This is a genomic window from Caballeronia sp. J97 (assembly GCF_905220305.1).
Classification (GTDB): Bacteria; Pseudomonadota; Gammaproteobacteria; order Burkholderiales; family Burkholderiaceae; genus Caballeronia.
Genome location: NZ_CAJMZL010000022.1, coordinates 1 through 57,671 on the forward strand (window position 1 = coordinate 1; position 57,671 = coordinate 57,671).

General features: G+C 63.9%; 48 protein-coding genes, 1 pseudogene and 1 riboswitch (1 of these 50 running past the window's edge). Of the genes and pseudogenes, 20 read left to right on the plus strand and 29 right to left on the minus strand.

The window, feature by feature from the left end; genetic code table 11:
- The first annotated feature begins 114 nt into the window (after positions 1-114).
- Both U4Y90_RS24295 and U4Y90_RS24300 read left to right on the plus strand, forming a co-directional pair.
- Entirely contained in the window at positions 115-675 is a 561-nt protein-coding gene (locus tag U4Y90_RS24295; RefSeq protein WP_321798499.1) for a cob(I)yrinic acid a,c-diamide adenosyltransferase, read from the plus strand.
- A gap of 92 nt (positions 676-767) precedes the next feature.
- Positions 768-1,316, plus strand: coding sequence for a hypothetical protein (locus U4Y90_RS24300; protein WP_321798362.1), 549 nt, complete (start codon positions 768-770; stop codon positions 1,314-1,316).
- Between the two features lie 189 nt (positions 1,317-1,505).
- Here U4Y90_RS24300 and aroG read toward each other — a convergent pair whose 3' ends face one another.
- The 4 genes from aroG to U4Y90_RS24320 form a co-directional block, all read right to left on the minus strand.
- Complete coding sequence (aroG, locus tag U4Y90_RS24305; protein WP_321798363.1) at positions 1,506-2,579, minus strand: 3-deoxy-7-phosphoheptulonate synthase AroG; 1,074 nt, start codon at positions 2,577-2,579, stop codon at positions 1,506-1,508.
- 343 nt (positions 2,580-2,922) lie between these two features.
- Entirely contained in the window at positions 2,923-4,389 is a 1,467-nt protein-coding gene (gene tldD, locus U4Y90_RS24310; RefSeq protein WP_321798364.1) for a metalloprotease TldD, read from the minus strand.
- Positions 4,390-4,516: 127 nt separating this feature from the next.
- Positions 4,517-5,347: a carbon-nitrogen hydrolase family protein gene (locus U4Y90_RS24315; protein WP_321798365.1), complete on the minus strand. Its 831-nt coding sequence runs from the start codon at positions 5,345-5,347 to the stop codon at positions 4,517-4,519.
- Positions 5,348-5,402: 55 nt separating this feature from the next.
- On the minus strand, positions 5,403-9,713 hold the full coding sequence (locus U4Y90_RS24320) for a YhdP family protein (protein ID WP_321798366.1): 4,311 nt from the start codon (positions 9,711-9,713) through the stop codon (positions 5,403-5,405).
- Positions 9,714-9,896: 183 nt separating this feature from the next.
- On the opposite strand from U4Y90_RS24320, the gene glnE reads away from it, so the two are divergent.
- Positions 9,897-12,695, plus strand: a complete 2,799-nt coding sequence (glnE, locus tag U4Y90_RS24325; protein ID WP_321798368.1) for a bifunctional [glutamate--ammonia ligase]-adenylyl-L-tyrosine phosphorylase/[glutamate--ammonia-ligase] adenylyltransferase — start codon at positions 9,897-9,899, stop codon at positions 12,693-12,695.
- Positions 12,696-12,698: 3 nt separating this feature from the next.
- Here glnE and recN read toward each other — a convergent pair whose 3' ends face one another.
- Positions 12,699-14,351 carry a DNA repair protein RecN gene (gene recN / locus U4Y90_RS24330; RefSeq protein WP_321798369.1) on the minus strand — a complete coding sequence of 551 codons (1,653 nt, stop codon included), beginning with the start codon at positions 14,349-14,351 and terminating at the stop codon, positions 12,699-12,701.
- A 43-nt stretch (positions 14,352-14,394) separates the two neighbouring features.
- The gene (locus U4Y90_RS24335) at positions 14,395-15,291 is read right to left on the minus strand and encodes an NAD kinase (RefSeq protein ID WP_321798371.1); all 897 of its coding nucleotides are present in this window, start codon (positions 15,289-15,291) and stop codon (positions 14,395-14,397) included.
- A 186-nt stretch (positions 15,292-15,477) separates the two neighbouring features.
- On the opposite strand from U4Y90_RS24335, the gene hrcA reads away from it, so the two are divergent.
- From hrcA to U4Y90_RS24350, 3 genes are all read left to right on the plus strand, one after another.
- Positions 15,478-16,494 carry a heat-inducible transcriptional repressor HrcA gene (gene hrcA, locus U4Y90_RS24340; RefSeq protein WP_321798373.1) on the plus strand — a complete coding sequence of 339 codons (1,017 nt, stop codon included), beginning with the start codon at positions 15,478-15,480 and terminating at the stop codon, positions 16,492-16,494.
- A 132-nt stretch (positions 16,495-16,626) separates the two neighbouring features.
- Positions 16,627-17,694 (plus strand): ferrochelatase, encoded by a 1,068-nt coding sequence (hemH, locus tag U4Y90_RS24345; protein ID WP_321798374.1) that lies wholly within the window; start codon positions 16,627-16,629, stop codon positions 17,692-17,694.
- 25 nt (positions 17,695-17,719) lie between these two features.
- Positions 17,720-18,127 (plus strand): RNA-binding S4 domain-containing protein, encoded by a 408-nt coding sequence (locus U4Y90_RS24350; protein WP_321798375.1) that lies wholly within the window; start codon positions 17,720-17,722, stop codon positions 18,125-18,127.
- Here the strand turns inward: U4Y90_RS24350 and U4Y90_RS24355 are convergent.
- Entirely contained in the window at positions 18,099-18,260 is a 162-nt protein-coding gene (locus U4Y90_RS24355; RefSeq protein WP_181291003.1) for a hypothetical protein, read from the minus strand. The two genes, U4Y90_RS24350 and U4Y90_RS24355, sit on opposite strands and share 29 nt — an antisense overlap.
- Before the next feature lie 362 nt (positions 18,261-18,622).
- Between U4Y90_RS24355 and grpE the strand changes: the two genes are divergently transcribed.
- The 4 genes from grpE (at position 18,623) to pabB (ending at position 24,630) form a co-directional block, all read left to right on the plus strand.
- Positions 18,623-19,225, plus strand: a complete 603-nt coding sequence (grpE, locus tag U4Y90_RS24360) for a nucleotide exchange factor GrpE (protein ID WP_321798500.1) — start codon at positions 18,623-18,625, stop codon at positions 19,223-19,225.
- Positions 19,226-19,477: 252 nt separating this feature from the next.
- The gene (dnaK, locus tag U4Y90_RS24365) at positions 19,478-21,433 is read left to right on the plus strand and encodes a molecular chaperone DnaK (RefSeq protein ID WP_321798378.1); all 1,956 of its coding nucleotides are present in this window, start codon (positions 19,478-19,480) and stop codon (positions 21,431-21,433) included.
- 238 nt (positions 21,434-21,671) lie between these two features.
- Complete coding sequence (gene dnaJ, locus U4Y90_RS24370; RefSeq protein ID WP_321798379.1) at positions 21,672-22,805, plus strand: molecular chaperone DnaJ; 1,134 nt, start codon at positions 21,672-21,674, stop codon at positions 22,803-22,805.
- 31 nt (positions 22,806-22,836) lie between these two features.
- Entirely contained in the window at positions 22,837-24,630 is a 1,794-nt protein-coding gene (gene pabB / locus U4Y90_RS24375; RefSeq protein WP_321798380.1) for an aminodeoxychorismate synthase component I, read from the plus strand.
- Between the two features lie 37 nt (positions 24,631-24,667).
- Here pabB and dgoD read toward each other — a convergent pair whose 3' ends face one another.
- On the minus strand, positions 24,668-25,816 hold the full coding sequence (gene dgoD / locus U4Y90_RS24380) for a galactonate dehydratase (protein WP_321798382.1): 1,149 nt from the start codon (positions 25,814-25,816) through the stop codon (positions 24,668-24,670).
- Between the two features lie 140 nt (positions 25,817-25,956).
- Here dgoD and U4Y90_RS24385 point away from each other — a divergent pair, with 140 nt between their 5' ends.
- Complete coding sequence (locus U4Y90_RS24385) at positions 25,957-26,634, plus strand: FadR/GntR family transcriptional regulator (protein WP_321798501.1); 678 nt, start codon at positions 25,957-25,959, stop codon at positions 26,632-26,634.
- Here U4Y90_RS24385 and U4Y90_RS24390 read toward each other — a convergent pair.
- Positions 26,631-27,491 carry an MBL fold metallo-hydrolase gene (locus U4Y90_RS24390; protein WP_321798383.1) on the minus strand — a complete coding sequence of 287 codons (861 nt, stop codon included), beginning with the start codon at positions 27,489-27,491 and terminating at the stop codon, positions 26,631-26,633. The two genes, U4Y90_RS24385 and U4Y90_RS24390, sit on opposite strands and share 4 nt — an antisense overlap.
- Positions 27,492-27,657: 166 nt before the next feature.
- On the opposite strand from U4Y90_RS24390, the gene U4Y90_RS24395 reads away from it, so the two are divergent.
- On the plus strand, positions 27,658-28,671 hold the full coding sequence (locus U4Y90_RS24395) for a DedA family protein/thiosulfate sulfurtransferase GlpE (RefSeq protein WP_321798385.1): 1,014 nt from the start codon (positions 27,658-27,660) through the stop codon (positions 28,669-28,671).
- Here U4Y90_RS24395 and U4Y90_RS24400 read toward each other — a convergent pair.
- From U4Y90_RS24400 to U4Y90_RS24465, 14 genes and pseudogenes are all read right to left on the minus strand, one after another.
- Positions 28,643-29,059 (minus strand): annotated as a pseudogene (locus U4Y90_RS24400) (EamA family transporter); the annotation flags it as partial. The gene U4Y90_RS24395 and the pseudogene U4Y90_RS24400 sit on opposite strands and share 29 nt — an antisense overlap.
- 268 nt (positions 29,060-29,327) lie before the next feature.
- On the minus strand, positions 29,328-29,714 hold the full coding sequence (gloA, locus tag U4Y90_RS24405; protein WP_321798387.1) for a lactoylglutathione lyase: 387 nt from the start codon (positions 29,712-29,714) through the stop codon (positions 29,328-29,330).
- Between the two features lie 79 nt (positions 29,715-29,793).
- On the minus strand, positions 29,794-30,714 hold the full coding sequence (locus U4Y90_RS24410; RefSeq protein ID WP_321798502.1) for a SprT family zinc-dependent metalloprotease: 921 nt from the start codon (positions 30,712-30,714) through the stop codon (positions 29,794-29,796).
- Positions 30,715-30,796: 82 nt separating this feature from the next.
- The gene (locus U4Y90_RS24415; protein WP_321798388.1) at positions 30,797-31,570 is read right to left on the minus strand and encodes a lysophospholipid acyltransferase family protein; all 774 of its coding nucleotides are present in this window, start codon (positions 31,568-31,570) and stop codon (positions 30,797-30,799) included.
- Between the two features lie 12 nt (positions 31,571-31,582).
- Positions 31,583-32,155, minus strand: a complete 573-nt coding sequence (gene gmhB / locus U4Y90_RS24420) for a D-glycero-beta-D-manno-heptose 1,7-bisphosphate 7-phosphatase (RefSeq protein WP_321798389.1) — start codon at positions 32,153-32,155, stop codon at positions 31,583-31,585.
- A 9-nt stretch (positions 32,156-32,164) separates the two neighbouring features.
- Entirely contained in the window at positions 32,165-34,264 is a 2,100-nt protein-coding gene (gene glyS, locus U4Y90_RS24425; protein ID WP_321798391.1) for a glycine--tRNA ligase subunit beta, read from the minus strand.
- A 17-nt stretch (positions 34,265-34,281) separates the two neighbouring features.
- Positions 34,282-35,301: a glycine--tRNA ligase subunit alpha gene (glyQ, locus tag U4Y90_RS24430; protein ID WP_321798393.1), complete on the minus strand. Its 1,020-nt coding sequence runs from the start codon at positions 35,299-35,301 to the stop codon at positions 34,282-34,284.
- 182 nt (positions 35,302-35,483) lie between these two features.
- On the minus strand, positions 35,484-37,175 hold the full coding sequence (gene lnt, locus U4Y90_RS24435; protein WP_321798395.1) for an apolipoprotein N-acyltransferase: 1,692 nt from the start codon (positions 37,173-37,175) through the stop codon (positions 35,484-35,486).
- Positions 37,176-37,255: 80 nt separating this feature from the next.
- The gene (locus U4Y90_RS24440) at positions 37,256-38,161 is read right to left on the minus strand and encodes an HlyC/CorC family transporter (protein WP_321798397.1); all 906 of its coding nucleotides are present in this window, start codon (positions 38,159-38,161) and stop codon (positions 37,256-37,258) included.
- A gap of 199 nt (positions 38,162-38,360) precedes the next feature.
- Positions 38,361-39,053 (minus strand): gamma-glutamylcyclotransferase, encoded by a 693-nt coding sequence (locus tag U4Y90_RS24445; RefSeq protein WP_321798398.1) that lies wholly within the window; start codon positions 39,051-39,053, stop codon positions 38,361-38,363.
- A gap of 35 nt (positions 39,054-39,088) precedes the next feature.
- Complete coding sequence (gene ybeY, locus U4Y90_RS24450) at positions 39,089-39,553, minus strand: rRNA maturation RNase YbeY (RefSeq protein ID WP_321798400.1); 465 nt, start codon at positions 39,551-39,553, stop codon at positions 39,089-39,091.
- The gene (locus tag U4Y90_RS24455) at positions 39,550-40,668 is read right to left on the minus strand and encodes a PhoH family protein (protein ID WP_321798402.1); all 1,119 of its coding nucleotides are present in this window, start codon (positions 40,666-40,668) and stop codon (positions 39,550-39,552) included. Before U4Y90_RS24455 ends, ybeY begins: the two co-directional genes overlap by 4 nt.
- 21 nt (positions 40,669-40,689) lie before the next feature.
- On the minus strand, positions 40,690-42,051 hold the full coding sequence (miaB, locus tag U4Y90_RS24460; RefSeq protein WP_321798404.1) for a tRNA (N6-isopentenyl adenosine(37)-C2)-methylthiotransferase MiaB: 1,362 nt from the start codon (positions 42,049-42,051) through the stop codon (positions 40,690-40,692).
- Between the two features lie 100 nt (positions 42,052-42,151).
- Positions 42,152-43,135, minus strand: a complete 984-nt coding sequence (locus tag U4Y90_RS24465; RefSeq protein ID WP_321798504.1) for a LysR family transcriptional regulator — start codon at positions 43,133-43,135, stop codon at positions 42,152-42,154.
- Between the two features lie 112 nt (positions 43,136-43,247).
- On the opposite strand from U4Y90_RS24465, the gene U4Y90_RS24470 reads away from it, so the two are divergent.
- Genes U4Y90_RS24470 through U4Y90_RS24480 form a run of 3 tightly spaced genes read left to right on the plus strand, consistent with a single transcriptional unit; the run spans position 43,248 to position 45,546 of the window.
- On the plus strand, positions 43,248-43,631 hold the full coding sequence (locus U4Y90_RS24470) for a VOC family protein (RefSeq protein WP_321798406.1): 384 nt from the start codon (positions 43,248-43,250) through the stop codon (positions 43,629-43,631).
- A 12-nt stretch (positions 43,632-43,643) separates the two neighbouring features.
- On the plus strand, positions 43,644-44,822 hold the full coding sequence (locus U4Y90_RS24475; RefSeq protein WP_321798407.1) for an MFS transporter: 1,179 nt from the start codon (positions 43,644-43,646) through the stop codon (positions 44,820-44,822).
- 37 nt (positions 44,823-44,859) lie between these two features.
- Positions 44,860-45,546, plus strand: coding sequence for an HAD family hydrolase (locus U4Y90_RS24480; RefSeq protein WP_321798408.1), 687 nt, complete (start codon positions 44,860-44,862; stop codon positions 45,544-45,546).
- 12 nt (positions 45,547-45,558) lie between these two features.
- On the opposite strand, the gene ribB is transcribed toward U4Y90_RS24480, so the two are convergent.
- Both ribB and glpK read right to left on the minus strand, forming a co-directional pair.
- On the minus strand, positions 45,559-46,293 hold the full coding sequence (ribB, locus tag U4Y90_RS24485) for a 3,4-dihydroxy-2-butanone-4-phosphate synthase (protein WP_321798409.1): 735 nt from the start codon (positions 46,291-46,293) through the stop codon (positions 45,559-45,561).
- A 151-nt stretch (positions 46,294-46,444) separates the two neighbouring features.
- Positions 46,445-46,608: riboswitch (FMN riboswitch) on the minus strand.
- 115 nt (positions 46,609-46,723) lie between these two features.
- Entirely contained in the window at positions 46,724-48,220 is a 1,497-nt protein-coding gene (gene glpK / locus U4Y90_RS24490; protein ID WP_321798410.1) for a glycerol kinase GlpK, read from the minus strand.
- Between the two features lie 226 nt (positions 48,221-48,446).
- Between glpK and U4Y90_RS24495 the strand changes: the two genes are divergently transcribed.
- Positions 48,447-48,827, plus strand: coding sequence for a hypothetical protein (locus U4Y90_RS24495; RefSeq protein ID WP_321798412.1), 381 nt, complete (start codon positions 48,447-48,449; stop codon positions 48,825-48,827).
- Between the two features lie 75 nt (positions 48,828-48,902).
- On the opposite strand, the gene U4Y90_RS24500 is transcribed toward U4Y90_RS24495, so the two are convergent.
- A complete protein-coding gene (locus U4Y90_RS24500; protein WP_250513033.1) occupies positions 48,903-49,100 on the minus strand; it encodes a hypothetical protein in 198 nt (65 codons plus the stop codon).
- 462 nt (positions 49,101-49,562) lie between these two features.
- On the opposite strand from U4Y90_RS24500, the gene U4Y90_RS24505 reads away from it, so the two are divergent.
- The 4 genes from U4Y90_RS24505 (at position 49,563) to U4Y90_RS24520 (ending at position 54,425) form a co-directional block, all read left to right on the plus strand.
- Positions 49,563-51,200: a gamma-glutamyltransferase family protein gene (locus tag U4Y90_RS24505; RefSeq protein ID WP_321798414.1), complete on the plus strand. Its 1,638-nt coding sequence runs from the start codon at positions 49,563-49,565 to the stop codon at positions 51,198-51,200.
- Between the two features lie 153 nt (positions 51,201-51,353).
- The gene (locus U4Y90_RS24510; RefSeq protein ID WP_415749408.1) at positions 51,354-52,703 is read left to right on the plus strand and encodes an MFS transporter; all 1,350 of its coding nucleotides are present in this window, start codon (positions 51,354-51,356) and stop codon (positions 52,701-52,703) included.
- Positions 52,704-53,051: 348 nt separating this feature from the next.
- A complete protein-coding gene (locus U4Y90_RS24515; protein ID WP_321798416.1) occupies positions 53,052-53,876 on the plus strand; it encodes a ferritin-like domain-containing protein in 825 nt (274 codons plus the stop codon).
- Between the two features lie 36 nt (positions 53,877-53,912).
- On the plus strand, positions 53,913-54,425 hold the full coding sequence (locus tag U4Y90_RS24520) for a hypothetical protein (RefSeq protein WP_321798417.1): 513 nt from the start codon (positions 53,913-53,915) through the stop codon (positions 54,423-54,425).
- A gap of 15 nt (positions 54,426-54,440) precedes the next feature.
- Here U4Y90_RS24520 and U4Y90_RS24525 read toward each other — a convergent pair whose 3' ends face one another.
- From U4Y90_RS24525 to U4Y90_RS24535, 3 genes are all read right to left on the minus strand, one after another.
- On the minus strand, positions 54,441-55,979 hold the full coding sequence (locus tag U4Y90_RS24525; protein WP_321798418.1) for a DEAD/DEAH box helicase: 1,539 nt from the start codon (positions 55,977-55,979) through the stop codon (positions 54,441-54,443).
- Between the two features lie 239 nt (positions 55,980-56,218).
- Positions 56,219-56,839, minus strand: coding sequence for a PAQR family membrane homeostasis protein TrhA (gene trhA, locus U4Y90_RS24530; RefSeq protein ID WP_321798420.1), 621 nt, complete (start codon positions 56,837-56,839; stop codon positions 56,219-56,221).
- A gap of 100 nt (positions 56,840-56,939) precedes the next feature.
- Positions 56,940-57,671 carry the 3' portion of a cytochrome c gene (locus U4Y90_RS24535; protein WP_321798421.1) on the minus strand. The gene runs 567 nt beyond the window's last position, so only the last 732 of its 1,299 coding nucleotides appear in the window; the start codon falls outside the window, past its right edge; the stop codon is at positions 56,940-56,942.

The following is a 57,671-nucleotide window of genomic DNA, read 5'->3' on the forward strand; positions in this document are numbered from 1 at the left end:
TGTCTGCTTTGTCTGCTTTGTCTGCTTTGTCTGCTTTGTCTGCTTTGTCTGCTTTGTCTGCTTTGTCTGCTTTGTTTGCTTTGTTTGCTTTGTCTGCTTATCAGGGAGTCGATGATGGGTCACCGCTTGAGCAAGATCGCCACGCGTACCGGCGATGACGGCACGACCGGATTGGGCGATGGAAGCCGCGTATCGAAGGACGATGCACGGATCGTCGCGATCGGGGATATCGATGAGTTGAATTCGTGTATCGGCGTGCTTTTGTGTGAGGCGATGCCGAGCGATGTGCGGGACGCGTTGACGCAGATTCAGAACGATTTGTTCGATCTGGGCGGGGAGTTATCGATTCCGGGGCATTCGATGATTGCCGAATCGCATTTAGCGCAACTCGACGCGTGGCTTGCGGAGTACAACGCGACGTTGCCGCCGTTGAAGGAGTTTATTTTGCCGGGGGGGTCTAGGGCTGCGGCTCTCGCTCACGTAGCAAGGACGGTTTGTCGGAGGGCGGAAAGGGCGATTGTGGCGTTGGGGCGGGTTGAAAGCGCCGGAGTTAATGAGGCGCCGCGGAGGTATGTGAATCGATTGTCGGATTTGATGTTTGTGTTGGCGCGAATAATGAACCGAATGGACGGTGGAGTAGATTTGTTGTGGAGTCGTACCGGGCGTTCTGATTAGTGTTGCAGGCAGGGTCTTTATATATGATTCACGAATCGTATTATTGGAAGCAGTCGTTGCTTCGGTCGGCAAACAAACTTCAGCGCATGCGCGTGAATAAATCCAACGAAGAATATGCCCTGGTTAAAGCAGAACGAGAGATTTTTTTAGGTTTTTATTCGATTAGAAAGCTTCTGGACACGTTCAAGCTTTCCCCGCAAACGCGAAAGATAAAATTCAGGTTGTCGTGGTCTCCTTGCGTGGGCTTCGTTGATTATTTCAATTGGCATCGAATCGAAGAGTTGTTCGACTTAGAGGTCGTTCACGAGGAAGAGCGAGATATCATATTTGTTTGCAATCAATTTATACATAGTTTTATATTCATTCATGTTTTCTCGGAAGATCGTGCACTAGCCGGTGTTTACGTGAGCTCCGACAGAGATCGAACGAAGAGAGTGTATTTCATTAGTATCGAACAGATTCTTGAGGCGTTCAGATTAGTAGGTAAAGATTATCCGAAACAGCGATTCATGCGGCGCAAAAAAGACGGGCAGTGGGAGGAGTACACCCCGTCAACAGCAGAGTTGGCTGCGTCAAAAAGAGCATTGGACGAACTCGATGAATTGTCATCGTCTACCGCGAAATCGAAGCCGTGTTTTTAACAATGGCATTATAGAAATTTACCCTTTCATGAGGCTGTCATCCTTTTTTACGACTAAGCCATCATTCGGGAAATCCAGCAGAATAATCTCTCGATGATTTATCCTTGCGAAGTGTGTCAAACGTCGTGGCAATATTGCTTCGATTTTGCCGGGCGCATGAGCGGGTTCGCTTGAACGCCCGGCGATTGTTCAGTTTCCCCCACCCCGCACAACTCTGCGCTGCTTAACCGCCTCCGCCAGCCCTTCCAGCACCTTCACACTCTCATCCCACCCAATACAAGCATCGGTAACACTCTGCCCGTAAGTGAGTTCGCATCCCTCGCGCAAATCCTGCCTCCCCGCAACAAGATGCGATTCCACCATCACCCCAACGATCCGTTCATCGCCGGAAGCGAGTTGACGTCCGATGTCTTCACAAACAGGAATCTGATTCTCATGCTTCTTCGAGCTATTAGCATGGCTCGCATCGATCATCAACCGCGCAGCTAACCCAGCCTTCCCGATATCAGAACAAGCCGCATCGACACTCGCGGCATCGTAATTCGGCGCTTTCCCGCCGCGCAGAATGATGTGGCAATCCTCATTACCAGCGGTCGAAACAATTGCCGAGTGCCCGCCCTTCGTAACCGACAGGAAATGATGCGGCTGCGACGCAGCCTTGATCGCATCGACGGCAATTTTCACATTGCCATCGGTGCCATTCTTGAATCCGACAGGGCAAGACAACCCCGAAGCCAACTCTCGATGCACCTGCGATTCGGTCGTTCTAGCCCCGATGGCCCCCCACGAAATGAGATCGGCGATGTACTGCGGGCTGATCATATCGAGGTATTCCGTACCAGCAGGCAGCCCCATTTCATTGATGTTCATGAGCAGTTCACGAGCCGCGCGCAACCCATCGTTGATCTTGAAGCTGTTGTCCATATACGGATCGTTGATGAGCCCCTTCCAGCCGACCGTGGTACGCGGCTTCTCGAAGTAAACCCGCATTACGATCTCGAGCTCGCCAGCAAACCGCTTGCGCTGCTCGATCAATCTCCCTGCGTACTCCATAGCGGCCTTCGGATCATGAATCGAACACGGCCCGATGATCACGATCAACCGGTCATCCATTCCATGAAGAATGCGATGCATCGACTGCCGCGCGTTGTAGATCAGCTCCGAAACCGGCTCGGCGCAAGGGAATTCGCGGATCAGGTGCGCGGGCGGGGTGAGTTCTTTCAATTCACGGATACGAACGTCATCGGTATTGTGCGGGGGCATGTCGGTTCTCCAACGGCTGCGTTCCAATCAAACTAAGAGACGAAAAAAAACCGCCAGACTCGCTGGCGGTTTTCTCGGGAATTCGGTTTGTTCAACCTGTGTACGACTTACCCCTCTCGATCCGCCAGCGGCCTGAGATGCCAAAAGAAATAAAAATAAAACTTGGCGGACATGATGGATCGGAAAGGAATCGAACGTCGGTCGAAAAAAGTTGTGACTGCTTTTATAACCTCAAACGTGCAGCGCTGACAAGCCTGCACCGGCAAAAACGCGGACAATCCGCATCGCAAGGGACAAAGACGCTAGATCCGAGCCCAAGCGATGCGGAAAATCCGCATGACAATCAAACCGTTCCGCCGACCGTCATCTTCTCGATGCGCAACGTCGGCTGACCGACGCCCACCGGCACGCTCTGGCCTTCCTTGCCGCACACGCCGACGCCGCTATCGAGCGACATATCGTTGCCGATCATCGTCACGTACTTGAGCGATTCCGGCCCGCTGCCGATCAGCGTCGCGCCCTTCACCGGATACGTGATCTTGCCGTTCTCGATCATGTACGCCTCGGACGCCGAGAACACGAACTTGCCGTTGGTGATATCGACCTGACCGCCGCCAAAGTTCACCGCATACAAGCCGTTCTTCACGGACGCGAGAATTTCCCGCGGATCCTTGTCGCCGTTGAGCATGTACGTGTTGGTCATGCGCGGCATCGGCAGCGCGGCGTACGATTCGCGGCGCGCGTTGCCCGTCACCGGCATCTTCATCAGCCGTGCGTTCAGCGAATCCTGGATGTAGCCCTTCAGGATGCCGTCTTCGATGAGCGTCGTGCACTGCGTCGGATTGCCTTCGTCGTCGATGTTGAGCGAGCCGCGCCGGTTCGGCAGCGTGCCGTCATCGACCACCGTGACGCCCTTCGCCGCGACCTGCTCGCCGATAAGTCCCGCGAACGCCGACGATCCCTTGCGGTTGAAATCGCCCTCGAGCCCGTGTCCGACCGCTTCGTGCAGCAGCACGCCCGGCCAGCCCGGCCCGAGCACGACGGTCATCGCGCCCGCCGGGGCAGGGCGCGCTTCGAGATTCACGAGCGCGGCGTGCACCGCATCGTCGACATACTTCTGCAGGATCGCGTCGGTGAAATAGCCGTAATCGAAACGGCCGCCGCCGCCGCCCGTGCCGATCTCGCGCCGGCCGTTCTGCTCGGCGATCACCGTCACCGATACGCGCACGAGCGGGCGCACATCCGCCGCGAGCGCGCCATCGCTGCGCGCGACGAGCACGACATCGTATTCGCCGGCCATGCCTGCCATCACTTGCGTGATGCGCGGATCTTTGGCCCGCGCCATCTGCTCGACGCGTTCCAGCAATTTGACCTTGGCCGTGGCATCGAGCGAATGCAGCGGGTCGGCGGCCAGATACAGATCGCGGCCCGATACGCCCGTGAGCGTGCTCGCCGGCTTGACCTTGTGCTTGCCGCCGCCTGCCTTGGCGATCGCGCGCGTCGCGATCGCGGCCTGGCGGATGGATTCGGGCGACAGGTCGTCCGAATACGCGAACGCCGTGCGCTCGCCGGACACGGCGCGCACGCCGACGCCCTGATCGATGCTGAAGCTGCCCGATTTGACGATGCCTTCCTCGAGGCTCCACGCTTCGCTGCGCGTGGACTGAAAATAGAGATCCGCGTAATCGACGCGATGCGTGAAGATTTCCGCGAGCGTGCGGGTGATCAGCCCTTCGTCGAGGCCGTAGGGCGTGAGCAAAACGTCCTTCGCCGTGACCAGGTTACGAATGCCGGGTTCGATGATGTTCATGCGGTGCCTATTGCGTGTTCTGTGACGAGTTCAGTGATATTCGCAGACGAATTGCAGTCTATTCTACGGTCTGATTCAGTCGGGTCATGTGCGGGGAAAAACCTGCGTCTTCAAGTTCGCGCGCGCTTCATCCGATTACGCGATGCCGGTAAGCCGGCAAGCTCTGTCGCACGGCGGCGATCCGCTGCAGATCGATGCCGCCGAGCACGACGCCCGGCCCTTCATCCTTCACGTCGACGATTTCGCCCCAAGGGTCGATCAGCATGCTGTGACCCCATGTGCGTCGTCCGTTCTCGTGATTGCCGCCTTGCGCCGCGGCCAGCACATAACACTGGTTCTCGACGGCGCGCGCCTTGAGCAGCGTCTCCCAGTGCGCACGGCCGGTGGTATGGGTGAACGCGGACGGCACGACCATCAGCGCGCAATCGCCAAGCTGCCGGTACAACTCCGGAAAGCGCAGGTCATAACACACCGATAGCCCGACACGTCCGAACGGCGCCTCGAATGTCCGCACTTCGCTTCCCGGGCAGATGGTGCGCGCTTCGTCGAACGATTCTTCGCCCTTCTCGAAATTGAACAGATGAATCTTGTCGTAGCGCGCGACCTGCTTGCCGGAGGGATCGAAGACGAGCGTCGTGTTCAGCACGCGGTTCGGTTCCGGCGACTGCAACGGCAGCGTCCCGCCGATGATCCAGACGCGATGCTCGCGCGCCGCATCGGCCAGAAACTGCTGGATGGGACCATCGCCGGGCGTTTCGCGGATCGCGAGCTTGTCGGTGTCCTTGAAGCCCATGTAGCAAAAATATTCGGGCAGCAGCACCAGTTGCGCGCCGCGCCGCGCCGCCTCGGCGATGAGGCGGCCGGCGTCGGCCAGATTGCGGTCGCGGTCCGGCGTGCTGACCATCTGCAGCGCGGCGACCTGAAACGGCGCCGCGCCTTCGCTCGATCTTTCGCTCATGTCTCTGTGCGCTGGTTAAAAAAGGGACAAAAACGGCGTCGCCGGACGCCCGATTTCAGCGGGCGGCGGCCGGAGCCACGGCGGCGGCGGGTGTTTCGATCTTACCCTGATCGCCATTGAGCCGCTGGATGACGGGTTTGCTCCACGAGCCGGTGATCGAATAGTCGAGCGCGAAGGCTTTCTGAATCGATGCCGACAGCGCGAGGTCCGCGGCGAGCGCGCCCAGGCCGAGCAGCGGATTGATCACCGCCGCGCCGAGCGCGACCGCGCCCGCGCCGACCGTCGGGATCACCTTCACGTGCAGGTCCTGCGTCTCTTTCGGCATGTCGACGATGCCGCGCATCTGCACGCGCGCGGGCGACGTGACCATCAGGAAATCGTCCGTGCGGCTGATGCCGTCGTTGATCTTCGCATTGCCCGTGATCTTCTCGAACGGCAGCCCCTTGCCGACGACATCGTCGAAATGCAGCGTCAGCAGGTTCGCGAGACTGCGCAGGCTGAAGATGCCGAGCCACTTCGCCGCGCCCGGCGCACGCAGGATCTGCCCGTGACGCAGATCGACGGCGACGTTGCCGTCGAGCGTGTTCACGTCGAAGGTCGCCGGATCGCCGTTCCAGGCCGCGTGACCCGACACCGTGCCGCTGCCCGACTGCACGACGTGCGGCGCGCCGAAGCGATCGATCAACTGGCCGCCGTTCTTCACATCGAGCTTGAAATCGAGCGACGTGCGGCGCGAGATGCGATCGTCGGTGTCGGCCGGCATCGTGTCCGGCTGCGCGGCCTTCATGACGCCGCCCGGCAGCGTGCGCCACATCGCGTTCGCGGTGAAGGTGGCGTCCGGGTTCGCGAGCTCGAGCTTGTCGAGCGTCCAGATCGGCTCGTCGGCGACTACTTCGTTGTGCGCGTCGACTTCGAGCCGGCCGAGGCTGTGACCGCGGAACACGAGCTCGTTCACGATGAGATCGATCGTCGGCATGTTGCGCGGCGGCTTGCGGATCATCTTGCCGGCGAGATCGCCCTGCATTTTCTCCGGGATCACGACCTTGTCGAAGCGCGCCTGCAACGCGCCGGGGCTTTCCTTCGTCGCACCGCGCGTCCACGCGACATTGCCCGTCACCTGATCCGACGCGATGTTCGCCTGCCACTTGCGGTCGGTTTCGCTTCCGCTCGCGTCGATCACGACGTTCTCCCAGCGCCGGTCGAGCAGTTTGAGCGTCGTGAAGTGGATGGCGGCGCGCGTCGGAATGAATTGCCTGACGTTCTCGCTCATCGGCGCGGGCGGCGCGGTCGCCACAGCCGGCGACTCGGGCGCCGAGGCGCTGATGTCGGCGAAGGTCTTGCGCCATGCATCGGCATCGAGTTCGTTCAGATCGGCGGCCACGCTCACGCCGTCGGCCGGCAGATCCGCCGGCTTGTTCACGCCGATCGCGCCGCGCACGACGTTCAGGCGTGCGCGCATGTTCATCGGCTCGGCGGGGTTCTGCGGATCGATCTTGACCTGCGCCCGGCCGATCTGCTGAAACACGTAATGCGCGGCCAGCGGCCCGACGCTCAGCCGCGCGTCATGCAAATCCGACGCGCCGCCCGTCGCGGGCTGGAACGTGAAGGAGAGGGGCATCGGCGTGCCGCGCGGCTTGCCTAGCGGCGCGGGCAGATCGATGCCGAGTCCGGTCAGATCCGAGCTCGCCTGCACGTTCGGCAGCGCGTTCCTCACGCCGCGCACGTGCAGCTCGTAAGGCGCGGCGCCGTCGATGCGCTTCATGAACGCGGCGACCTGCGGCGTGAGCCGCTTGTTCAGCCGCGTGGCGGCGTCCGCGCCGATGCGTCCGTTCACGTCGATCGCATAGCTGCCGTCCGGTTGCACGCCGCCCTTGGCGCGCACGTCGCCGCCGAGCAGTTGCGCGGTCAGGCCGTCGAGCGTGACCGTCTTGGCGGCGAAGCCGGCGCGGCCGCGAAGATGCGTGAGCGGCGGCAGATTGCCGTACGTGACTTCGTTATCGACGAACGTGACCGAGCCTTTGTACTCGGGCTTGATCGGCGGCTGCGGCGCGGGCGGCCGATAGCGCGGAATGCCGAGCGTCAGCGCGAGTTCGGCGTCGCCCTTCGCGTCGATCTTGCGCGTCGCGTGCTTCGCCATCAGGCCGAGCGAGCTGTCGTCGACATATTGCAGCATGTCGGCGAGCGGCCCGCGCGCGCGGCCGTCGATCCACAGCTTCGTCTCGCGATTGCCCGTATCGTCGATGCGCCCGACGACCTTCGAGACCTTCACGCCGCGGTAATGCCCCCGATCGATATCGAAGCCGAGCTTGTTTTGCGCGAGCGTGAATGTGCCGTCGATGCCCTCGAACGCCGGCCAGAAATTCGGCATGCCGTTGGCCATCTTGCGCGGCGGAAACGGCGTCGGATCGAACTTGCCGCCGCTGAACGGCGCGTTGATGCGGAAGACGCCCGCGTCGGGAAACTTCGCGTACGGGAAGCGCGTGAGATCGCCGTGCACTTCGATCGTCCCGTTCTTCGCGACGCCCGCCTGCAGCGCATGGCCGAGATAGACGCGCACGCGCTCGTTCAGGCTCGTCGGCAGGTAGCGCACGAGGCTCGTCACTTTCAGATGCGCGACCTTCGCCTTCAGATCGAGATTGCCGCGCCCGTGGCCCTGGTTCCAGTAGTCGGCGGTGACTTCGCCTTCGGCATCCGCGTTCTTCACGCGCAAGGTTTCGAGATGGATCGTGAACGCGCGCCGCAACTCGCCCGGCGCGATGGCATCGGCGACATTCCAGCGCGCGTTGCCCTTCAGCGAATCGAAGGTGAGACGCGGATCGTCGAACGCGCCGGGAATGGTGACGGCCACATTCTTCGTGTCGATCGTGATCCTGCCTTCCTTCTCGTTCGCGTCGACGTTGCCCCACAGATTCTCGACGCCCGGAATGCCCGCGCGCGGATGATTGTTGATCGTGAGCCCGGGCGGCGGCTCCTGCGCCTGAATGCTCAGGCCTTCGAGATTGCCCTTCAACGTGTAGTGCACGAGCGGCGCGTCGCCTTTCTTGCGCTGTTCGAGCGCTTCTTCCTCGGTCTTCGGCGCGGCGCGTTCGGAGTAGAGCGTGTAGTTCGAAACCTGGCCGCGCGGATTGAAGCGCACGAGTTCGTTGAGCACTTTTGCCGGCACCGGCAGCGCGCGCGCGAATTCCGCGAGGATGCCGATATCGGCCGAATCGCCCGTGAGCCGCATGATTTGCCCCTTGCCGACGCTCGGCTGGCGATACATGACGTTCAGCGAGCGCGACACGAGCAGGCGCGCGACCGGCGTGCCGTCGTCGAGCGGCGGCTGCCCGAGCTCCGCGTGCAGGTCGCGCAGATCGAGCGTGTATTCCGTGTCGTTCTTTTCGACGCTCCAGCCGAAGCGCGCGATCGGCAGATCGAGACGCGGCTGCGTCGCACGCACGCGCAACGCGACGTTCGCGCCGATCACCTCGCCGGTCGCGTTCTGCAACTGGCCGCGCGCGAAGTTCAGCCAGATCTGGTTGTTGATGCGCCCGTCGTACATCTGGAACGGCAGCTTCACGTAGCGCGCGAGGGTTGGCAGATCGACCGGGCCGGTCGACAGATAGAGGCGTCCGGTCCAGTTCGCGGGCGCGCCCATCGCGGTGAAAGGCTGATGGCGGAAGTCCGCGCGGAAATCGAGCGGGCCGTGCAGCACGTCGCCGTCGGCGGGCGCCTTGAGCGCGAGCCGATGGCGCGTACCGTCGTTGACGATCGCGAGATGCAGCCGCTTGAACGCGATCTCGGGGGCGGCGCGTTGCGCATCGCGCCAGCGCAGCGTGCCGTCGCGCAGAAGGATGTGATCCTGGCCGAGCAGCCAGGTCGTGAAGGCGTTCGAGCCGGTGCGATGCGTGGGAATCGGCACGCCCGCGACGGAAACCGCGCCGTCGGCATTGCGCGCGATGATGACGTCGGGTCCGTCGACGGTCAGATCCGCGAGCTTGGGCCGCAGATGCAGCAGCGACGCCCACGCGATGCTCGCGCTCGCGTGCGGCACCGCGAGACCCGGCGCGCCATCGGCGGCGTCGATGCTCAGGTTGTCGATATCGAATGTCGGCGAGAGCCCGGACCATCGCGCGGAAATCCTGCCGATGCGCAACTGCGCGTGAATCTGCGATGAGACGAGTTGCTCGATGCGCGGCCGGAACGAATCGACCTGCGGCATGACGATGTAGCGCAGACCGACATACACGCCCGCCACGACGAAGTACGTGATCGCCGCGATGACGAGCGCGATTTTGCAGACGCGCGAAAGCACGCGCTCGGCGTTGCCGCTGGGCTTGGCTTGTCCAACTTCGGTCGGGTCGACGGATCGTCTGCTGTCGGACATGCTGCTGCTGATCGGCGATATGGTAGTTTTGCGTGTTTGACGCTGAAATGTAACACGGGCACCGCGTGGACGGCCGCTGCCTGCGCACTCGTGGATGCTCGCGAAGCCGCGCCCGGCAAGACTTGTGGCGCGATGCTCGCACCGCGATGCCTGTCCGGAAGCAATGAGCGAACCCAACCATTCATGACCGACGCCACTCTTCTCAGTTCCGAATATTCCAACTATGCGGCGCGCGCGTACTCCGCGCGTCCCGAACTGGTGTCCAGCGTCGCGCAGTGGGCGCGCTCACGCATCACGCGCGCATGGATCGAAGCGCGGCTCGACGCGCACTGCGCGCCATGCAGCGAAAACGGCATGCTCGACGAAGCCGCGCTCAAGACCGCGCTGCGGCGTTTGCGCGCCGAGGTCTTCTGCACGGTGATGGAGCGCGATCTCGCGGGCGCCGCGGATGTCGCCGAAGTCACCGGCGCGATGACCGACCTCGCCGAAGTCACCGTGCAGCGCGCGCTCGCGGTGCTGTCGGCGGATCTCGAGACGCTCTTCGGCGAGCCGCGCGGTTCGGACGGCGAGCGGCTCACGCTCGGCGTCGTCGGCATGGGCAAGCTGGGCGGGCGCGAGCTGAATGCATCGTCGGACATCGATCTGATCTTCGTCTACGAGGAAGACGGCGAAACGTCGGGCGGCACGCGCGCGCCGCTTCCGACGCAGGAATTCTTCACACGGCTCGGCAAGCGGCTGATCGGCGCGCTCGCGGAAATCACGCAGGACGGCTACGTGTTTCGCGTCGACATGCGGCTGCGTCCCAATGGCGATTCCGGCCCGCTCGTGTGCAGTCTCGGCATGCTCGAAGAGTATTTCTACGTGCAGGGCCGCGAATGGGAACGCTATGCGTGGATCAAGGGGCGGCTCGTCTCGGAGACGCACAGCGACTCCGCGAAGCGTCTCGCGAAGCAGCTCGAAGCCATCGCGACGCCGTTCATTTACCGGCGCTATCTCGACTACGGCGTGATCGCCGCGATTCGCTCGCTGCATCAGCAGATTCGGCAAGAAGCGCGGCGGCGCGCGTCGATGCGCCCCGACAAGGCCGACGACATCAAGCTCGGGCGCGGGGGCATCCGCGAGATCGAGTTCAGCGCGCAGGTATTTCAGTTGATTCGCGGCGGTCAGGCAGCGGATTTCCGCATTCGTCCGACGCTCGCGGTTCTCGAACGCGCCGCGTCGCACGGCCTGCTCGCGCCGAACATCTGCGAGGCGCTTTCCGACGCGTATCTCTTTTTGCGCACGGTCGAGCATCGCCTGCAATACCGCAACGATGCGCAGACGCATGCGATGCCCGTCGCCGACGACGAGCGCGCGTTGCTCGCGACCTCGCTCGGCTTCGCGAACTATGCCGCGCTGATGGAAAAGCTCGACGCGCATCGCGAGCTCGTCGAGCAGCAGTTCGACGCGATCTTCGCCGACAAGGTGAGCGGGCAGGGCGGCTGCGGCGTCGCGGAGGATTCGGCGGCGTCGTGGATCTGGAGCGACGCGCTCGCCGACGATTCCGCCCAGGAAGAACTCGCCGCGCGCCTCACGGAACTCGGCTTCGCGGACCCCGCGCCGGTGCTGTCGCGTCTGACGGGCGTGTGGAATTCGGCGCGCTATGCCGGCTTGCCGTCGCAGAGCCGCGAGCGCTTCGATATCGTCGCGCAGCGGGCGCTCGAAGCGGTTCAGTCCATCGATGCGTCGCGCCGCGTCGACACCATCACGCGCGTGTTCGATCTGCTCGAAGCCACGGCCAAGCGCGGCGCGTATCTCGCGCTCCTGACCGAATATCCGGCGGCGCTCGCGCGCGTGTTGTCGGTGCTGTCCGGATCGCGCTGGGCGGCGGGGTATCTGATCCGCCATCCTCAATTGCTCGATGAACTGCTCGACGACGAGGCCATCGCCAGCCCGTTCGACTGGACCGCGTTCAAGCGCTCGCTGAGCGCCCGGCTCGACGCCGCCGAGGACGCCGAACATCAGATGGATCTGCTGCGCCACGCGCATCAGGCCGAAGTGTTTCGCATTTTGCTGATCGATCTCGCCGGCCATCTGAGCGTCGAGCACGTGAGCGACCGTCTGTCCGAACTCGCCGACGCCGTGCTCGACGTCACGGTGCAGACCGTGTGGAAGCAGTTCCCGAAGCGGCATCGCGAGACGCCGCGCTTCTCGGTCATCGCGTACGGGAAGCTCGGCGGCAAGGAGCTCGGCTACGCGTCCGACCTCGATCTCATCTTTCTCTACGACGATCCCGACGACGCGGCCTCCGACATCTACGCGATGTTCACGCGCCGCCTCATCACCTGGCTCACGTCGGCGACGGGCGCGGGCACGCTGTTCGACGTCGACTTGCGCCTGCGGCCCAACGGCGAATCCGGCCTGCTCGTGACCGACCTCGCGTCGTTTCGCCGCTATCAGATCCGCGAGGGCGACGCCGCGAACACCGCGTGGGTCTGGGAGCACCAGGCGCTATCGCGCGCACGCTACAGCGCGGGCGATGCCGAAATCGGCGCCGAGTTCGAGCAGATTCGCGCCGACGTGCTGGTCATGGAACGCGATGCCGCCGCGCTCGCGCGCGAGATCGTCTCGATGCGCCAGCGTGTCGCCGACGGGCATCCGAATCGCAGCGAACTGTTCGACCTGAAGCACGATCGCGGCGGCATGGTCGATATCGAGTTCATCGTGCAGTACTGGGTGTTGCTGCACGCGCGCGAGCATCGCGCGTTTTTGCGCAACGCGGGGAATATCACGCTCCTGAAGATCGCCGCGACGAGCGGATTGATCGCCGAAGCAGAAGCCGATGTGATCGGCGCGGCGTATCGGCATTACCGGAAGCTCCAGCACACGCTGCGGCTCGACGGCATGGAAAAGGCGCGCGTCGATCCGGCCGCGGTTCAGGACGAACGCGACGCGGTGACGGCGTTGTGGGAGCGCGTGTTCGCGGTGGCGTCGGCGCACTGACGTTCAGGCGGCGAGCATTTCCTTCGCGTGCTTGCGGGTGGTCGCGGTGATTTCGAGGCCGCCGAGCATGCGCGCGACTTCCTCGACGCGCCTGCTCTTGTCGAGCGGCGTCACGGTGCTCACGGTGCCGCCGGCATCGTCGGACGATTTCGCGACCTGGAAGTGCTGATCGCCGCGCGCGGCCACTTGCGGCAAGTGCGTGACGCACAGCACCTGCCGGTCGCGCCCGAGTTGATGCAACAGCCGCCCGACCACTTCCGCGACGCCGCCGCCGATGCCCGTGTCCACTTCGTCGAAGATGAGCGTGGGCGTCGGACTCGCGGTGCTCGCGATCACGGCGAGCGCGAGGCTGATCCGCGCCAGTTCGCCGCCCGACGCGACTTTCGCGAGCGGCCGCAGCGCGACGCCCGCATGGCCCGCGACGCGGAATTCGATCTGCTCCAGCCCGTTCGCGCCGCCTTCCGCGAGCGGCACGAGCGCGACATCGAAGCTGCCGCCCGCCATCGACAGTTCCTGCATGCCTTCGGTGACGGCCTTCGACAGATTCTTCGCGGCCTTCGCGCGCGCCTTCGACAGCACTTTGGCCTGCGCGAGATATTCGCTCTTCGCTTTCTCGGCGGCGGCGTTGAGCGCGTCGAGATCGGCGGCGGCGTCGAGTTCGGCAAGCTGGCGGCGGCGCGCGTCGTGTTCGTCGGGCAGCGTTTCGGGCTGAAGGCGGAACTTGCGCGCGGTCGAATGCAGTTGATCCATGCGCCGTTCGACCTGCGCGAGCCGCTCAGGATCGAGTTCCAGCCGCTGCGCATAATGCGACAGCGAGTATGACGCTTCCTGCAACTGGATCTCGGCCGGTTCGAGCGACGCGAGCACGTCGTTCAAGGCGGGATCGATATCGGCGAGGCCGCGCACCTTCGAGATGATCGCGCCGAGCTGCGAGATCATCGCTTCGTCGGATTCGGACAGCGCGCCGAGCGCGCCCTGCACGCCATCGATGAGACTCGCCGAATGCGACAGCCGATGATGCTCCGCGCTCACTTCTTCCCATTCGCCCGGCTGCGGCGCGAGCTTGTCGAATTCGCTCAGTTGCCACGCGAGACGCTCGCGCTCCAGTTGCAGCTCGCGGTCGCGGCTCTGCGCGGTCTCGACCGCCTGCTGGGCTTCGCGCATCACGCGCCACGCGCGATTCACCGCGCCGGCTGTGTCGAGCAACTGGGCGTGCGTGTCGAAGAGCTCGCGTTGCGCGTCCGGGCGCATCAGCAACTGATGCGCGTGCTGGCCGTGAATGTCGACGAGCATTTCGCCCACCTCGCGAAGCTGCGCGAGCGTCGCCGGCGTGCCGTTGATGAAAGCGCGCGAACGGCCGCCCGAATCGATCACCCGGCGCAGCATGACCGAGTCGGCGTCCTGCGTGAGCGCGTGTTCCTCGAGCCACTGCACGACGAGCGGATGCGTCGAAAACTCGGCGGTGATGTCCGCGCGCGCCTGGCCGGTGCGCACGACGCTCGCGTCGCCGCGGGCGCCGAGCGTGAGCGCGAGGGCGTCGATCAGGATCGACTTGCCCGCGCCGGTTTCACCCGAAAAGACCGTGAAGCCTGGATCGAAATCGATATCCAGCGTGGCGACGATGACGAAATCTCGAATGGAAAGATGACGGAGCATGGACGCTTCGGGAAGGGGATTCGGGATTCTGGATGCGGGTGGATCAGAGCGCCGACGAGTCCTGCGACGGATGCTCGTTCCAGTGCAGCTTCTTGCGCAGCGTCGCGTAGCTGCTGTAGCCGACCGGATGCAGCACCGGCACCGTGTGCTTCGAGCGCCGCACTTCGATCGCGTCGTTCAGTTCGACGGCGGTGAACGACTGCATGTCGAAGTTCACGTTGACGTCCCGCCCGCCGATGATCTGGATGGTCACTTTCGAATCGTCCGGCAGCACGATCGGTCGGTTCGACAGCGAGTGCGGCGCGATCGGCACGAGCACGAAACCCTGCAACTGCGGATGAAGGATCGGCCCCGCCGAGGACAGCGCGTAGGCGGTCGAGCCGGTAGGTGTCGCGACGATCAGCCCGTCGGAGCGCTGGTTGTACATGAAGTGGCCGTCCACCGACACGCGCAACTCCGCCATGCCGGAAAAGCCGCTGCGATTCACCACGACGTCGTTGAACGCGAGCGCGTGGTAGATCGGCTTGTCGTTGCGGACGATGCGCGCTTCGAGCAGGCTGCGCTCCTCGCGCTCGAACTGGCCGGCGAGCATCTGCGGGACGATTTCCTGCATCGCCTTGAGCGGAATGTCCGTGATGAAGCCGAGCCGTCCGTGATTCACGCCGATGAGCGGCGTCTTGTACGGCGCGAGCTGCCGGCCGATGCCGAGCATCGTGCCATCGCCGCCGAGCACGATCGCGACGTCCGCGCGCGCGCCCATCTCCGCGATGGAGAGCGCGGGAAACTCCGTCACGCCGACGTCTTTCGCGGTGACCGCCTCGAACACGACCTCGAAGCCTTGCTGCGCAAGCAGACCGGCGAGCGATCTCAGCGGCGCCTCGATGCCCGGCGTGTTGGTGCGCCCCACGAGGGCGACGGTCTTGAATTGGCCAATTTCCATGCCGGCATTACACCATAGTCAGAGAGCGAAAAGAACCGTGGAAGATGGCCGCCGGGCACGCGGTTACGGGACCGTGCGGTATTGCGCGGGCATGCCCCTGATTTCTCGCTAGAATGGAGCGGACATTGAATGCCGTACAGTCGGCGCGGCTCGCCGCTACTCGACACGTTGAGCTAAAATTTCCCCATGCTAGACCCACGTGCACAAACCCTCCTCAAAACGTTGATCGAGCGCTACATCGCCGAAGGTCAGCCGGTCGGTTCGCGCACGTTATCACGTCATTCCGGTCTCGAACTGAGCCCCGCGACGATCCGCAACGTGATGTCGGATCTCGAGGAGCTCGGGCTTGTCGTGAGCCCGCATACGTCGGCCGGGCGCATTCCCACGCCGCGCGGCTACCGGCTCTTCGTCGACACGATGCTGACTGTAGAAGCGCCGCAAGACGAAGCCATGACCACCGCGGTCAAGACTCGCCTGCAGGGCGAGGAACCGCAGAAGATCGTTGCCGCGGCGGCGAGCGTGCTGTCCAATCTGTCGTCGTTCGCGGGTGTCGTGCTCACGCCGCGCCGCAGCCACATGTTCAGGCAGATCGAGTTCATGCGGCTGTCGGACAAGCGCATTCTGCTGATCATCGTGACACCCGAAGGCGACGTGCAGAACCGCATGATGGCGACGCAGCGCGACTACTCGCCCTCGCAGCTCACCGAAGCCTCCAACTACATCAACGCGCATTTCGCGGGCCTGTCCTTCGACGAAGTGCGCCGGCGCCTGCGCGAGGAAATCGACCAGTTGCGCGGCGACATGACCGCGCTCATGCAGGCTGCCGTGGTCGCGAGCACCGCCGAGACGGATCCCACGGACACCGTGCTGATTTCCGGCGAGCGCAACCTGCTCGAAGTGGCGGACCTTTCGTCCGACATGGCGCGGCTGCGCAAGCTGTTCGACTTGTTCGACCAAAAGACGAGCCTCCTGCAATTGCTGGATGTATCGAGTCACGCGCAAGGCGTGCAGATTTTCATCGGCGGCGAGTCGAATCTCGTGCCGATCGAGGAAATGAGCGTCGTGACGGCGCCGTACGAGGTCAACGGGAAGATCGTCGGCACGCTCGGCGTGATCGGCCCGACGCGCATGGCCTACAACCGCGTGATTCCGATCGTGGATATCACCGCGCGCCTGCTCTCGATGTCGCTCAGCCATCAGTAACGCTTCATTCCTGCATATGGTGGCGCGCCGCGCGGGACCGCGCCACTCGGCCATTCGGCCAATGATGCGTGCTCGGGCGCGCCGCTATAATGGTCCTCACCTTTCCGACGACCTTTCCGGCCCGCCTGCCTTATGCGTTTCGACCTCGAGTTGCCCTCGCAGCCCAGCGCTTCGCATCGCGTCGCGGTGCTGCTGATCAATCTCGGCACGCCGGACGCGCCCACGCCGCGGGCGGTGCGCAAGTATCTGGCGCAATTCCTGTCCGATCCGCGCGTCGTCGAAATTCCCTCGTTCGTGTGGCAACTGATTCTGCGCGGGCTGATCCTGCCGTTTCGCGGGCGCGCGTCGGCGAAGAAGTACGCGCAGGTGTGGATGCCGGAAGGTTCGCCACTTCGCGTGCATACGGAGAAGCAGGTCGACGGCTTGCGGCGGCTCTTCGCGGCGAACGACTATCACGTGATCGTCGACTATGCGATGCGTTACGGCACGCCCGGCATCGGCGCCATGCTCAACCAGCTCAAGCTCGAAGGCGCCGACCGCATTCTGCTCCTGCCGATGTATCCGCAGTACTCTTCGTCCACGACAGCGACCGCGTTCGACGAAGCATTCGCCGCGCTGAAGCGCGTGCGCAACCAGCCGGAAATCCGCACGATCCGCCAATACGCGGATCATCCGGCGTATATCGCGGCGCTCGCGGAGCAGGTGCGTGACTATTGGCGGCATCATGGCCAGCCGGATTTCGCCGCGGGCGACAAGCTCGTGTTGAGTTTTCACGGTGTCCCGAAGCGCACGATGGATCTCGGCGACCCGTATCACGATCAGTGCCAGTTGACCGGTTCGCTGCTCACGGCCGCGCTCGGGCTCACGCCGGTCGAGTGCCGTGTGACGTTCCAGTCGCGCTTCGGTCGCGCGGAGTGGCTTCAGCCGTACACCGCGCCGACGGTCGCCGAACTGGGCGCGGGCGGCGTCGCGCGCGTGGACGTGTTCTGTCCCGGCTTCACGGCGGATTGCCTGGAGACGATCGAGGAAATCGGCATCGAGGTGCGGGACGAATTCCTGAAGGCGGGTGGCAGGCATTTTCACCGGATCCCGTGTCTGAACTCGGCGCCCGCGTGGATCAAGGGGCTGGGCGAAATCGCCGCGCAGCATCTGCAGGGCTGGCCCGTGCAGACCGTGCAGCCGCTCACCGCAGTGGCCTGAGCACGGCTTTTTCGAGCATTCACCGATGAACTACACGATTTCGACGGAACCTGACGCGCGTTTGCGCATCGATAAATGGCTCTGGGCCGCCCGTTTCTTCAAGACGCGGTCGCTCGCGAGCGATGCGGTGGAGAAGGGCCGCGTCAAGATCGGCGGAGCGAACGTGAAGCCGTCGAAGGACGTGCGCGTCGGCGATATCGTCGAGATCGATATCGAGCGGCTCGTCTGGCAGGTCGAAGTGCTCGGGCTGTGCGATGTGCGCGGCCCCGCGACGGTCGCGCAAACCCTATACACGGAAACGGAGGAGGGCCGCGCCAAACGCTTGGCCGAGGCCGAGCGCCGCAAGACCTTCCGCGAGCCCGCTGCCGGCATGCAGGGCAGGCCGACGAAGCGCGACCGGCGGACTATCGACAAATTTTCTCGTTCGGATTGAAGTAGCTTTCGATGGTTGCGTGAACGCCGCCGTACTCCGTGTTACGGTCGGTCACGACGCCGGACATGCAGATGGTGGTCGTTCCCGCGACGAGTACCAGGGCGACCACCGCGATAGCAAAGGTCAGTTTCATGGTATCCCCGGAGAGCGGGTTGTCCGGTCAGAAGACGGCCGGTTCAGGAAACGGGCAAGGGCTGAAAGCGGATTGAAGCATTTCGTAGGATTAGGGTAAACGTGCGTCCTGCGGTGCTTGTTTGCAGTGTAGGCGACACAGGGCTTCCCCTCAATCTTAAAATTGCGCGGTGCGGCGATGTGTGTATTACCGGCCATTGCCGCGTCACCCGCGCGCTGAAATTAGTCCGAAAAATTCGACGTGAAGGCTTGAAATGGCCTTCGATGCCCCAATTTCCGCCGCTAGTGCGAAAAAGCCGACTGAACCGAACGTCCGGTCGTTTTCGCAACCGATTCAACTCACAGCAATACATATTCAGCGACATGGAAAACACGCAAGAGAATTCAGCGAGCCAGAACCCGACGCCCGCCGACGATAACGCGCGCCAGGCCGCAGACACGACCAACGCTGCTGCTCAGGCGCCGCAAGGCGCGCCCGCCGACGCGGCCGCCGCGCCGCAAACCGCGCCGAACGAGGCCGAGACTGCGCTTGCAGACGCGCAGGCCACGATCGCCGCGCTCAAGGAAGACTTCCTGCGCGCCAAGGCCGAGACGGAAAACGTGCGCCGCCGCAGCCAGGAGGATGTCGCGAAGGCGCATAAATTCGCCATCGAGAATTTCGCGGAAAACCTGCTGCCGGTGCTCGACAGCCTCGAAGCCGCGCTCGCCGACCAGTCGACAGATCTCACCAAGGTTCGCGAGGGTGTCGAACTCACGCTGCGTCAGTTGACCGGTGCGCTGGAAAAGGGCCGCGTGATCGCGGTGAATCCGGTCGGCGAGAAATTCGATCCGCATCGCCATCAGGCCATCTCGATGGTCCCGGCCGAGCAGGATCCGAACACCGTCGTATCGGTGCTGCAGAAGGGATATGTGATCGCCGACCGCGTGCTGCGTCCGGCGCTCGTGACCGTCGCGGCGCCGAAGTAACGCGTTTCGCGGTCAGCGTGCCAGTTCGCGCGCTCGTCGGCGGCCTTATGCGTCGCGGCGCGCCGGCCGGCGAACAAAAAAAGTTATAGACCGCATCGATTGAAGGGTCTTGAAATCGAAACTGGCGCTCTTATCTTGCGTACAGGTATGAATTTTGGGCGTTCGGCCCGGTAAATCGGCAAAAGCCGGCGTCAGGCACGACACACCGCCCGCCGCAACGCCACTGCGATCAAAGCTAGGAGAGTATAAAAAATGGGCAAAATCATCGGTATCGACCTGGGCACCACGAACTCGTGCGTGGCGCTGATGGAAGGCAATCAGGTCAAGGTCATCGAGAACTCGGAAGGCGCGCGCACCACGCCGTCGATCATCGCTTACATGGATGACAACGAGATCCTCGTCGGCGCGCCTGCCAAGCGCCAGTCGGTCACCAATCCGAAGAACACGCTGTACGCGGTCAAGCGCCTGATCGGCCGCCGCTTCGACGAAAAGGAAGTGCAGAAGGACATCAACCTGATGCCCTACAAGATCGTCAAGCACGACAACGGCGACGCATGGGTCGAAGCGCACGGCAAGAACCTCGCGCCGTCGCAGGTTTCGGCCGAAGTGCTGCGCAAGATGAAGAAGACCGCCGAAGATTACCTCGGCGAGCCGGTGACGGAGGCCGTCATCACGGTTCCGGCGTACTTCAACGACAGCCAGCGTCAGGCAACCAAGGACGCGGGCCGCATCGCCGGTCTGGAAGTGAAGCGCATCATCAATGAGCCGACCGCGGCCGCGCTCGCGTTCGGTCTGGACAAAGCCGAGAAGGGTGACCGCAAGATCGCGGTGTTCGACCTGGGCGGCGGCACGTTCGATATCTCGATCATCGAAATCGCGGATGTGGACGGCGAAATGCAGTTCGAAGTGCTCTCGACGAACGGCGACACGTTCCTCGGCGGCGAAGACTTCGACCAGCGCATCATCGATTACATCATCGGCGAGTTCAAGAAGGAGCAGGGCGTCGATCTGTCGAAAGACGTGCTCGCGCTGCAACGCCTGAAGGAAGCTGCTGAGAAGGCGAAGATCGAACTGTCGTCGACGGCTCAGACCGACATCAACCTGCCGTACATCACGGCCGACGCGTCGGGCCCGAAGCACTTGAACCTCAAGTTCACCCGCGCGAAGCTCGAAGCGCTCGTCGAAGAGCTGATCGAGCGCACGATCGAACCGTGCCGCATCGCCATCAAGGATGCGGGCGTGAAGGTCGGCGATATCGACGACGTGATTCTCGTCGGCGGCATGACGCGTATGCCGAAGGTGCAGGAAAAGGTGAAGGAGTTCTTCGGCAAGGACCCGCGCCGTGACGTGAACCCGGACGAAGCCGTCGCCGTGGGCGCCGCCATTCAGGGTCAGGTTCTGTCGGGCGACCGCAAGGACGTTCTGCTGCTCGACGTGACGCCTCTGTCGCTCGGCATCGAGACGCTCGGCGGCGTGATGACGAAGATGATCAACAAGAACACGACGATCCCGACGAAGCACGCGCAAGTGTATTCGACGGCGGACGACAACCAGGGCGCCGTCACGATCAAGGTGTTCCAGGGCGAGCGCGAAATGGCCGTCGGCAACAAGCTGCTCGGCGAGTTCAACCTCGAAGGCATTCCGCCTGCACCGCGCGGCACGCCGCAGATCGAAGTGACGTTCGACATCGACGCGAACGGCATTCTGCACGTCGGCGCGAAGGACAAGGCGACGGGCAAGGAAAACAAGATCACCATCAAGGCGAACTCGGGTCTGACGGACGCGGAAATCGACAAGATGGTGAAGGACGCCGAAGCCAACGCCGAGGAAGATCACAAGCTGCGTGAACTGGCCGATGCCCGCAACCAGGGCGACGCGCTGGTCCACAGCACGAAGAAGGCGCTCGCCGAGTACGGCGACAAGGTCGACGCTTCGGAAAAGGAAAAGATCGAAGCGGCGCTGAAGGATCTCGAAGACACGCTGAAGAGCAGCTCGAGCGACAAGGCCACGATCGAAGCGAAGGTCGAGGCGCTGGCTCAGGCTTCGCAGAAGCTCGGCGAAAAGATGTACGCCGACATGCAGGCTCAACAGGGTGCGGCGAGCGCGGCCGCCGGTGCGGCAGGCGCGGGCGCTTCGGCGGATGCGGGCGCGAGCCAGCACCACGACGATGTCGTCGACGCAGACTTCAAGGAAGTGAAGAAGGACTAACGCCGAAGCCGGGCGCGTGAGTGGCGACATTCACGCGCCTTTTCGGCTGCATCACCGGGACGCGTTGGCGTCTTATGTGGAACGCGCCTGGCGAGCCTTTCTGGCTCTCCGGGCACGTTGTTTTTAGAGGCGCGTTGCTCAAAGGCGAGGCGCAAAAGGTTTTACGCGCGGGTTGCAACCTATACCCGCGGCATCTGACAGGAACCGTCGCGCTCAAGCGCGGCGGCATCGAACCGACATGGCGAAACGGGATTACTACGACGTTCTGGGCGTCGCGAAGAACGCGAGCGACGACGAGATCAAGAAGGCGTATCGCAAGCTCGCGATGAAGTATCACCCTGACCGCAATCCGGACAACAAGAAGGCGGAAGAGAATTTCAAGGAGGCGAAGGAAGCCTATGAAATGCTCTCCGACCAGCAGAAGCGGGCCGCGTACGATCAGTACGGCCACGCGGGCGTGGATCCGAACATGGCGGGCGCGGGCGCGCAAGGCTTCGGCGGTTTCGCCGATGCCTTCGGCGATATCTTCGGCGACATCTTCGGACAGGCGGGCGGCGGCGGTGCGCGCGGGCGTGGCGGTCCGCAGGTGTATCGCGGCGCGGACCTGCGCTACAGCATGGAGATCACGCTCGAGCAGGCGGCGCACGGCTACGACACGCAGATCCGCGTACCGAGCTGGGTGAACTGCAACGTCTGTCACGGTTCGGGCGCGAAGCCGGGCACGAAGCCCGAAACCTGCCCGACCTGTCACGGTCAGGGCCAGGTGCGCATGTCGCAGGGCTTTTTCAGCATCCAGCAGACGTGTCCGAAGTGTCACGGCAGCGGCAGCTATATCCCCGATCCGTGCGCGAACTGCCACGGCGCGGGCAAGGTGAAGGAAACGAAGACGCTGGAAGTGAAGATTCCGGCTGGCATCGACGACGGCATGCGCATCCGCTCGGCGGGCAACGGCGAGCCGGGCATCAACGGCGGCCCGAGCGGCGACTTGTACGTGGAAATCCACATCAAGCAGCATTCGGTGTTCGAGCGCGACGGCGACGATCTGCATTGCCAGATGCCGATCCCGTTCACGACGGCGGCATTGGGCGGCGAGATCGAAGTGCCGACACTGGCAGGGCGCGCGAGCTTCACGGTGCCCGAAGGCACGCAGTCGGGCAAGACGTTCCGTCTGCGCGGCAAGGGCATCAAGGGCTTGCGTTCGAGCATCGCCGGCGATCTGTACGTGCACGTGCAGGTGGAAACGCCGGTCAAGCTCACGGAACAGCAGCGCGATCTGCTGAAGCAGTTCGAGAAGTCGCTGGAGCAGGGCGGTGCGCGGCATAGTCCGCAAAGCAAGAGCTGGTTCGACCGCGTGAAGAGTTTCTTCGACTGATGCGGTTGGGTGCGTTGTACGTCGTGCGAGCATGACGATGAAAACCGAAGAGTGCAGCGCGGTGTACGCGCTGCTCGACGATTGCGATGCGACCGCCGAAAGGCGGTCGAGTCGTTTGTACACGGACTTCGTGCACGAACGCGTGTGCGAGGATGCACGTGAGCTCGATGCGGTCTGCGCCGCGATCGAGCGCGATCTGCAAGGCGGTTTGCACGCGCTCGTCGTCGCCGATTACGAGTTCGGGCGCAATCTCCAGTTCGGCAAGGTCGGACGCGGTGACGATCACGCGCTGCGCGTGCTCATGTTCCGCGATTGCGCACGCCTGTCGCGCGATGAAGTCGACGCGTGGCTCGCGTCCAAGGGCGATGACCCCACGGCAGGCGTCGCGGGCATCGAACCGAGCGTCACGCGCAATGAATTCGATGCGGCCATCTCCGCCGTGCACGACGCATTGCGCGAAGGCGAGTCGTATCAGATCAACTACACGTATCGGCTGAACTTCGATGTGTTCGGCGCGCCGAGCGCGCTGTATCGGCGTTTGCGTGAACGGCAGGCCGTGCATTACGGCGCGTTCATCGCGTTGCCGGACGGCAGGTCGGTTGTGTCGTGCTCGCCGGAATTGTTCGTCGAGAAGCATGGCGACATGCTGCGCGCGCGGCCGATGAAAGGCACCGCGCCGCGCGACGCCGATCCCGATTCACTGCGGCTCGATCCGAAGAATCGCGCCGAAAACGTAATGATCGTCGACCTGCTGCGCAACGACATGTCGCGCGTGGCGGTCACGGGTTCGGTGAACGTGCCCGCGCTGTTTTCGGTCGAGCCTTATGCATCGGTGTGGCAGATGACTTCGACGATCGAAGCGCGCGTGATTCCCGGCACGCCGTTCGCGGGCATCGTGCGCGCGCTCTTTCCGTGCGGCTCGATTACCGGCGCGCCGAAGTATCGGACGATGCAGCTCATCGACGAGATCGAGAGCACGCCGCGCGGCCTCTACACCGGCGCGATCGGCTGGCTCGATGCGAGCGGCGACTTCTGCATGTCGGTGGCGATTCGCACGCTCGTCATCGATGCCCCCGCGCGGCGGGGCGTGCTCGGCATTGGCGCAGGCATCGTGCTCGATAGCGTCGCCGCCGACGAATACGAGGAGTGTCTGTTGAAAGCGCGCTTCCTGACCAGCATGGATCCGGGCTTCGAGCTGTTCGAAACCTGCTACGCGACGCGCGACGACGGCATTCGCCATTACGCGCGGCACGTCGCGCGAATCAAAGGCAGCGCGGCGTACCTCGGCTTCATGTTCGACGAAGCCTCGTTGAACCAACAAGTCGCCGAACATGTCGCGGGCTTCGAGGTCGGGAAGCCGTATCGGCTGCGCATCGCGCTGGACAAGAGCGGACGCATCACGATGACGAGCGCGCAGCTTGCGCCGTTGCCGTCGGACACGGTGAACGTGCTGCTCGCGTCGGATCGCGGTTTCGCGCCACAAAGCTCCGCCGATCCATTGCTCAGCCACAAGACGACGCGCCGCGCCGACTACGATCGCGCGTGGAAAGCCGCCGAAGCAGAAGGCGCTTTCGACATGCTCTTCGTCAACGAGCGCGGCGAACTCACCGAAGGTGGCCGGTCGAGCGTGTTCGTGAAGCTCGACGGCAAGTGGTTCACGCCGCCCGTCGACGCCGGCGTGCTGCCGGGCGTGATGCGCGCGGTATTGATCGAAGATCTCGGCGCCGCCGAGCGTACGCTCATGCGCGAAGACTTGCTCGAAGCCGAAGACCTGCTCATCAGCAACGCGTTACGCGGCGCGGTCAAGGCCAATCTGAAACGCTGACCGCGCGTCACGACGGCGCGCGGTCAGCGCAACACGATCACCATTCGGCGACGCTGCCGTCCGCGTGCCGCCACACCGGATTGCGCCAGCGATGGCCGACCTTCGCCATTTCGCGCACCTTCTCTTCGTTCACTTCGATACCGAGGCCGGGCCCTTGCGGGATCGACACCATGCCGTCTTCGTACTTGAAGACTTCCGGGTTCCTGATGTAATCGAGCAGGTCGTTGCCCTTGTTGTAGTGAATGCCGAGGCTCTGTTCCTGGATGAACGCGTTGTAGCTGACCGCATCGATCTGCAGGCAGGTTGCGAGCGCAATCGGCCCGAGCGGACAATGCAGCGCGAGCGCGACATCGTAGGCTTCGGCCATCGTCGCGATCTTGCGGCATTCGGTGAGACCGCCCGCGTGCGAGGCGTCCGGCTGAATGATGTCGACGTAGCCGCTCGCGAGAATGTGCTTGAAATCCCAGCGCGAGTAGAGCCGCTCGCCGAGCGCGATCGGCGTGCTCGTCTGGTTGACGATATCGCGCAGCGCTTCGACGTTCTCCGACAGCACCGGTTCTTCGATGAACATCAGCTTGAACGGATCGAGTTCCTTTGCGAGCACCTTGGCCATCGGCTTGTGAACGCGCCCGTGAAAGTCGACGCCGATGCCCACGTTCGGCCCGACCGCCTCGCGCACCGCGCGCACGTTGTCGATCACGCCTTGGACCTTGTCGAACGTATCGATGATCTGCAGCTCTTCCGAGCCGTTCATCTTCACGGCCTTGAAGCCGCGCTCGACCACGGCGCGGGCGTTGTTCGCGACATCGCTCGGACGGTCGCCGCCGATCCACGAATACACCTTGATCCTGTCGCGCACCTGGCCGCCGAGCAGCGCGTGCACCGGCACGCCGTGGTGCTTACCGAGAATGTCCCACAGCGCCTGATCGACGCCCGCGATCGCGCTCATGCCGATGGGCCCGCCGCGATAGAAACCCGAGCGGTACATCACCTGCCACAGGTCTTCGATATGACGCGGGTCGCGGCCGACGAGATAATCGGCGAGCTCATCGACGGCGGCGGCCACCGTATGCGCGCGGCCTTCGACGACCGGCTCGCCCCAGCCGGTGATGCCCTCGTCGGTTTCGATCTTGAGGAAGCACCAGCGCGGCGGAACGATGAAGGTCTCGAGTTTCGTGATTTTCATTGTGCGTCTCCTGAAGGGTTTTACATGGTAGCAAAAAGCCGTCGAGTAGGCATATTAATAGTATTATTTGAATGAAATCGGGATTTACGAAAAATCTGACAAATATCCGATAATCCTGTCCGAACCAACGGGAGAACATCATTCACCGCGATCTGCATGGCCGTGTGACGCACGAACTGGGCATGGCGATTCTGCGAGGCGACTATTCGCCCGGCTCGCCTTTGCCGCGCGAAGCCGAACTGATGGAGCGCTTCGGCGTGAGCCGCACGGTGCTGCGCGAGGCGTTGCGCACGCTCACGTCGAAAGGGCTGATCGAGTCGCGTCCGAAGGTCGGCACGCGGGTGCGCGCACGGGACGCGTGGAATCTGCTGGACGTCGACATGCTCGACTGGTACTCGCGCGTCGCGCCGCCGCTGCAGTTCGCGCTCAAGCTCCAGGAAATGCGCGAGATGATCGAGCCGTACGCCGCCGCGCTCGCCGCCGACAATCATGAGGAACGCTCGCGCGAGCGTCTCACGCGCGCGCATCGGGCGATGGCGGATGCGCAGAACGTCGATGAATGGGTGCGCGCCGATCTCGACTTCCATCTGGGGGTGCTCGCCGCGTGCAGCAACGAATTGCTGATTCCGCTGGGCGCGCTGATCGAGCGCACGCTCGAAGGTCAGTTACGGCTGAACGCGAAGCGCGCCGAGGTGTACAACGCGTCGCTCGCGGAACACACGGCGGTTTTCGATGCGATCGTCGCGCGCGACTCGAACGGCGCGCGCCGCGCGATGGCCGGTCTGCTCGGCGTGACGCGCGGCAGAATCGAAGGCTAAAGCGCGTTCAGCGGAATCTTCAGATAGGTCGTGCCGTTGCCGGCCGCTTCAGGAAACCTGCCCGCGCGGATATTCACCTGGATCGCGGGCAGGATGAGCGTCGGCATGCCGAGGGTCGCATCGCGCGCTTCGCGCATCGCGACGAACTCGTCCTCGGTCTTGCCGCCGCCGACGTGAATGTTGTTCTCACGCTGCTCGCGCACCGTGCTTTGCCACTGCGGACCGCGCGTCTCCGGCGGATAGTCATGACACACGAAAAGCCGCGTATCGGGATCGAGCGCGAGCAGGCGCTGAATCGACCGATACAGCCGGCGCGCGCTGCCGCCCGGAAAATCGCAGCGCGCGGTGCCGACGTCAGGCATGAAGAGCGTGTCGCCGACGAACACGGCATCGCCGATCCGGTACGCCATGTCGGCGGGCGTGTGGCCCGGCACGAACAGCGCGGTCGCTTCGATATCGCCGATCATGAAGCGCTCGCCGTCGGCGAAGAGATGATCGAATTGCGAGCCGTCGAGTTGAAACTCCGGTTCGAGATCGAAGATTTTCTTGAAGACGCCCTGCACCGCGCGGATCGACTCGCCGATGCCTATCTTTCCGCCGAGCATGCGCTTGAGATACGGCGCCGCCGAAAGATGGTCGGCATGCGCGTGCGTCTCCAGAATCCATTCGACGGAAAGGCGCTGCTCGCGCACGAACGCGATGACCGCGTCGGCGGATTTCGTCGACGTGCGCGCGGCTTTCGGATCGTAGTCGAGCACCGGATCGACGATAGCCGCCGCTGAGCCGGCCGCTTCGTGGACGACATACGTCATCGTGCCGGTGTTGATATCGAAGAAGGGCTGAATGATCGCTTGCACGTTGGTTCCCCCGGCTGCCTTGCGGCGCGTTGCCTCGCGTCGGCCTGTGCTTTTGTCGCCCGGATCGATTGGGCGTGTTTGTCAGGATCGCGATACAGTGTAACCCTTTGTGCCGGACCCAATGCGCGGGCCGTCACTTCCCCGAAAGCTCGATCAAGAGGTTCGAATGCCGCACGTCCCGACTTCGCTTGCGTCGTCGTGGGGCGCGTGGGCCGTCTTCGTCAGCGTCCTCGCGACGCAACTCGGCGTGCCGGTCCCCGCCGCGCCGATGCTGATTCTCGCCGGCACGCTCGTCGCCGCCGGCAACGTGCCGTTCTGGCAGATGCTCGCGGCCGCGGTGCTCGCGGTGCTCATCGCCGATTCCTTGTGGTTCACCGCGGGCCGTCTCTACGGCCGGAGCTTCCTCAATTCGCTCGTGCGTTTCTCCCTGTCGATCGATTCCACGCTGCGCACCGCGCGCCGCTGGTTCGAGCGCTTCGGCGTGCCGCTGCTCGCGCTGTCGAAGTTCGTGCCGGGGCTCGGGCTCGTGTCGGCGCCGCTGCTCGGCACCACGCAGATCGAAGTGCGCGTCTTCGTGTTGTGGGATCTGATCGGCGCGACAGCGTGGGCGAGCTTCTGGATGCTCGGCGGCGCGGCGTTGCAGGAACAGATCGCACGGCTCATCGTGCTGGTGCGCGCCAATGGCACGACGCTGATCGATGTGCTCGTGATGGTCGCGCTCGGCTTCCTGCTGTATCGATGGATCCGGCGCGAACAATTTCGTCAGTGGCTCGCGAAGTATCACATCACGCCTGACCAGCTCGACTCGATGATGCGCTCCGGCACGCCGCCCGTGATCTACGACGCGCGGCCGCCGGATATTCGCCGCCGCGAGCCGTATCGCATCGCGGGCGCGATCGCGCTGGATCTCGACTCGCCGAATCGCGTCGATCAGTTGTATGCGGAGCACGAGGTGGTCGTGTATTGCGTGTGCCCGAACGAGGCGACGGCGAAGACCATCGCGCGGCAGTTGCGGGCGAAGGGCTTCAGGCACGTGCGGCCGTTGAAGGGCGGGCTGGATGCGTGGGAGAAGCACGGCTATCCGGTCGAACCGATTCCGGCGGAGCATCTGCACGCCGCGGCCGATCACGATGACATCGATCACGACATGATCACGATCCGGGCGACCGCGCCGGAATGATCTGGCGCCGACGCGGCGGCCGGCTCACGAGCGCGATGCCCGCGAGCATCATCGCCGCGGCGACCATGAAGCGCGCGGTGAAATGCTCGCCGAGCAGGAGCGCGCCGAAGATCGGCGTGAGAAACGAGAACACCGAAAGCCGCGACGCCATATAGCGCGCGAGCAGCCAGAACCACGTCAGATAGCTGATGAGCGCGACGACGATTGCCTGATACGCGAGGCTCGCGATCGCGAGCGGCGACACGGCTTCGACGTGCGTCTGTCCGATGCCGGCCGCGAGCACCAGCGGCAACACCGCCGACGCCGCCAGTTGATGGAACGGCGTCTTGCTCGCGCTCGCATGCGCCGGCGACGACACACGCACGACGACCGTCGTCGTGGCCCAGGCTTGCTCGAATCCCCACGCACGCACAGCGCGATCATCACGATGAAGGTGGTGGCGTCGGGGCGCGGCGCAAGTCGAGGGATGGCCTGTTCATTGGCCGTCGTTCGGGCGTGGCTGGAGCACGCCGATGTGAGGCGCATCGGCATGCATTTGATTTGGAGCGTCGATCGTGCCAGCGAACGGGCCGCGAGAGGGAAAGGTCGGGCGGGGCCGGTGGAAATGCGCAGGTTCACGCGCCGCGACGAATGCGCGGCGCGAAGTCATGCATGAATCAGGAATGCTTTTCGATCAGTTCGACCTTGTAGCCGTCCGGATCTTCGACGAACGCGATCACCGTCGTGCCGCCCTTCACGGGACCGGCCTCGCGCGTGACCTTGCCGCCTGCCTGACGGATGCGCTCGCATGCGTCGGCGGCGTCGTCGACTTCGAGCGCGATGTGGCCGTATGCGGTGCCGAGGTCGTACTTCTCGGTGCCCCAGTTATAGGTCAGCTCGAGCACGCTGTTCTCGCTTTCCGGGCCGTAGCCGACGAACGCGAGCGTGTACTTGTACTCGGTGTTTTCGCTTTGACGCAGCACTTTCATGCCGAGAATGCGCGTGTAGAAATCGATTGAACGCGGCAGGTCGCCGACGCGCAGCATCGTGTGGAGGAGTCGCATGGTGGGGTTCCTGTTTGTGTGTTTGCGAGGGGACAGGAAGGAAATTGTACCGTCGGCGCCTTCCATGCGCTGACGACGCTCAGAGCGCCGGCAGCAAGTCCGGCGGGTGATGTTTGAGCGTATGCCGCGCCTCGCGGAACTCGGGGAAGATCGATTCGACCGTCTGCCAGAAGCGCGGGCTGTGGTTCATCTCGCGCAGATGCGCGAGCTCGTGCGCGACGACGTAATCGATGATCGACATCGGGAAGTGGATCAGCCGCCAGTTCAGGCGGATCTTGCCGTCGCTGGAGCAACTGCCCCAGCGCGTCGCCGCCGACGACAGCGCATATGCGCGATACTCGACCCCGAGCTTCGCCGCATACACCCCGAGCCGCTCGCCGAAGATGCGCTTCGCTTCGCTTTGCAGCCAGCCTTGCACGCGATCCTTGATCTGCTGCGTGTCGGCGAGCGCGGGCATCGCGAGCGAGAGCACGCTGGTTTCGTCGTCGAAAGAAAGCGTGCTCGCAGTCGAACCGAGCGACACGCTGATCGTCTTGCCGAGATACGGAAACTGCGCGCCGTCCTTCCATTCGATGCGCGGCAGCGCGCGCTGCTCGACGCGTGTCTGCCATTCGGTGAGCTTCTTGACGATCCAGTTCTGCTTGTCGAGGATCGCGCTCTCGATGTCCGCGATCGTCACCCAGCGCGGCGCGGTGATCGCGAGCCCGGTGCCGTCGATGCAAAAGCCGATCGTGCGCCGCGACGAACGCCTCAAGCGATACTCGAGCGCGCCCGCCTTGAGCAGGATGCGGCGCAGGCGCACGCCATCGGGCAAGGGCGTCGCGGGAGCAGCGGGCGTGAGGACGGGAACGGGATCGGCGCTCGGGACGTCGCCGCGCAGCGGAGCCGGTCCGTTCGCGGGCGGCGCGCCGGAGTATGCCGGCGCATGCTCGAACGGCAGATCGAGTTGCAGGGTATCGAGCGCGACGGCGGGGCGCTGTCGCGAAGGGGCTTTCTGCATCGGCTCGGCTTTGCGCTCACGGCGCAGGAATGACGAGAAGAACGAGTAGGGCACGCCGCGGCTCGATTCGAACGCCGCCGCGTCAGCGGCCCGCGCCCGCGGCGCCGGCTTCACCCGGCTGTGCGTTCGGCGCAGCGTAAGCGTGCGGATCGATGCGGCGCATTTCCGTCTCGATCCAGCTTTCGACGCGCGCGTTCACTTCCTCGGGCGTAAGGCCGGCCGTATCGATCGGCTTGCCGACCGACACCGTGACTATACCCGGATATTTGATGAAGGAATTGCGTGGCCAGACATGACCGGCGTTATGCGCGATCGGCACGACCGGCGCGCCGGTTGCGACTGCGAAGCGCGCGCCGCCCGTCTTATACTTGCCCTGGCTGCCAACGCGCGTGCGCGTGCCTTCGGGAAACATGATGACCCACGCGCCTTCGTCCATGCGCGCGCGGCCCTGGCGCGTGACCGAGACGAACGCGTCGCGGCCCTGCTTGCGATCGATATGCACCATTTTCAGGAGTCCGAGCGCCCAGCCGAAGAACGGCACGTAGAGCAGCTCGCGCTTGAACACGTAGCACAGCGGCCGCGGCATCAGCGCCGGAAACGCGAGCGTCTCCCAGGCGGACTGATGTTTCGACAGCAGCACGGCGGGACCATTCGGCAGGTTCTCCATGCCTTCGATCGCGTAGCGGATGCCGATCAGATGCCGCAGCACGACGATCGTCGACTTGCACCAGCCGGCCGCCATCCAGTAACGCCTGTCGGCGCGCATGAACGGAAATGCAATGAAGCAGGCGATCGCGTACGGCACCGTGTACACGATGAAGTAAAGCATCAGCAGCAACGAACGGATGAAGCGCATGGAGTCTCGGTGTTACTGGGCCGCCGGGCGGTCCTGATGCCGCGCGAGAAAGTCGAGCGCGAATGCGCGCAAGTCTTTGTGAACGACGGTGCCTTCGGGCAACTGCCCTTCCTGGAGCGTCTTTTCGCCCTTGCCGGTGAGCACGAGATGCACCGGAAAGCCGAGCGCCGCGCCCGCCTGAAGATCGCGCAGCGAATCGCCGACGACCGGCGTGTCCTCGGGATCGATCTCGAAGCGGTCGATGATCTGCTGCAACATGCCGGGCCTCGGCTTTCTGCAGTCGCACTGATCTTCCGCCGTGTGCGGGCAGAAGAACACCGCGTCGATACGTCCGCCGACGGCCGCGACCGCGCGATTCATCTTCTGATGCATCGCGTTCAGCGCGGCCATGTCGAAGAGGCCGCGCCCGATGCCCGACTGATTCGACGCGATCGCCACGCGATAGCCCGACTGATTCAGTCGCGCGATGGCTTCGAGGCTGCCGGGAATGGCGACCCATTCGTCCGGCGACTTGATGAACGCATCGGAATCGACGTTGATCACGCCGTCGCGATCGAGGATAACCAGTTTGCGGTTCATGACCATGGCGGCGCTTTAAGCGGCGAGCTTCGAGATGTCGGCGACGCAGTTCATCTGCTGATGCAATGCGTTGAGCAGCGCGAGACGATTGTTGCGCAGCGCGGCATCTTCCGCATTCACCATTACGTCGTTGAAGAACGTGTCGACGGAGTCGCGCAGCGCGGCGAGCGCGCTCAACGCTTCCGTGTAGTTGCGCGCGGCGAGCTGGCTTTGCACGCGCGGCGTTACTTGCTCGATCTGCGCGTACAGGTTCTGCTCCGCCGTTTCGACGAGCAGTTCCTTGTTCACCGTCGACGGCGCGCCCTGTTCCGACTTCTTCAGAATATTCGAGATGCGCTTGTTGGCCGCCGCGAGCGCTGCGGCTTCCGGCAGCGCCGCGAATTCGCGCACCGCATCGAGGCGCGCGACGATGTCGTCGAGACGCGTCGGGTTCAGGCTCAGCACCGCTTCGATATCGTTCGCTTCGAAGCCGCGCTCGCGCAACAGACCCCGCAGGCGATCGAGGAAGAACGCGTAGATGGCTTCGGTCGAATCGGCGACTTGCGGCATGCCGGCGAACTGGCGTTGCGCCGCGCCGACGAGATCGCGCAGATCGACCGGCAGCTTCTTTTCGAGCAGGATGCGCAAGACGCCCAGCGCATGACGGCGCAGCGCGAACGGGTCCTTTTCGCCGGTCGGCGCGAGCCCGATGCCCCAGATGCCGACGATCGTTTCCAGCTTGTCGGCGAGCGCGACCGCGGCGCCGACGCCCGTCGACGGCGTTTCATCGCCCGAGAAGCGCGGCTGATAGTGCTCCGAGCACGCGAGCGCGACTTCTTCCGGCTCGCCGTCGTGACGCGCGTAGTAGGTGCCCATCGTGCCTTGCAGCTCGGGGAATTCGCCGACCATGTCGGTCAGCAGGTCCGCCTTGGCGAGACGCGCGGCGCGGCGCGTGAGCGCGGGATCGACGCCGACCATCGGCGCGATCTCGCCCGCGAGCGCTTCGAGGCGCTCGACGCGTTGCAGGGTCGAGCCGAGCTTGTTGTGATAGACGACGTTCGCGAGCAGCGGCACGCGGTCTTCGAGGCGCTTCTTCTTGTCCTGCGTGAAGAAGAACTTCGCGTCGGCGAGGCGCGGGCGCACGACGCGCTCGTTGCCTTCGACGATCTCGCCCGGCGTCTTCGTGTCGATGTTCGACACGATCAGAAAGCGCGAGCGCAGCTTGCCGTGCTGGTCGGTGAGCGCGAAGTACTTCTGGTTCGTCTGCATCGTGAGGATCAGACATTCCTGCGGCACCTGCAGGAATTCCTCGTCGAAGCGGCATTCGTAGACGACCGGCCATTCGACGAGCGCGTTCACTTCGTCGAGCAGCGCTTCGGGCATCACGACGCGATCAACGTCCGCGAAGGCCTGCAACTGCGTGCGGATCGATTCGCGGCGATCGTCGAAGTTCGCGACGACGTGGCCCTTGTGACGCAACGTGCCGGCGTAGTCATCGGCATTCGGAATCGCGACCAAGCCTTCCGACATGAAGCGATGACCGATGGTCGTGTCGCCCGAATCGACGCCGAGCGCGCTGACCGGCACGACGTCGCGGCCGTGCATCGCGATGAGGCGCTGCACCGGGCGCACGAACTGCACGCTGGTGCCGTCCGGACGCTGGTAGGTCATGACCTTCGGAATCGGCAGCTTGCCGAGGGTTTCGTCGAGCGCGGCCTGCAGGCCGTCGGCGAGCGTCGCGCCCGGCGCGGCATAGCGCAGGAAGAAGGCTTCGGCCTTGCCGTCCTGCGCGCGTTCGAGTTCGGCGATGGGGAAGTCGGGAAAGCCGAGCGCCGCGAGCTTCTTGGCGAGCGGCGGCGTGGGGTTGCCTTCCTTGTCTAGCGCGACCGTCACCGGCAGAACCTTTTCGCGCACCTGTTTTTCAGGCGCGACATCGCGCACGTTCCGGATGAGCACGGCGAGGCGGCGGGGCGTCGCGTACTTGTCGAACGAAGGCGCGCCGTCGATCAGATCGCGTGCGGCGAGCCGTTCGACGATGCCGTCGGCGAAAGCGGTGCCGAGACGCGCGAGCGCTTTCGGCGGCAGTTCTTCGGTGAGCAGCTCGACGAGCAGGGAAGCGTTATGGGATTGCGTCATTGTTCTGTCGAGCCTCGTCAAACCTGTTCGTTGTTGCCCGTGGGCGAGCTTTCGACCCTGAGCGGCGGCGCCCACGCGGGACGCTGCGCTTCCTGCTCGTCGCTGACGAGATCGCGATCGCCCTTGACCGGATTGCCGAGCATCGGGAAGCCGAGCGCTTCACGCGAATCGTAGTAGGCCTGCGCGACGAGGCGCGACAACGCGCGAATGCGGCCGATGTACGCCGCGCGCTCCGTCACGGAAATGGCGCCGCGCGCATCGAGCAGATTGAACGTATGGCCGGCCTTCAGCACGAGCTCATACGCGGGCAGCGCGAGCTTCGCGTCGATCATCTTCTTCGCTTCTTCTTCGTAGCTCTTGAAGAACGTGAAGAGCAGATCGACGTTCGCGTGCTCGAAGTTGTACGTGGATTGTTCGACTTCGTTCTGGTGATAGACGTCGCCGTAGGAGAGCTGACGCAGCACACGGCCGTTCGGGCCGTCTTCTTCCCACTCGGTCCAGACGAGGTCGTACACGTTCTCGACCTTCTGCAGGTACATCGCGAGGCGTTCGAGACCGTAGGTGATTTCGCCGAGCACCGGCTTGCAATCGATGCCGCCCGCCTGCTGGAAGTAGGTGAACTGCGTGACTTCCATGCCGTTGAGCCACACTTCCCAGCCGAGGCCCCATGCGCCGAGCGTCGGGTTCTCCCAGTCGTCCTCGACGAAGCGCACGTCGTTCTGCTTCAGATCGAAGCCGAGCGCTTCGAGCGAGCCGAGATACAGATCGAGAATGTTCTCCGGCGCCGGCTTCAGCACGACCTGATACTGATAGTAGTGCTGCAGGCGGTTCGGGTTCTCGCCGTAGCGGCCGTCCTTCGGGCGGCGCGACGGTTGAACGTAGGCCGCGCGCCACGGCTCCGGGCCGATCGCGCGCAGGAACGTGTGGACGTGCGAGGTGCCTGCGCCGACTTCCATGTCGATCGGCTGGAGAAGCGCGCAGCCCTTCTCGTTCCAGTAGGACTGCAGCGTCAGAATGATTTGCTGGAAAGTAAGCATGATTGCCTTTTGGGGGCGAACGCGGCGCGGCCATCGTCGTGACGACGCGACTCGGAGGCGCGGCCGAAGTGCTGAAACGTGGAATTTTAGCCGAACGGAGGGGCGGGTGCGGCTTTTTGGGAGGAAGGCGGGCCGCGCGAGCCGCGTCGCCGGGCGCAACGCGGCTTCGTTTCAGCCGATGTTCAAGCTCGGGTCTGGCGTTTCCGGTTCGGCGCGAACGCGAACCCGAACGCCAGCAAAATGAGCGAGACCGCGATCACCGTCATGTTCCCGCTCGTCACATACGGGGTGCTGCCCGAGGTCCCTTGCACGCGCGCTTCGAGCACGCCGGTCGTGAAGGTCGGCAGCTTCGACACGACGTCGCCATTGGCCGCGATCACCGCCGTCATGCCGGTGTTGGTCGAGCGCAGCATCGGCCGGCCGGTTTCGACGGATCGCATCCGCGCGATTTGCAGGTGCTGGTCCAGCGCGATCGTGTTGCCGAACCACGCGAGATTCGTCGAGTTGACGAGAATGCCCGCGGGCGTTTCCTGCTCGCGGATCGTGCGCGCGATCTCTTCGCCGAAGATGTCCTCGTAGCAGATATCGACGGCGACCGGCTGGTTGTGCACGATGAACGCCTTTTGCGCGATCGGCCCGCGCGCGAGATCGCCGAGCGGAATGCCCATCATGCGCACGAACCAGTGAAAGCCGAGCGGCACGAACTCGCCGAAGGGCACGAGATGATGCTTGTCGTAGCGATAGACGCCGTTCACATGCGGCGTAACGCCAAAGAGGCTGTTGGTGAAATCGGTCGCGCGGCCGTCGGGGAGAATCGTGACGCCGATCGCGCCGAAGAGAATCGACGAGTTCGTATCGTCGGCGAAATTGCGGATCGCGACGGCGAAGTCTTGCGGAATCTGCACCGACAGCACCGGCAGCGCAGTCTCCGGTGTGACGATCAGATCGGCCGGCTTCTCGGTGATGAGCCGCTTGTAGAGCGCGAGCGATTCATCGACGCCCGCCTGCTCGAACTTCATTTCCTGCTTCACGTTGCCTTGCAGGAGACGCACATCGAGCGGCGCGTTGGCGGGCGTCGTCCATTCGATGCGCGAGAGCAGCATGCCCGCGACAATCAGCGCGATCGCCACGAAGCCCGGCGCGAAGCGCGCGACCAAACTCTGCGCGCGACGCAGGTTGTAGAGCGCCTGCACGATCAGCGCGGCCACGAGCGCCAGCATCCAGCCGACGCCATACACGCCGACGATCGCGCCGAAGCCCTTGAGCGGCCCGTCGACTTGCGCATAGCCGCTCGCGAGCCATGGAAAGCCGGTGAAGACTAGGCCGCGCAGCCATTCGCCGAGCGCCCAGGCACTCGCGAATGCAAACGCGCCGTGCCATGTCGGCGCATAGCGGGGCGACGCTTCGATGTCGCGCGCGGTGGCGGCGTCTTCATCGCCGAAGCGCGCGCGTCCGGCGACGAACGACCAGACCACGCTCGACAACGCCGGATAGATCGCGAGATACAGCGAGAACAATGCGACGGCCGCCGCGGCGAGCGGCGCGGCCATGCCGCCGTAGACATGCATGCTGACGTACAGCCACCACACGCCCGTCACGAAGTTGCCGAAGCCGAACGCCCAGCCGGTCGCGGCGGCGCTCTTCCAGCCGTTGGTGCGCGAGAGCCACGCGAAGAACAGTGCGAAGATCGCGAGTTCGATCCAGCCGCCGTGCGGCGTCGGCGCGAAGGAGAGCGTATTGACGGCGCCGAGCACGGCGGCGACGAGGTAATGCCAGAAGGGCAATGCGCGCGGCGAGATGGACGTGGCGGCCGTGGCGGACACGGTGGACGCGTCACGTTGACGCAAGAGCGAGCGAAACGATGAATCGGCCATTGATGACGGTCGAGTTGAGACGGAAGGCGTGCGAAACGAATGATGACGGGCGCCCGTCGATGCCGGCGCCCGCGAAGCGCTCAATCGCGCAGTTCGTCTTCGTCGTCGCCCGCGTGGTGATGTTGCTGCGCGAGATTCGGCACGCGCCGCACGAGAAGAACGTGAATCTGCCGGGCGTCGCCGCGCAGGATCTCGAACGCGAAATCGTCGATGCGCACTTTCTCGCCACGATGCGGCACGCGCCCGAAGCGATGCGTGACGAGGCCGCCGATGGTGTCGACTTCGTCATCGGAGAAATCGGTGCCGAACTCCTCGTTGAACTGTTCGATGCCGGTCAGCGCGCGCACGCGATACTTGCCGTCGGGCGTCGCGATGATGTTGCCGGCTTCCTCGTCGAAATCGTATTCGTCCTCGATGTCGCCGACGATCTGCTCCAGCACGTCCTCGATCGTGATGAGACCCGCGACGCCGCCGTATTCGTCGACGACGATCGCGATGTGATTGCGGTTCACGCGGAAGTCGTGCAGCAGCACGTTCAGGCGCTTCGATTCGGGGATGAAGACGGCGGGGCGCAGCATGCCGCGCACGTCGAATTCTTCTTCGGCGTAATAGCGCAGCAGGTCCTTGGCGAGCAGCACGCCGATGACGTTGTCGCGATTGCCTTCGTACACGGGATAGCGCGAGTGTGCTTTTTCGAGCACGAAGGGGATGAATTCGGCGGGCGTTTCCGCGATGTTGATTGCGTCCATCTGGGCGCGCGGAACCATGATGTCGCGCGCGCAAAGATCGGACACCTGGAAGACGCCTTCGATCATCGAGAGCGAATCTGCGTCGAGCAGATTGCGCTCGTGCGCGTCCTGAAGCACTTCGAGAAGTTCGTCGCGCGATTCGGGCTCGTGCGAGATGAAATCGGTCAAGCGTTCGAGAAGCGAGCGCTTTTCCTGCGGTTTGTCGGTGTGGCGTCGACTGGGATAGGGTTCGTTCATAGCGGAGCGCCCGGGAGTTCCCGGGCGCGGGTTAGCGGAAAGTTAAGCATACACCAAGGCAAAATGCGGGCTGCGTGGCGGCGCGCATGTCATGAGCCATGCTAGCCGATAAATATGCGAGAAGTGTGTCCGGCCGCGAGCATCGGCCAAACGGCAGATGCGCCGCGCGAATGTCATACAGATGCAAAAAGCACGCGCGTCATTTATTGCCCTGCGCCTGGCACCGCTTCAGCAGCGACTCCAGCGCCCGATCCGGCATTCCGCTTTCGCGCAACGCCTCGACCGTCCGGCTGACGTAGTCCAGCGTCGTGCCGTAGCGCCCGCTCGCGCAGCCGAGCACGGTGCGCACGATCGGATCGGCGAGTTTGCCCGTATAGGAAGTCGCATCCCGGCGCATGACGAACGCGAGCGCGTCGACGCGCCGTCCGTCCGCGAGCGTGCAGGGCAGCCACGCGGGCCGGTACGACGCCATCGCCATTTCGCGTCGCCACAGCACCTGCAGGTGCTCGACGGCATCGGCGCCCGCGAGCCGGAACGCCATGCCGGTGCACGATCCGCCGCGATCGAGCGCGAGCACGAGGCCCGGCTGCTCCGGCGTGCCGCGATTCACGCGCGACCATAGATAGAGCCCGCGATGGTAGCCGTGTACCTTGCCGCGCACGGCTTCGAGGGTCGGCAGGCCGGGGTTCCAGATCAGCGAGCCATAGCCGAACAGCCACAAGTCTGACTTGCGATCCCAGTGAACGAGCGCCGCCTCGCGCGACGCCGCGAGTTCCTCGTCGGTCAGCAGCGCGGATTCGCCGAGCGCGGGCGGATAGTCCGGACAGGGCGCGGGCGTCGGTTCGGCTTGGGGCGTTGCGGGTTGCGTGGGGTCGGGAAGCTTGTCGTTCACGGCGCGTTCAGGACATCGAGGGCATCGGACCGGCTTCAGGTCGACGGCACGTAAGGATCGGAAAATCCCAGAGACTGCATGATATCCGTCTCGATGGATTCCATCTCTTGCGCTTCGCTTTCGACTTCGTGGTCATAGCCCTGCGCATGGAGCGTGCCGTGGACGATCAGATGCGCGTAGTGCGCGGCGAGCGGCTTGCCCTGTTCGGCCGCCTCGCGCTCGACCACCGGGCAGCACAGGATCAGGTCGCCCGCGACGGGATCGTCCTCCGATTCCGCGTAGGCGAACGTGAGGACGTTCGTCGCGTAATCCTTCTGCCGATACGTGCGGTTGAGCATCCGCCCTTCTTCCTCGTCGACGAAGCGCACGGTCAGCTCGGCATCGGCGAAGAGCGATGCCTTGATCCAGCGCGCGACCGTCGCGCGCGGCAGGATCGCCTTGTGCGACGGATAAGCCTTCGCCGCCGGGAACTGCAAGGTCAGGGTGAGGCGCGGCATCATTCGGGCTTCGGCGATTGCTGCTGCGCGGCGCGCGCGGCCTCGGCGAGCGCCGCATCCTTCTGCGACTGCGCGTCGTACGCCTCCACGATGCGCGCGACGAGCGGATGCCGCACCACGTCCGCCGACGTGAAATGAGTAATCGCGATGCCGCGCACCTCCGACAGCACGTGCTGCGCCTCGATCAGCCCGCTCTTGTGGCCGCGCGGCAGGTCGACCTGCGTCGTATCGCCGGTGACGACCGCCTTCGAGCCGAAGCCGATACGCGTGAGGAACATCTTCATCTGCTCGGGCGTGGTGTTTTGCGCCTCGTCGAGGATGATGAATGCGTGATTCAGCGTGCGTCCGCGCATGTAGGCGAGCGGCGCGATTTCGATCATCTGGCGCTCGAACATCTTCGCTGTCTTGTCGAAGCCGAGCAGATCGTAGAGCGCGTCGTAAAGCGGGCGCAGATACGGATCGACCTTTTGCGCGAGATCGCCCGGCAGAAAGCCGAGCCGCTCGCCCGCTTCGACGGCCGGCCGCGTCAGCACGATGCGTTTGACCTGATCGCGCTCCAGGGCATCGACCGCGCACGCGACCGCGAGATACGTCTTGCCCGTGCCCGCCGGCCCGATGCCGAACGTCACGTCGTGCGCGATGATCTGCTTCAGATACTCGCGCTGCGCGGGCGTGCGGCCGCGCAGATCGGCGCGACGCGTGTAGAGCTTCGGACCGTGGTCTTCGTCCTCGCCGAGGTCGATCGTCGCGCTCGGTTCATCGAACGGATGATCCGGGTCGCCGCGAAAACGCGGATCGACTTCGCCTTCCTCGCCGTCGGCTTCGCGCGCTTCCCTCGCGCGTCGCGTCGCGTGACGCGCCTCGACCAGCGCGAGCTGAATGTCGTCGACGGAAATCGGATCGCGCGCGCGGTTGTAGAAGTTTTCGAGCGCGGCGAGCGCGACTTTCGCGCCACGGCCGCGAATCGCGATCTTGTGGCCGCGCCGAGAGAGCGTCACGTCGAGCGCCTGCTCGATCTGCCGCAGGTTTTCATCCAGCGGGCCGCAGAGGTTGGCGAGCCGCGCGTTGTCTTCGCGCGGCGCGGTGAATTCCAGATGCTGCGTAGGAGCGTTCTTCAAAGTGAACTTGAGTTCCTGTCTTTAGTGCGTCAGCTCGGCCGCCATGACCAGCTCGCCGCGCAGCGAGTGCGGATACGCATGCACGATCTTCACGTCGATCATCTGGCCGATCAGCCGTGCGTGCGACTCGGCCGGTGCGGGGAAATTGACGACGCGGTTGTTCTGCGTGCGCCCGGCGAGCTCGTTCGGATCCTTGCGCGCGGGGCGTTCGACCAGAATACGCTCGACACGGCCGACCATCGATTCGCTGATGCGCTGCACGTTTGCCTCGATCGTCGCCTGCAGATGTTGCAGCCGCTTGAGCTTGACTTCGCGCGGCGTGTCGTCGTGCAGATTCGCGGCGGGCGTGCCGGGGCGCGGACTGTAGATGAACGAGAAGCTCGTGTCGTAGCTCATCTCGTCGACGAGCGCCATCATCTTGTTGAAATCGTCCTCGGTCTCGCCGGGGAAGCCGACGATGAAGTCCGTCGACAGCGACAAGTCCGGGCGGATCGCGCGCAGCTTGCGAATGACCGACTTGTATTCGAGCACGGTGTAGCCGCGCTTCATCGCCATCAGAATGCGGTCCGAGCCGTGCTGCACCGGCAAATGCAGATGCGAGACGAGCTTCGGCACTTTCGCGTAAGTGTCGATGAGCCGCTGCGTGAATTCCTTCGGATGCGACGTCGTATACCGGATGCGTTCGATGCCCGGCACCTCCGCGACATACTCGATGAGCGTCGCGAAGTCCGCGATTTCATGCGAACCGAGCGTCAGCGCGCCTCGATAAGCGTTCACGTTCTGACCGAGCAGCGTGACTTCGCGCACGCCCTGATCGGCGAGGCCGGCGATTTCGGTGAGCACGTCATCGAGCGGGCGGGAGACTTCCTCGCCGCGCGTGTAGGGCACGACGCAGTAGCTGCAATATTTCGAGCAGCCTTCCATGATCGACACGAACGCGCTCGGACCCTCGACGCGCGCGGGCGGCAGATGATCGAACTTCTCGATTTCCGGGAACGTGATGTCGACCTGCGCGCGGCCGGTGGCGCGTCGCTGATCGATCATCGCGGGCAGGCGATGCAGCGTCTGCGGGCCGAACACGAGATCGACATACGGCGCGCGCGCGACGATCGACGCGCCTTCCTGGCTCGCGACGCAGCCGCCGACGCCGATCAGCAGATTCGGGTTCGCTTCCTTCAGCTCGCGCACGCGGCCGAGATCGGAGAACACTTTCTCCTGGGCCTTTTCGCGCACCGAGCACGTGTTGAACAGAATGACGTCCGCGTCTTCGGGCGTGTCCGTCTTGACGAGTCCTTCCGCCGCGCCGAGCACGTCGACCATCTTGTCGGAGTCGTACTCGTTCATCTGGCAGCCGAAGGTCTTTACATAAACTTTCTTGGTCATGAATCGTCGCCGGTCGCAGTGGTTAATCTGGGGGCGCTGGTAAGAGATTGAAGGATTTGCGGACCGTTTCTACAGCGATCTGCCCGCTTTTTACTGTAATTTAGCCCGATATTATAGCGCCGGCGGCCATTCCTGACGCCGCGGCGCGCTTGTCGGGCGGATAGGCCAGCTCGCCGAGCAATTCATCTGTCGTCGTCCGAAAACGCTCGACCAGAAAGTCCAGCAGCACGCGCACGCGCGGCGCCATATAACGGTTCGCATGAAAGAGGGCGTGCACGGCGGCTTCGTGCGTGCACCAGTCGGGCAGCACCATCTCGAGCGTGCCGGCGCGCACGTCGGCGGCGATATCCCAGATCGATTTATGCGCGATGCCGTGGCCGGCGAGCGCCCACGCGCGGGTCATTGCGCCGTCGTTGGTCTCCCAGGCGTCCGCCAGCGGGATCGTGTAGGCGTAACGCTCGTCGCCGCGCACGAATTGGAACTCGTTGAGCGGACCGTTCGCCGTGACCACGACGACGAAATCGTGCCCGATCAGATCGGCGGGTGTTTTCGGTGCGCCTTTGCGCGCGAGATAGTCGGGCGACGCGCACAACACCCGGCGATTCGGCGCGAGCGAGCGGGCGGCGAGTCCGCTGTCGGGCGGCGCGCCGAAGCGGATCGCGAGATCGATTTCCTCCTGCAGCAGATTCGACACCGAATCCGAAAGTGTCAGCGCGAACTTCACGTCCGGATGCAGCGCACTGAATTCGTCGAGCCAGCCGCGCAGCATCGAGCGTCCGAAATTCGATGTCGCCGAGATGCGCACCTTGCCGCGCACGACGTTCTGCCCCGCTTGCAGCGCGGCTTCGGCGTCGTCGATCGCTTGCAGCGCGATCCGGCAATGCTGCAGATACACGCGGCCTTCGTCCGTGACGCGCAACTGGCGCGTCGTGCGCTCGAAGAGCCGCGCGTGCAACGCCTTTTCCAGCTTGATGAGTCGCGCGCTCGCCGCCGCCGGCGACAGTCCGAGCTTGCGCCCCGCCGCCGACAGACTGCCCGCAGTCGCCGCTTCCACGAAAAGGCGCATGTCGCCGAGCCGATCCATCGTCATTTTCAAATCCGCTTTGATAATGATTCAAAGCGTAGACCAATTCTCAAAAAACTGCGCGAGCCACAAAATCCGACTTAAGCGTAAACCCTCGAAGAGCAATCACCTCATGCAACTCGACCACGTCACCCTCGTCGCGCCCGATTGCGATGCGCTCATGCGCTTTTTCGTCGATATCGCCGGAATGCGGGTGGGGCCGCGCCCGCCGTTCGGCATCGGCGGTTACTGGCTGTATCTCGGCGCGCGGCCTGCGGTGCATCTGATCGCATCGGGTGCGGCCGGACCGGCGTCGGCCGGAGGGCCGGGCGCGACGCGCATCGACCATCTGGCGCTGCGCATCGACGACGCGGCCGAGTGGCGCGCGCTGTCCGAACGTCTCGATTGTCACGGCTATGCATATCAAACCGCCGAAGTGCCGCTCGCCCGCGAGCTTCAACTCTTCGTGCGGCTGGCGCCCGGCGTGGTCGTCGAATTCGTGACTGCTCAATCCTGATCTGGAGTCATCATGCCTCTTCCCCTTCTCGCGCTGGCGATCAGCGCGTTCGCCATCGGCACGACGGAGTTCGTCATCATGGGCCTGTTGCCCAACGTCGCGCGCGATCTTTCCGTGTCGATTCCGTCGGCGGGCCTGCTCGTCACCGGCTACGCCCTCGGCGTCGCGGTCGGCGCGCCGTTGCTCGCCGTGCTGACGAGCAAGCTGCCGCGCAAGCTCGGGCTGCAATTGCTGATGCTCGTGTTCATCGTGGGCAACGTGCTGTGCGCGGTCGCGCCGAGCTACGGTTTGCTGATGGCCGCGCGCGTCGTGACGTCGTTCGCGCATGGCTCGTTCTTCGGCATCGGCGCGGTCGTGGCGGCCTCGCTCGTGCCCGCGGACAAGCGCGCGAGCGCCATCGCCCTGATGTTCACCGGCCTCACGCTCGCGAACGTGCTGGGCGTGCCGTTCGGGACATTCGTCGGTCAGGAACTGGGGTGGCGCGCGACGTTCTGGATCGTCGCCGGTCTGGGCGTGCTCTCCGCGCTCGGCGTGACCGCGCTCGTGCCGAACCGGCACGATGTCGCGCCGAGCGGCCTGGGACAAGAAGTGCGCGTGCTGCGCGACGGCCAGGTCTGGCTCGCGCTCACGATGACCGTGCTCGGTTTCGGCGGCGTGTTCGTCGTGTTCACCTATATCGCGCCGATCCTCGAACAGGTGGGCGGCTTCTCGCCGCGCGCCGTCACGCTGATTCTGGTGCTGTTCGGCATCGGGCTGACGATCGGCAATACGATCGGCGGCAAGCTCGCGGACCGCGCGCTGATGCCTTCGCTGATGGGCATCCTGTTCGCGCTCGCCATCGTGATGGCGGTGTTCGCGAAGACGAGCCACAGCCAGATCGGCGCGATCCTGACGATTTTCGTGTGGGGCATCGCGGCGTTCGCGACGGTGCCGCCGTTGCAGGCACGCGTCGTCGAGAAGGCGAAGGATGCGCCGAATCTCGCGTCGACGCTCAATATCGGCGCGTTCAACGTCGGCAATGCGGGCGGCGCGTGGCTCGGCGGCGCGGTGCTGACGCACGGCCACGGGCTGGATGCGCTCCCGTGGGCCGCGGCAGTGGTCGCGCTCGGCGCGCTTGCGGTGACCTGGTTCGCCGCGCGGCTCGATGCGCCGCGCGTTACATCCGAAGTAAAAGCAGCCGACGCTTGCTGAGCGCTTATCATGTTGGCTCAACGTAATTCGAGCCAACATGATCGATCATCTCATCTGCGATTGCGACGGCGTGCTCGTCGATAGCGAAGTCATCGCGGATCGCGTGATGCTGGACGTGCTCACCGAGACGTTTCCCGGCATCGACTTCAAACCGGCCGTCAAGACGGCTTTCGGACAGCAGACGTCGCGCTTCCTGACCTATCTCGAAACGAAGTTCGGCATCGTGATGCCGCCGAATTTCGTCGATACGATCGAGGCGCGCGTTTCAGTGGAACTCGCGCGCTCGGTCGGGCCGATCGCCGGCGTGCGCGCGGCGCTGGAAGGCTGCGGCCTGCCCGTGGCGGTGGTGTCGAACAGCCGCATGGAGCGCGTGCGCGTTTCGGTGCGGCGCGCCGGGCTGGATGAGATCGTCGGCGCGCGGGTGTTCAGCGCACAGCAGGTCGCGCGGCCGAAGCCTTATCCCGACGTCTATCTGCTCGCAGCGCGCACGCTCGATGTCGCGCCCGAGCGTTGCCTCGTCGTGGAGGACAGCATCGCCGGATTGACCGCGGCGCGCGCGGCGGGCATGAAGACCATCGCGTTCGTCGGCGCGAGCCATATTCCGTCCGGCTACGCGCAGGTGCTGCGCGAAACCGGCATCACGCGAATCATGGAGCACATGGACGAACTGCCCGCGCTCGTTGCGGCGGGCGTGCGCGGCGATTTCGGCGACGTGCTGTCCTGAGCGCCTTCAGCCTCAGGCGGCTTCTTCCACTGTCTCGCGTGCCGCTGCGAGCGCGGCGCGGAATTCGACCAGTTCCGCGATGGTCAGCATCGGCAGGCCGTGTTCCTTCGCGAAACGCTCGACCTGCGCGCCGCGTGTCATCGTGCCGTCGGCGTTCATCAGTTCGCACAGCACGCCCGCGGGCTTGAGGCCGGCGAGAATCGCCAGATCGACCGTGCCTTCGGTGTGGCCGCGCCGCGCGAGCACGCCGCCCGGCATCGCGCGCAGCGGGAAGACGTGGCCGGGCCGCACGATATCGCGGGGTTTCGCATGATCGGCGATGGCCGCGCGGATCGTCGTCACGCGATCCGCCGCCGAGACGCCGGTCGTCACGCCTTCGCGCGCTTCGATCGAAACCGTGAACGCCGTGCCGTAGCGGCTGCCGTTGGCCGCGGCCATCGGCGGAAGTTCGAGCGCACGCACTGTGTTGTCAGGCAGACACAGGCACACGATGCCGCTGCATTCGCGAATCAGAAGCGCCATGGTGGCATCGGTGAGTTTCTCGGCGGCGACGATCAGATCGGCTTCGTTCTCGCGATCGTCATCGTCCTGCAGCACGACCGGGCGGCCTTCGCGCATGGCGTCGAGCGCGGCGGCGATGCGCGGCGGAACCTGGGACGAAGCGAGTTGGGGAAGATCCGCAAAGGCGTCGTCGGCGATGACGGCGGGTGCGGCGAACGACAGGCTGGAAGCTGGGGTCTGGGACATGTGAAACGCTCTCGCGGGAAAATTAGGCGAAAAACGTTTCAGGGCATTGCAAACAGACAGAACGGCACCCCACGGCGACGCGCCGGCAGGCGCGGCGTCGTCCGGTTCGGCGTGATGCCGGACTCGCCAAGGGGAACGGACATGACCATCTGCACATCTTCTCTCATCCGGACTATGACCGTCGGCTCTGGCTTCTCACCAGATCTGCTGACCCCGCGCAAAGTTCTCGCGCGGGCGCTCGCGGGCTCGTGGTCCGGCCGAAAAGCCTCGCCACATACCGCCGGTGGGGAATTACACCCCGCCCTGAAGACGTACTGAATGCCGGCAAGCGCAAAGGATCGCCAGCCTTTTTAGGATACAGCACGTCGGCGGTTTTTGCACTGCCGCATGGCGCAGAACGGCGAAAAACGACACCGGCAGGGAGGCTGCGTCAGCTATCGGCCCATGCTTTTGCCGCGCTTACCGCGCGTTGCCATCCGGCGAGACACGAGTCGATTTCCCGCTTCGGCATCGATGGCGTGAATCGCCGTTCCAGTTGCCATTGCGCCTTGAGTTCGTCGACATCCTTCCAGTAACCGACCGCGAGCCCGGCCAGATAGGCCGCGCCGAGCGCCGTCGTTTCCGCGATGCGCGGGCGCGCGACATCGACGCCGAGTATGTCGGCCTGAAACTGCATCAGCAGGTCGTTCGCGCAGGCGCCGCCATCGACGCGCAATTCGCCGATGCGCATGCCCGAGTCCGCTTCCATCGCCTTGAGAACGTCGAGCGACTGATAGGCGATCGATTCGAGCGCCGCCCGCGCGATATGACTCGATGTCGTCCCGCGCGTGACGCCGAAGAGCGTGCCGCGTGCGCGCGCGTTCCAGTGCGGCGCGCCGAGCCCGGCGAACGCCGGCACGAGATAGACGCCGTCGCTGTGAGGCACGCCGCGCGCGAGCGTCTCGACTTCGCTCGCGCGCCGGATGAGGCCAAGGCCGTCGCGCAACCATTGAACGACCGCGCCCGCGATGAAGATGCTGCCTTCGAGCGCATAGTTGATCTGATCGCCGATCTGCCACGCGATGGTCGTAACGAGGTTGTTGCGCGACTCGATCGGCTTGTCGCCCGTGTTCATGACAAGAAAGCAGCCTGTGCCGTAGGTGTTTTTCACCATGCCGGAGTCGGTGCACATCTGGCCGAAGAGCGCGGCGTGCTGATCGCCGGCGAGCGATGCGAGCGGGACGTCGGCGGCGAACACCGTGCCTTGTGTGCTGCCGTAAACCTCCGACGACGTGCGTACTTCGGGCAGCATGCTGCGAGGGATGTCGAGCGCGTCGAGCAGTTCGTCGTCCCAGCGCCGTTCGTGGATGTTGAATAGCATGGTGCGCGACGCGTTCGTGATGTCGGTGATATGCATGCCGTGCCGCGTGAAATTCCACACGAGCCAGCTATCCACCGTGCCGAACGCGAGCCGTCCTTGCTTCGCCTTGTCGCGCGCGCCTTCGACGTTGTCGAGAATCCAGCGGATCTTCGTTGCCGAGAAATATGCGTCGATGGGCAAGCCTGTCTTCGCGCGCACCATCGCTTCGAGGCCGCGCGCCTTGAGTTCGTCGCAGAAGCCAGCGGTGCGGCGGTCCTGCCAGACGATCGCGTTATGAACCGGCTTGCCCGTTTCGCGGTCCCAGACGATCGTGGTTTCGCGCTGATTCGTGATGCCGACCGCAGCGATCGATGCGGCGCTTGCCCCGGCGCGTGTGACGGCTTCGGCGGCGACGCCGGCCTGCGTCGACCAGATCTCCTGCGGATCGTGCTCGACCCAGCCCGCTTGAGGATAGATCTGCTGGAACTCCTTCTGCGCCATCGACACGATATTGCCGTTTCTGTCGAACAGCATGGCCCGTGAGCTCGTGGTGCCCTGGTCGAGCGCGAGAACGTACTGATCCTGCATGGTCTCCTCCGGTTCGGGCGGACATCGATGCCTTCACGCAAGCGAGAGGCGACATCCGTTTGAGCAATCTATCGGAGCGAGGCTACGCGGACAACCTGACCGAATGGCATAGGCCGAACGACGCCGGTCATTCGAACGTCGTTTGGCCTATGCCGTTCGGCCGAGTGGCGCGACGCTTCCGTTCGTCCGATACTGGCGCCACGAAATCGATAGAAGGGTGAGTGTGATGCGAACGTTGCTGGTTTCCGGCGTGTTGGGCGCGGCGCTGCTGGCGGGCTGCGTGGGCACGCCCAGTCTGGACGGCTCGATGGGCGCGCCGTCGTTCGATGCGTTGCAGGGCATGTGCGGAACGTCTCCCGTCGACTACGGCGCGGACGCGCAATCGGTCTACTCGACCTTTTACGATGCCTATGTGGCCGAACGGCGCGGCGGATTGTCGAGGGAGCGCTTCTGCGCCTTCCAGGCGTCGATCGCCGAGCGGTATCGAGCCTGGCGGGCGAGTCCCGGCCCCGAGGCGCAAAGCGCATGGGCGAACTTCTTCCTGGATCAGCGCGCGCAGGCGCTGAGCTGGCGCGCGGCTGTCGACCCGACATTACGCGCCGGCTGAAACGATTTGACGAGAGGTACGAGAGGAGAGAAAGCAGACGCGGCCCCGGCCGCGTCCTGAGTCCTGCTGCGTGTGCTACGAGAAACGCTTGAAAGCCTTGACGGTGGAATCACCGGTAGCGGTGAGGCGCCATTGCTGGCGTCCGGATGCGAGATTTTCGAGTTGGACGAGTTGACGTTCGAGCAGAGCGTCGAGCTCTTCGCGTTCCATATCGACTTGATTGGGCGCTTCCTGAACCAGTAGCAGCGTGGCAAATTCGTGCGGACTCAGCATTGTGTTCTCCATGACGACCGAACGGCATAAGCAGCCGGCTTTGTAAGCCGGATCTTTTTGCTTCGAAACGTTGTACGGGGAAACTGAAAAATCGCCGGGCACACGCGTTGATTTTGTACTGCGAATGCCGGGAATTGGGATTGTAGGCAAGCGTCTGACAAGTGCCAAATCCCTGTTGAAAATTTTGGCTTTGACTTTTGGCGGCCTCGGAAGCGGGTCATCGAAGACCGAAATTCGCAGAATTCACTTGAGGTTCGTGCGGCGGCGCACACAAACAAGCGCCAGTTCGGAGAACGCGGCTCAGGCGATCGCGAGCGCATTATTCATGCGCGAATTTCATTAATTTATACGATAAATGAATTTGTTTTGGATTAAGCGGACAATGCAATATTCCCCCTTTGCCCGTTCGGTCAACCCAATCGCCCGGGACGTTCTGCCTGCTGGTATTTCGGACTTCATTCAATGACTCGCTTCAACTGGCAAAACCCTTATCCCACGCCGCGCCTGCCGGTATTCGCTCGCAATATCGTCTCGACTTCGCATCCGCTCGCCGCGCAAGCCGGCCTGCGCATGCTTTGGAAGGGCGGCAATGCCGTCGACGCAGCCATCGCCGCGGCGGCTGCCATCACCGTGGTGGAACCGGTGTCGTGCGGTCTGGGCGGCGACGCGTTCGCGCTCGTCTGGGACGGCCGGAAGCTGCATGGGTTGAATGCATCGGGCGTGTCTCCGGCGGCCTGGAATGTCGACTATTTCCGGCGCAAGTACGGCGAAGAGAACGGACTCTCGCGTCAGCCCAAGCGTGGTTGGGACGCAGTGACGGTGCCGGGTGTCATCGCCGGATGGGAAGCGCTGCACACGAAGTTCGGCTCGCTGCCCTTTGCGGATCTGATGGAGCCCGCCATCGAAATCGCCGAGCGTGGCCATGCCGTGGCGAGCATCGTCGCGTACAAGTGGGCGGCGGCCGTGCCGGAACTCAAGGATCAGCCGGGCTTCGCCAACGTGTTCATGCCGCACGGCCGCGCGCCCGAAGTCAGCGAGCTCGTGCGCTTTCCCGGCCACGCGAAGACGCTGCGCCTGCTCGCGCAACAAGGCCCGCGCGTGTTCTACGAAGGCGAAATCGGCGAGCGTATCGCCGCGTTCGCGCGTGCGGGCGGCGCGGCGCTGACGATGGACGATCTGCGCAACTATCGCGCGGACTGGGTCGAGCCGATCAGCAAGGACTATCGCGGTCACACCGTGCACGAGATTCCGCCGAACGGGCAGGGTATCGCGGCGCTGATCGCGCTCGGCATTCTCGACAAGTTCGATGTCAGCGCGATGACCGTCGATCGCATCGAATCGCAGCATCTGCAAATCGAAGCGATGAAGCTCGCCTTCGCCGACGTCTACCGTTACGTCGCCGATCCACGATCGATGGAAGTCACGCCTGAGCAGATGCTCGACGACGCTTATCTGACCGAGCGCGCGAAGCTCATCGATCCGTCGAAGGCCACGCAGTTCGACTTCGGCATGCCGAAGGCGGGCGGCACCATCTACATGTCGGTTGCGGACGAGCGCGGCATGATGGTGAGCTTCATCCAGTCGAATTACATGGGTTTCGGCTCGGGCGTGGTCGTGCCGGATACGGGCATCTCGCTGCAAAACCGTGGCTGCGGTTTTTCGATGGATCCGAAGTCGGCCAACGTGGTCGAGGGCGGCAAACGTCCGTTCCATACGATCATTCCGGCGTTCCTTACCCAGAAAGTCGCGGGCGAACACGAAGCCGTCATGAGTTTCGGCGTGATGGGCGGCGACATGCAGCCGCAAGGCCATCTGCAATCCGTCGTGCGCATGCTCGACTACGGCCAGCAGCCGCAGGCCGCGTGTGATGCGCCGCGCTGGAAGGTGAACCGCGATTTCACGATCGACATCGAAGCGACGCTCGATCTGGAAACCGCGCGCGCGCTCGAGGGTATGGGCCACACGATCAAGTCAGTCGACGATCCGTATATGGATTTCGGCTCGGGCCAGTACATCTGGAAGCTCGATCGGAATGATCCCGACCGCGGGTATGTCGCGGCGAGCGACAGCCGGCGCGACGGACTCGCCGCAGGCTTCTGATCCAACACGCGGAGACCGGGCCATCGGCCGGTCTCCGTTGATAAAGGCAAACGCATCCGATCGCCGTGGCTTCCCAGGCGAGAGGGATGCGCGCGCCCGTGCCTCGTCGCATCGGGCTCGACATCACGACATGGAAGCAGGGGAGAGGAACTCATGAACGAACACGCGTATCGGACGCCGGTTGCTCATGGCGTCACGGCGACAGATGCCGAAGCGGTCGCGACAAAGCCGGCGCCATCGAAAGCGATGATCCGTCGCATCGTCTTCTCGTCATCGATCGGCAACGCGCTCGAATGGTTCGACTTCCTCGTCTACGGCTATTTCGCGACGGTCATCGCCAAGGCATTCTTTCCGTCGAACGACGAATGGCTCTCGACGATGCTCGCCATCGGCACCTTCGGCATTTCGTTTCTGATGCGGCCGCTCGGCGCGGTTGTGCTCGGCCTCTACGGCGACCGTAAGGGGCGCAAGGCAGCACTTACCCTCGCCATTCTGCTGATGATGATCGGCACCCTCACGATGGCAGTGATGCCTTCGTATCAGCACATCGGCATCGCGGCGCCGCTCCTGATCCTGCTCGCGCGCCTCGTTCAGGGCTTTGCGGTCGGCGGCGAGTTCGGCAGCGCGACCGCGTTCATGGTCGAGCATAGCGAGGCGCGGCGCGGCTATTACGCGAGCTGGCAGTTCGCGAGCCAAGGGCTCGCCGCGATCATGGCCGCGGCGTTCGGCTCGGTTCTGAGCGCCTGGCTGCCGCAGCCGCAACTCGAAAGCTGGGGCTGGCGCATTCCGTTCGTGTTCGGTCTGCTCGTCGGGCCGGTCGGCTACTACATTCGCTCGCACCTGGACGAGACGCCGGAGTTTCTCGCGACGCGCTCCGCCAAAAAGGCGAGTGCGTCCGGCATCTCCTTCTCGAATCAATGGCTCAATCTTCTGCTCGCCGTGGGCATCGTCGCGCAGTCGACGGTCGGCGTGTATGTGCTGCAACTCTATATGCCGATGTATGCCGTCAAGCAGTTGCATCTGCCTGCGACCGCTTCGTTCGCCGTCGTGGTGCTCAATGGCGGACTTCAGTTCATCTTCTCGCCATTGATGGGCGCGCTCTCCGACCGTCTCGGGCGCATTCGCATCATGCTCGGCACGTCGATCTTCATGGGCGTAACGATTTATCCGATGTTTGCATGGTTGCAGGCGCATCCGACGGTCGCGTCGCTGGTCGTCCTGCAGTCGGTCGCGGGCATTCTGAAAGCGGCCTACTCCGGCCCGATGCCCGCGCTCATGTCCGAGATTTTCCCTACGCGCGTGCGTTCGACCGGCCTTTCGATCGGCTACGCGCTCGGTGTGACGCTGTTCGGCGGTTTCGCGCCGACGATCGTCGAGGCCTTTATCCACGTCACCGGTGACAAGCTCGCGCCGAGCTACTACGTGTTGCTGGCGGCGGCGCTTTCCGGGATCTCGCTGGCGATCGTCGCGTGGCGCATGAGCGCAGCGCGGCGCGCGACCTGACCACGGATCCGCGAATCTTGCTCGCAACCTTGAGGCGGCTTCGGCCGCCTTTCGCTTTTTCAGACGTCCGCAAACCGACTAATCGTGTGGACCGGCACGTTTCATGCTGCAGTGCAGCGATATCCGCTCGTCCCGCGTCGTAAGAATTTGGTGCGCAAGGAACCGGCGCGCCGCGCGTGAGTCTGTCCCTATGTCTGCAAACTCATTGCAGGGCGGCTAAGATGGAAAAACAAGCCGTTAATACCCGAAGTCGAGGACGCGAGGACCGAACCGTTCACGGCGTCGCGTGAACCTCGGCCTTCCTTTGTTGGCCGATGGCGCGTTCAGTCCAGCCTGGGAGCGCGATTTATGCATACAAACAGTACACATGTGATGCCTTGGCGCATCGAAGACATCGATCTCACGCGAATCGATCGTCAGAAGGCGGAATCCAACGAGCATCTTCTTTTGTTGTTGTGCGCCTGCTCGTTCATCGAAAGCGGCACGGACCTCTATACGAGCAATCTCAGCAAGTATTTTCACGACGATCCCGAAATCTCGGCGTGGCTCAATAACGAGTGGGAGCCCGAAGAGATGCAGCACGGCAGGGCGCTCAAGACCTATATCAATCACGTGTGGCCGGAGTTCGACTGGGACACGGCGTTCAGGAATTTCTTCGACGAATACTCGCTGACGTGCTCCTACGAGGAATTCGAAAAGAAGCGCGCACTCGAGATGGTGGCGCGTTGTGTCGTCGAGACGGGGACGGCCACGCTTTATCGCGCGATCAACGATTGTTCGGATGAACCTGTGCTGAAGGAAATCACCGACAATATCCGCACAGACGAAGTGCGGCACTACAAGCATTTTTTCCACTTTTTCAAGAAGTGGAACAAGATCGAAGGCAATGGCCGCATGGCCGTGCTCGGCGCGCTCGTGCGACGCGTGGTCGAACTGAAAAGCGAGGATTCGGAGATTGCGCTGCGACACGTCTTCGCCATTCGTTATCCTGAACGTGCGCAGGACGCGGAGTACAACCGCGAACTGTCCGCGCGCGTGAACGCGCTCGTGCGGCGCAATCTGTCGGCGGATCAGGCCATCAAGATGCTGCTCAAGCCGCTCGATTTGCCCGCGCGCATTCAGCCCGGCGTGCACTATCCGCTCTCGAAGATGACGCAGTTGTTCTTCCGCTAACCTTTCGACGATGCCGGCGCAAAGCCGGCATTTTTCATGGCTCATCACAACGCGCCGCAAGCGTCGCTCCCTTCACAATCCGTTTTCGACGAATGGCCGCCCGAATTGCGCGCACGCTTCGACGGCACGCTCGCCGGTGCCGATGGCGGTTTCACAGCGTCGCTATGCGCGGCGGATCATGCTCAGCGCGTGCGGACCGCGCTGCTGAGCGCCGGTGAACTATTTGCTCCGGATGCGCGCACACTCGCATTCGCGTTGTGGCCATCGTCCCGGACCGCGCAGGCCGTGACCGCGAGCGGGCGGGCAACGCTCACCTTCGTACTCGACGGAGCGTTCTATCAGGTGCATCTGGAGGTGCGCCGCGTGCCGCTCGACGACGTGCCGCTCGCATGCTTCGTCGGCGCGATCGAGGGCGGTGAAGTTCAACGGGTAGGATATGCGCGACTCACGAATGGAATCGCCTTCGAACTGACTGATGCACAATCGGCGCTCGCGCGCTGGCGCGAGCAACTCGACTGGCTGAAGCGGGCGGCGAGCGCCGCCGCCTGATTTACATCGAACGACTCAACGGCTGCGGTCGCCCGAGCGCAATGCGTCGCGTCGTCCGCCGAGCAGCGCGCCGGGGTTGCCGCCCGGCTTGCGCGAATTCGCGACGTGACCCGCCTGAACCGGCTCCTGACGTCGCGGCGCCGCGCCAGCGTTCGCGCTCGGCTTGCTGTGACTGCGGGTATCGCGTGAAGGTTGAGCTTGAGCGCCGCCGCTGTTCGGCTTGGCCGGCCGCGCTCCGCGTGCGTCGCCGTTCGGACGGCCGCCTTCGCGGCGCGGCTCGCCGTTGCGTCTCGCTTCGCCGTTCGCTCGCGCTTCGTTGTTGCGCGGATTCTGGCGTCCCTGACTCTGTCCTTGTCCCTGTCCTTGACCGCGCCCCTGACTGCGGCGCTGGATCGGCTCCGGTTTCGCGGTCGGGTCCGGCTCGAAGCCGGGAATCACTTCGCGCGGAATCGGCCGCTTGATGAGGCGTTCGATGTCCTTCAGCAATTGATGCTCGTCGACGCAGACGAGCGACACCGCTTCGCCTTCCGCGCCCGCTCGGCCCGTGCGGCCGATGCGATGCACGTAGTCTTCCGGCACGTTCGGCAGATCGAAGTTGACGACGTGCGGCAGTTGATCGATGTCGATGCCGCGCGCCGCGATGTCGGTCGCGACCAGCACTTGCAGCGTCTCGGCCTTGAATTCGCTGAGCGCACGCGTGCGTGCCGACTGGCTCTTGTTGCCGTGGATCGCGAGCGCGCTGATGCCGTCACGCGTCAACTGCTCGGCGAGGCGGTTCGCGCCGTGCTTCGTGCGCGTGAACACCAGCACCTGGAACCAGTTGTTGCCGCGAATCAGATGCGTGAGCAAATCGCGCTTGCGGTCGCGATCGACCGGATGGATCTTCTGCTCGACCGTTTCGGCCGTCGTATTGCGGCGCGCGACTTCGATCAGCGCGGGCGAATCGAGCAGGCTGTCCGCGAGCGCCTTGATCTCGTCGGAGAACGTCGCCGAGAACAACAGGTTCTGGCGCTTGGCCGGCAGGCGTGCGAGCACGCGCTTGATGTCGTGGATGAAGCCCATGTCGAGCATGCGGTCGGCTTCGTCGAGCACGAGAATTTCGAGCTGCGAAACGTCGATCGTCTTTTGCTGCATGTGATCGAGCAGACGCCCCGGCGTCGCGACGACGATATCGACGCCGCGCTTCAGGGCGTCGATCTGCGGATTGATGCCGACGCCGCCGAACATCACGGTCGACCTGAGCTTCAGATACTTGCCGTATGCGCGCACGCTTTCCTCGACCTGCGCGGCGAGTTCGCGCGTCGGCGTGAGAATCAGCGCGCGCACCGGACGCTTCGCGCCGCCCGTGGCGGGCGCAAGTTGCGACAGGCGTTGCAGGATCGGCAGCGTGAAGCCGGCGGTCTTGCCCGTGCCGGTCTGTGCTCCCGCGAGCAGATCGCCGCCTTTCAGGACGGCGGGAATCGCCTGGAGCTGGATCGGGGTGGGACTGGAATAGCCGAGTTCGTTGACGGCGCGAAGCAGGGGTTCGGAGAGACCGAGTGAATCAAAAGACATAAATTGGCTGCTTATTCGTAGTGTCGAACGGCGCGCATGCGAATCAGACTGCGGCGAAATCGTGATTCGGCCGGCAGAGCGCATGTGCATCGCTCGAAGAAAAATCGGGCGGCGGGCCTTGCGCGATCAGCGATCGCACGGCATTGCCGCGAGGTTCGACGTGCTATCAAGACACGTCATCTGGCGCTAAGTTGCATCGATGGACACTTCGACGCTGCGACGCCCGTTCCAGCCGGCGCTCACGCGACATAGCGCGCGACGCTCACGAACTGGCACAGGCTGCCTGCGAGCACGAACAGATGCCAGATTCCATGTCCGTGCCGGATGCGCTCGTCGTTGATGAAAAACCAGATGCCCGCGGTGTACACGACGCCGCCCGCCACCAGCCACGCGGTTCCCGCGGGCGGCAGCGCCGTCACGAGCGGATGAATGGCTACGAGCGCGAGCCATCCCATCAACACGTACAGCACCATCGAAACGCTGCGGGTTCGGCGCCCGAGCGTCAACTCCTGCGTGATACCGAGCGCCGCGAGCCCCCAGCTCACGCCGAAGAGCGACCAGCCCCAGGGGCCACGCAAGGTCACCAGTGTATACGGCGTGTAGCTGCCGGCGATCAACAAGTAGATGGCCGAGTGATCGCATTTCTGCAGTATCGCTTTCATGCGCGGCGTGCGCGCCCAGTGATACAGCGTCGAGATGATGTAGAGCGCGCAGAGCATCGCGCCATACACCGCGAAACTGACGACCTTGTAGGCATCGCCGTCGAGGGCGCCCATCGTGACGAGCGCCGCCAGGCCGGCCACCGACAGCAGCGCGCCGATCAGATGGCTAATGCTGTTGAAACGCTCACCTGCGTGCATGAATCGAATCCACCAAAAGACAAAGGGCGCGGCCCCAACTACGAAGGCTGCGCCCCAAGTGCGTATTGTACGCTGCCTTGGCGGATGGTCGCTGCGGACGTCAGTCGAGCGGCGCCGAACGCAGGTTGCTGACCTGCTGCGGCGACACCGGCGTGCCGTGGTTGCCCCACGACATACGGATGTACGTCACGACCGCTGCCACTTCCGTATCCGACAGCGACTGCGCGAACGGCGGCATGCCGTGCGGCATCGGGTTGCCTTCGGTGCTCGGCGGATAACCGCCGTTCAAGGTCATGCGGATCGGGTTGACGGCCGACGGCATCTGGATCGACTGGTTGTTGGCGAGCGGCGGGTACGCCGGCGGCTTGCCGAGACCGTTTTCCTGATGGCACTTCGCGCAGTTCTCGGTGTAGACCTTCTTGCCGAGCGTGAGCAGTTCGCCGCCGAACTTCTCGGAGGTTTCGAGCTGCATCACCTCCGGCGCTTCCTTCTTCTGCGGGATCGACTTGAGATACGTCGACATCGCGTTGATGTCCGCGTCGCTCATGTACTGCAGGCTGTTGTGGACGACTTCGGCCATCGGACCGAACACCGCGCCGCGTTGCGACACGCCGGTCTTCAGCAGGTCGTTGATGTCCTTGATGTCCCAGTCGCCGAGACCGGCTTCCTTGTTCGACGTCAGCGACGGCGCATACCAGTTCTGCAGCGGGATCAGGCCGCCGGCGAAGGCCGCCGAGTTGACCGGGCCGCCCATCGCGTTGATCGACGTATGGCACATGCCGCAGTGACCGAGGCCTTCGACGAGATACGCGCCGCGGTTCCATTCGACCGA

Coding starts and splice junctions, on each gene's coding strand:
- dnaK (WP_321798378.1), top strand. CDS start 19,478: ATGGGCAAAATCATCGGTATCGACCTGGGCACCACGAACTCGTGCGTG.
- glnE (WP_321798368.1), top strand. CDS start 9,897: ATGACCGACGCCACTCTTCTCAGTTCCGAATATTCCAACTATGCGGCG.
- U4Y90_RS24320 (WP_321798366.1), bottom strand. CDS start 9,713: ATGTCCGACAGCAGACGATCCGTCGACCCGACCGAAGTTGGACAAGCC.
- U4Y90_RS24350 (WP_321798375.1), top strand. CDS start 17,720: ATGAACTACACGATTTCGACGGAACCTGACGCGCGTTTGCGCATCGAT.
- grpE (WP_321798500.1), top strand. CDS start 18,623: ATGGAAAACACGCAAGAGAATTCAGCGAGCCAGAACCCGACGCCCGCC.
- hemH (WP_321798374.1), top strand. CDS start 16,627: ATGCGTTTCGACCTCGAGTTGCCCTCGCAGCCCAGCGCTTCGCATCGC.
- U4Y90_RS24470 (WP_321798406.1), top strand. CDS start 43,248: ATGCAACTCGACCACGTCACCCTCGTCGCGCCCGATTGCGATGCGCTC.
- trhA (WP_321798420.1), bottom strand. CDS start 56,839: ATGCACGCAGGTGAGCGTTTCAACAGCATTAGCCATCTGATCGGCGCG.
- U4Y90_RS24465 (WP_321798504.1), bottom strand. CDS start 43,135: ATGGATCGGCTCGGCGACATGCGCCTTTTCGTGGAAGCGGCGACTGCG.
- ybeY (WP_321798400.1), bottom strand. CDS start 39,553: ATGATGCCGCGCCTCACCCTGACCTTGCAGTTCCCGGCGGCGAAGGCT.
- U4Y90_RS24410 (WP_321798502.1), bottom strand. CDS start 30,714: ATGCAGAAAGCCCCTTCGCGACAGCGCCCCGCCGTCGCGCTCGATACC.
- U4Y90_RS24515 (WP_321798416.1), top strand. CDS start 53,052: ATGCATACAAACAGTACACATGTGATGCCTTGGCGCATCGAAGACATC.
- dgoD (WP_321798382.1), bottom strand. CDS start 25,816: ATGAAAATCACGAAACTCGAGACCTTCATCGTTCCGCCGCGCTGGTGC.
- U4Y90_RS24315 (WP_321798365.1), bottom strand. CDS start 5,347: ATGAGCGAAAGATCGAGCGAAGGCGCGGCGCCGTTTCAGGTCGCCGCG.
- glyS (WP_321798391.1), bottom strand. CDS start 34,264: ATGACGCAATCCCATAACGCTTCCCTGCTCGTCGAGCTGCTCACCGAA.
- U4Y90_RS24475 (WP_321798407.1), top strand. CDS start 43,644: ATGCCTCTTCCCCTTCTCGCGCTGGCGATCAGCGCGTTCGCCATCGGC.
- lnt (WP_321798395.1), bottom strand. CDS start 37,175: ATGGCCGATTCATCGTTTCGCTCGCTCTTGCGTCAACGTGACGCGTCC.
- U4Y90_RS24525 (WP_321798418.1), bottom strand. CDS start 55,979: ATGTCTTTTGATTCACTCGGTCTCTCCGAACCCCTGCTTCGCGCCGTC.
- pabB (WP_321798380.1), top strand. CDS start 22,837: ATGACGATGAAAACCGAAGAGTGCAGCGCGGTGTACGCGCTGCTCGAC.
- U4Y90_RS24500 (WP_250513033.1), bottom strand. CDS start 49,100: ATGCTGAGTCCGCACGAATTTGCCACGCTGCTACTGGTTCAGGAAGCG.
- U4Y90_RS24480 (WP_321798408.1), top strand. CDS start 44,860: ATGATCGATCATCTCATCTGCGATTGCGACGGCGTGCTCGTCGATAGC.
- recN (WP_321798369.1), bottom strand. CDS start 14,351: ATGCTCCGTCATCTTTCCATTCGAGATTTCGTCATCGTCGCCACGCTG.
- U4Y90_RS24355 (WP_181291003.1), bottom strand. CDS start 18,260: ATGAAACTGACCTTTGCTATCGCGGTGGTCGCCCTGGTACTCGTCGCG.
- U4Y90_RS24520 (WP_321798417.1), top strand. CDS start 53,913: ATGGCTCATCACAACGCGCCGCAAGCGTCGCTCCCTTCACAATCCGTT.
- U4Y90_RS24415 (WP_321798388.1), bottom strand. CDS start 31,570: ATGCGCTTCATCCGTTCGTTGCTGCTGATGCTTTACTTCATCGTGTAC.
- U4Y90_RS24510 (WP_415749408.1), top strand. CDS start 51,354: ATGAACGAACACGCGTATCGGACGCCGGTTGCTCATGGCGTCACGGCG.
- U4Y90_RS24495 (WP_321798412.1), top strand. CDS start 48,447: ATGCGAACGTTGCTGGTTTCCGGCGTGTTGGGCGCGGCGCTGCTGGCG.
- gloA (WP_321798387.1), bottom strand. CDS start 29,714: ATGCGACTCCTCCACACGATGCTGCGCGTCGGCGACCTGCCGCGTTCA.
- aroG (WP_321798363.1), bottom strand. CDS start 2,579: ATGCCCCCGCACAATACCGATGACGTTCGTATCCGTGAATTGAAAGAA.
- U4Y90_RS24505 (WP_321798414.1), top strand. CDS start 49,563: ATGACTCGCTTCAACTGGCAAAACCCTTATCCCACGCCGCGCCTGCCG.
- ribB (WP_321798409.1), bottom strand. CDS start 46,293: ATGTCCCAGACCCCAGCTTCCAGCCTGTCGTTCGCCGCACCCGCCGTC.
- U4Y90_RS24440 (WP_321798397.1), bottom strand. CDS start 38,161: ATGAACGAACCCTATCCCAGTCGACGCCACACCGACAAACCGCAGGAA.
- tldD (WP_321798364.1), bottom strand. CDS start 4,389: ATGAACATCATCGAACCCGGCATTCGTAACCTGGTCACGGCGAAGGAC.
- U4Y90_RS24335 (WP_321798371.1), bottom strand. CDS start 15,291: ATGGAAATTGGCCAATTCAAGACCGTCGCCCTCGTGGGGCGCACCAAC.
- glpK (WP_321798410.1), bottom strand. CDS start 48,220: ATGCAGGATCAGTACGTTCTCGCGCTCGACCAGGGCACCACGAGCTCA.
- U4Y90_RS24295 (WP_321798499.1), top strand. CDS start 115: ATGGGTCACCGCTTGAGCAAGATCGCCACGCGTACCGGCGATGACGGC.
- U4Y90_RS24395 (WP_321798385.1), top strand. CDS start 27,658: ATGCCGCACGTCCCGACTTCGCTTGCGTCGTCGTGGGGCGCGTGGGCC.
- miaB (WP_321798404.1), bottom strand. CDS start 42,051: ATGACCAAGAAAGTTTATGTAAAGACCTTCGGCTGCCAGATGAACGAG.
- hrcA (WP_321798373.1), top strand. CDS start 15,478: ATGCTAGACCCACGTGCACAAACCCTCCTCAAAACGTTGATCGAGCGC.
- dnaJ (WP_321798379.1), top strand. CDS start 21,672: ATGGCGAAACGGGATTACTACGACGTTCTGGGCGTCGCGAAGAACGCG.
- glyQ (WP_321798393.1), bottom strand. CDS start 35,301: ATGCTTACTTTCCAGCAAATCATTCTGACGCTGCAGTCCTACTGGAAC.
- gmhB (WP_321798389.1), bottom strand. CDS start 32,155: ATGGTCATGAACCGCAAACTGGTTATCCTCGATCGCGACGGCGTGATC.